The sequence below is a fragment of the Rahnella sp. Larv3_ips genome (assembly GCF_003697865.1).
GTDB lineage: Bacteria > Pseudomonadota > Gammaproteobacteria > Enterobacterales > Enterobacteriaceae > Rahnella > Rahnella rivi.
The window spans coordinates 1-43,893 of record NZ_MJIB01000003.1 but is presented as its reverse complement, the minus strand read 5'-3'; the positions used below and the strand labels follow the sequence as shown (position 1 = coordinate 43,893).

The window sequence follows — 43,893 nt, the reverse complement described above, 5'->3', positions numbered from 1 at the left end:
GGTGGCGGACAAAACCGCCTCTGTGGTGGCGGGTAAAGACACTGTGAATCTGAGCGCCACCGTGCTGGATGCCAGTAATCATCCGGTTCAGGGTGTCACCGTCTCCTGGAGCAGTGACAATGCCAGTGGCACATTTACCCCGGTTTCAGGCGTAACGGATGCCGCAGGTGTGGCGACGGCGGCATTTACAGAAACTCATGCGCAGACCACCGTAGTGACGGCCAGTATTACCGGCAGCAGCCTGACCCAATCGCTTGATTTCATTGCTGATAGCAGTACGGCGACGTTCAGCTCAGTGGTGTCCAATAAATCACAAGCGCTGGCCTCAGGGACGGATATTGTGACCTGGACTGCGACGGTGCAAGATGCTAACCAGAACCCGATTAACGATCTGGCAGTGAACTGGAGCAGTGATAACGCCAACGTCACGCCTGTCAGCGCGACGACCAAAACCAATGCCAGCGGTGTCACAACGGTAACCGCAACGTCACTCAAAACGGCGGATGTCATCATCACGGCGGGGCTGACTACGCCTGCGGTGAGTAAAAGCGCCAGCAAAGTCAGCTATATCGCGGATGTCAGCACGGCGCAGATGAGTACAGTGGCAACGGATAAAACGCAGGTACTGGCGAACGGTAGTGATATCGCCACACTGACAACCACGGTCACGGATGCTAACGGTAACCTGTTATCGGGTGCAGATATTAGCTGGAGTGTGAATCCTTCAACGGGAACGTTATCAGCGGCAACGACGAAAACGGACGCGCAAGGTATTGCCACAGTGACGTTGAACTCTCTGATCCTGGGCAATTCGACGGTGACGGCATCGGTTAACAGTAAAACGGCCACATCCCCGACAATCGCGTTTGTTGCGGATAGCACCACGGCGATTGTCACCACACTGACTGGCGATAAAACAGCGGGGGTAATCGCGGGTATCGATACCGTGACATTGCAAGCCACGGTCCTTGACGCGACAAATCATCCGGTGCCAAATCTCACCGTAACCTGGATCAGTGACAATACGGCGGGTGTCCTGACACCGGTCCAGGCAGTGACGGATGTCAATGGTGAGGCAAGTGCAACGCTGACTTCAACACTGGCGCAGAATACCGTTGTGACCGCGAGTGCGGGCAGCAGCCAGAAAACCCTGGCAGTGGACATCATTGCTGATGCCAGCACTGCTCAGGTGACTATTGCTGCTGATAAAACGCAGGCACCGGCCAATGGCACAGACGCCATCACCTGGACTGCGACCGTTAAAGATGCCAATAGCAACCCGGTGAATGCGGTCAGTGTTGACTGGAGTGGCAATAATGCGAATGTCACGCTGGCGAACAGCAACACGCAGACCACGGTAGCAGGCACAACGACAGTGACCGGTACGTCGGTCAAAGCGGGCACTGAAATTGTGACGGCGACGCTGACTCAGCAACAACGTACGGCAAGTGCGGCAGAAGTCAGCTTTGTTGCAGACCTCAGTACTGCTGAGATCACAACGCTGACGCTGGACCGGCCGTTGATTTCCACGAACGGTATTGATATGGCAACATTTACCGCTACGGTAAAAGATGCGCTGGGAAATCCGGTCATCAATGAGACGGTTAACTGGTCAACCACCCGTAATACACTGGCGAAAAGTACCAGTGTGACCGATGCATCAGGTGTCACCAAAATGACGATTTCGGGTACCGATGACGGAGAGGCGACGGTCACCGCGAGTTATGGGCAAAGTTCGAAATCAGCCATCACGAAATTTGCTGGTTCGGTCACCGGTGACTGGGTAATCAGCGGGGCTTCCGGCAAGTTTGAAACTCAAAGATTCAGTGCATACGAATCTATGGGCTTTATCGCAGTGATGCCGACCACCGGGCCAACGTCTCTTGTCTGGAGTGGTGCTAACAATACTAATTCGCCGCTGACCACATCAATGACGGACGAACACGGAAACGATGTGATTGTTAACTTTGGTGGTATGCGAGGGTCAGGCTGTTCGAACCGAACATTCAATACGGCGATGGGATGCCAAAGTGGGCCAAATGTTCGGGCGATACTGAGCTATTCATCAGCGGAAAATCCAGGTCTGGCCCCTGGTGTGTATAAAGGTATTATCCACTTTGCAGGTCAGAGTTGGGCCGTCAGTAAGCCTTCATTCTCCTATGACCTGAGTGTGGTTCTGACCGTGAATTAACATGGCAAGAGATTCATAAACTGGAAAGGCGGAAGAAATTCCGCCTTTTTTATTGCTATCATGCGGCAGGTTTTGGTGGCGTTTGATGATTTTTAAGGACTAGACGATGGACTACGACTTTTTGCGCGATATCACCGGTGAGGTCAAAGTGCGTTTTTCAATGGGCCACGAAGTGATCGGCCACTGGCTGAATGAAGAAGTGAAGGGTGATTTATCGGTGCTGGATAAAGTGGAAGCCGCGCTGAGTGAACTCAAAGGCAGCGAGCGTGAAACGCAAATGGTCGGTCACGAATACACGCTGTTGTTAGCTGACGATGAAGTGATGGTGCGTACCAATCAGCTGGATTTCGATGGCGATGAAATCGAAGAAGGCATGAGTTATTACGATGAAGAGAGCCTGGCGTTTTGCGGCGTTGAGGACTTTCTGCAAGTCCTCGCCAAGTACCGCTCTTTTATCACGACCTATCGCTGAGTTTATTTCCCCCGCGAGGCGGTCCAGCACAGCAGCGAACCGCCGACCACCATCAGCACGCCCGGCCAGAAACTCGCGCCCGGCAGTGTATGCAGCCACAATCCGGCAATCAGAATTGAAGACAGCGGCGTGAAGTACGACAGTGCCGCCACCAGCGTCGCATTGCCTTTTTTCATCGCGATATCCCAGCATTGATAAGAAATGGCGGTCACCGCGCCCATCGCCAGCAGTTCGAGAATGGCCGGTAACGTCAGGCTGATGCGATTCGATGAATAGGTGAAATACAGCACCCAAAGCACGGCACCGGTGGCAAGTAAAAACAGCGGCAGCACGCCTTTGCCCTTGCACAACACCCGCACCAGATTGGAATACAGCGCCCAGGAAACGGCGGCACCGAGCGCCAGACTGTAGGCCACCGGATTGCCACGCACGTTGCGCATCAGTTGATGAACGTCCAGCCCGTGGCCGCCGCTGATTGCCCACAGTACGCCGGCAAACGCCAGAATAACGCCCGGCCAGATCCACCAGCGCACGCGAAGTTTCAGCAGCGGCACGGCAAACAACAGTGTCAGGCTCGGCCACAAGTAATTGATCAGTCCCAGTTCCAGCGTTTGCTGACGGCTATGCGCCAGACCAATCGCCAGCGAAAATGCCACCATATAAAAGATAAATAACAGACCGCAGATGATCAGATAAGCCGCGGATTCCCCGCGCAGCGACGGCTTCCCGCCCACCATCCAGACCATGATCCCGCTGACCGTATAAATAGACGCGGCAGCACCAAAAGGGCCGAGGGATTCAGACAGGCTGCGGGTGAGCGCCACGCTCATGCTCCACAATAAAATGGCGAGAACGCCGGACAGCGTTGCGAAACGATCCATATGAAAGGTAAGCCTCTGGAAAAGGAGGCTTTTAAGATAAGCGATTGTTCCGGTTATTTACACCGGAACAATCCGCTTGAGGGGCGCTGATTGACTGACATCATCAGAAGTAGAAACCGACTTCCAGACCCAGAGTGGACGTTGTGGTCGCAGGCTGATAATAGCCAACGTTGCGTCCGTTCAGATCACCCTGTTTCTCGTCTGACTTGCCATACTTCTGGTGCACATAGCTGGCTTTGACAAACACATCTTTGTTGATGTTCCAGGTCAGGCTGGTGAACGGCGAGAGCTTAGATTTCGGCTCCAGCCAGACATCGCCCTGATTACTGTGCGTCCAGGTTTTGATCGGGTACAGTGCACCGCCTTCCAGGCTCAGACGAGAATCGGCGGTCATCTGCCAGTTCGCGCCTACAGAGGCCTTAGCGTACGGCTGCAACGACACTTCCAGCGCCGTGTAATCCCGCGTGCGGTTTTCCGAAGCGATGTAGACATCGTCGGAGCGGATATTACGCAACCACACCTGGCCGCCGAGCGCCCCTTTCATATCGAAAGAAACGCTGTCTGATGCGCGGTAACGGTAACCGCGCGTCAGGTCGGCGCTGTAGCCGGTGTAATAGGTTTTCCCTTTCAGCGTGCCATTTGGCACGTTGGCCTGATCGTCAAGGGTGCTGCCTTTATAATTGACGATCCCGAACATCACACTCATGTCCCAGGCTTTTAATAAGCCGCTTGGGGCGTCGAGATAATTATTAGATCCGAAATTTACGCGCAGGCGCGGGCCATGTTCAGCAACATATTTACCGTCCATATTATCGACGGATTCGTCCCACTTATAATATTCAGCACCATAACTCACATAGTGCCGCATCCCTTCAGTATTGCTGCCTAACAAACTTTCCCCGGCCCGGGAAACCCCGGAAACCAATAAAGAACTCGCGACCAGCAGGCTGGATACGGTCTTTAATTTACTCATTGTCATTTTTTATTTCTGCTTGCAGGTGGATGGAGCTGGTTGCTTAGTAAGCAATACGGCGATGCTAAAGGTCGGAGGGGCAGAGATAAAGAGATTTATCTGTTTTTCAGAAAATAGCGATCTTTTGATCGGTGTTAACTCAAATTAATGGATGTATATAAATATAATTTGATTTACAAGCTGTGTATTATTTTAATAATTTGGCTTACCGGACAGATCGTTTAACGATCAATTTGACTTAAAATAGATTTTAATAGGCGTTTTTATATTAATTTGTCTTAAGGAGTGTAGCCGGTTTTTATACCGGCGTGGTTATTTTACTTAAGTAATGCTAATCGAGTTTTTAAAGGGAAGCGCCGCCGCAAATAATTAATTGCTGGCCGGTAATCGCTGCGGCGGAGGGCGAAAGTAAGTAAATGACTAAATCGGCCACTTCCTGCGGCTGAATATAGCGACCTATCGGCGGCAATCTGGGCGGCGAGCTCTGGCGCTGCGGATTGTCCAGCATCGGGGTTTGCGTCGCGCCGGGGGCCACCACGTTGACGGTGATACCACGCGGTGCCAGCTCCGCCGCCCAGCTGCGCGCCATCCCGATCATGGCGGATTTGGTCGCCACATACTGACTGCGTCCGGCGACGCCCGATGACGTCCTGCTGCCGAGCAACACGATGCGCCCGCCGTCCGGCATATTTTCCACCAGGCGGTCGGCCAGCACTTCTGCCACGCCGATGTGCAGTTTCCATAACGCCTCGCTGGCCTGCGGATCCAGCTGCCCGAGCGGTGCCGCTTTCATCATGCCTGCGGCGTGGATCACGGCATCCACCTGAGGCAGTGTTTCCAGCACTGCGGTCAGTTTTGCCGTGTCGGTGATATCGAGCGGCACTGCGCGAAAGTGAGGGTGTTGAAAGCTCGCTTCGCGGCGCGCCAGACCGGTCACCTTCCAGCCTTGCGCCAGCAATGTCAGGCACACCGTTTCACCAATGCCCGAGCTGCAACCTGTCACCAGCGCGTGTTTAAGCGGTGTATTGCTCATGGCTTACTCCTTTAACGCTGATGCCGGGACTTTGAACACCGCTTTACGCACCACGGCAGGATGTGTGGCGCAACACAATGCGCGATGCGGCTCGCCCGGAGCGAACGTCACAAAGTCACCGCTGCGCAGCAAAATCTCATTGTGCAGTGCGGGATTGTCGAGAATAAACAAATCAGGTTTGCGCTCCGTGGCGGGCTGTCCGATGGCGCTGCGGGTATCGAAGCCGATGATCTCTTTGCCCTCCAGCACCACCTGAATATCCAGCCAGTCGTGATGAAATTCAGTATGCCGGTCCGCCGCAGGCGAGGTATTGGCATTGCCGATATGGCAAAACCAGGCTGCGCCCTCCGGCTGAAAGCGTCCATCTTCCCGCGCGCAAAGCGCTTCCAGCGAACACTCCGGCAGCGTAAGAATGCTGAGCAGCACATCGGGCAAGGTGGCCAGTGCCAGCGCACGTAAATGACCTGCAATCATGATCTTCTCCTTATAAAAAAGCCCGCGCAGGGCGGGCCGGACCGGCATCAGCCTTTTACCCAGGACTCTTCGACGCAGACGTATTTGATCGCCTGCCGGTAGTAGGTAAACGCGATATGCAGTTCGCCGTTCAGCCCCTGTTTGATGCTGGGATAGGAGAACTCGCGGTTGAGTTTTTGCTGCGAATTGTTGGTCATGCAGTAGCCGTCGCCGGTTTCCAGGTTGCGCAGGTAAGGCCATGAACGGCCACCGTCTTCGGAAATGGCCAGCGTCATCGGTGCGCGCGGTGCGCCCCAGAAGGCCGTGCGTGCGCCGGTTTCTGCGGTCGCTTCCACGCGCACATCGTCGTCTTCATCTTCGATTTCGTCATACAGCGAGGCCCGGCGTTCGCTGGCATCGGCGGCACTCAGATGATTGAACACCAGCGCCAGATGCCCGTTGGCGAGCGTTGTCACCTGAATCGACGAGTTGTTGTTAGGCAACGCGGTCGGCTGCGGCGCGCTCCAGCTGTTACCGCCATCCACGGAACGGCTCTGGTAGATGAAATCCGCCCAGCGGCTGCGGTACAACGCCAGCAGGCTGCCGTCGTGCAGCGGCGTGATATTCATGTGCACGCAGCCGGTGCTTTCCGGTACCGCCACGTCACGCCAGGTTTTCCCCTTATCGCTGGAAATTTTAACGGCGCTGTCGTCATTGTTGCCGACCCATTTTTCACCCGGCTGTGTGCGGCAGTAAAACACCGGCAGCAGCCAGTCGCCATTGGCCAGCACAGTCACCGGCTGGCGGATAAAAGTGCCGGGTTCCCCGAGCAGTGTGCCGATCTCTCCCCAGCTTTTGCCCAGATCCTGAGACTGGCGAAAACGCACAATCGCGGTGTCCTGATTGCCGGATTTCTGCGCGGTGTACATCAGCCACAGCACATTATCCGGGTCGAGGAACAGCACCGGATTTTGCTCCGAACGGCTGGCATCTTCTGAGAGTTTCACCGGCTGGCTCCAGACCTGCGCGCCTTTTTCCAGCCGCGACAGGTAAATGGAAATATCGGCAATGCCTTCCTGGGTGCCGGCAAACCAGGTGCACAGCAGGCTGCCGTCGGGCAAAGGCAGCAGATTGGCGGCGTGATTTTGCGGGCAATCCGACGGCAGCATGGCGTCACGGCGCGCGGCGTCATGTTCAGCGGTGTGCACTTTACCGCTGCGTTCGACGGTTAGCGTTTCAGTGGTCATCTTTAAGCTCCAGACTTTTGAATAAGGTGTGCATTTTTACTCTTTACTGCGCGCTGCGGGATCAGTCGGTCAATCACCATAATGATGGCCGGTGTCACCAGCGCAATATACATATTGTTGATACCAAACGGATCGCCGAGCAGATACCAGACGGAAGTCACCACGCAGGCACCGATCAGGCCGGCGTTGGCACCGCGCGCACTTTTAAAGAACGGCAGGTAGAACGCCATCACCGCCACCACGGAAATCGACAGGCGGATGGCGCGGGTGAAGAACGACAGTTTCAGCACTTCCGGCACCAGCAGCACGAAAATCAGCGGCAGGAAACCAATCAGCAGCGACAGCCAGCGGGTCATTTTGAATTCGCGTTCAGGCGTCGGGTTGCGGTACGGCACGTAGAAATCTTTCACAATCAGCGAGGCAATCGCCAGCGCAACGGTACTGACGCTGACGAAAATTGACGCCACCAGCGAGGTGGTCACCAGACCGGCGATCCACGGATTCATGTCCTGAATGAAGATCGGCAGGGCGTACAGGCTGTCGATATCGGGATGCAGGAATTTCGCGGCCACGCCGATCATGCCAATGGCCAGCGCAATCGGCACACAGAAGAAGAAGGCAACCCAGGTGGCGCGTTTGGCGGATTCCGCGCTTTTGGTGGAGGAAATTGCCTGGATCACGAACTGCGTACAGAAGATAGAACCGATGGTGCCGATCAGCCACGCGAAGATGGTGCTGGCGCCTATGCTGCCGTCCCAGGTCCAGTAGAAATCAGGCATCTCTTTTACCATGGGCATCACGCCGCCGGTCATGTGCAGGGCGATGCCTAAAATCACCAGCACGCCGATGTACTTGATGGCGCTGTGCAGCATCGTGACCCACGCCATACCTTTCAGGCCGCCGAACGCAAAGTAGAAGGTACTGACGACGGCGGTGATAAACGCCGCGACCGGCAGATTGACTTTCAGCACGGTGGAAATGGCCGCCGCGCCGCTGACGTAGTTACCGACGTTCACCAGCAGCAGGGCGTAAATCATGATGATCGAAATAATGTTCTTGGTGGTGTTGCCGTACTTCTCGGCAATCGCCCCGGAAATGGTGATTTTTCCGGTGTTATAAATGCGTTTTACCAGCAGTAAGCCGAAGATCGGGAAGCCGATGGCCGCGCCCAGAATTGACCATGAGGCGGCAAAACCGCCTTCGAACGCCGCCTGAGCGGTACCGATAGTGGATTTTGCACCGATGTATTCCGACATCAGCAGCACACCGACGATGAAGGCGGGCATCGCACGCGAGCCTTCCATAAAGTCGCCGCTGTTTTTACTGCGTAACCGGTAGGTCAGCCAGGTGGTAAACAGGATGTAGACCAGAACAATGCTGATAATTATTAACGTATCTGATGAGCTAAATTCTTTCATTTTTTCCTCACACAGCGCGTAGGGGACCCTGCCTGCGCACTTTCATGTGCAGGTGTCGGTGGTTTCAGAAGGTAAGGCGCGTTTAATCGCGCAAAGTAAAGGTCTTGATAACGGTCAGGATCTTTTGTGTATCGTCCTGCGTGAATTCGACCGGATACCGGCTTTCACCCACGTTAAAACCGAGCAGATTCACGGCTTTTTTAACCACAGCCGGTGAAAATGCGATGCTGTAAAGATCGGTTCGGATCTGATTGATCTCCGCCTGCACGGCTTCGGCGGCGGCGGCATTATTCTCCCGGAGGTGGCGGTAAACGGCATTCACCTGTGCGGGGATAATATTGGCGATACCGGAGATACACCCGGCGCTGCCTTCGGTGAAACCTTTGTAAATCAGCGAATCCGGCCCGGTCAGGACATCGAAATCCGTAAACTGACGGCTGACCTCATGGAAGCCATGCAGGCTTTCCCACGAACCGGCGCTGTCCTTAATGCCTTTGATGTTGGGATGATCGGCCAGCACGCGCACCACGTCCGGCGTCAGGGTATTTCCGGTGCGGGCGGGAATGTTGTAGAGATAGACCGGTACGGTCAGCGCATCGGCCACCGCGCGAAAATGCGTAATCAATTCCTGCGGGCGCAACGCTGCAAACCACGGCGTAATCACCGAGACGGCGCGCACGCCGAGTTTTTCAATCTGTTTGCCAAGCCTGATAGTGTCGCGGGTCGAGATCTCGCCGATATGCGACATCACGCCCGTGTCATTCCCTCCGGCCTCAAGACAGACCTCGGTCACCTGAATTTTTTCCTGCCCGCTGAGCATAAAAAATTCGCCGTTGGTGCCGTTGCAGAAAATATTATTCCCCGCCTGTTTCTGGCGTTTTACCTGCTGGCGCAATGTGTCGCTATTGAGTTTTCCGTCTGCGGAAAAAGGCGTCACAATCGCGGTATACACTCCGGTAATGTTATTCATCTTATTCTCTTCACGTCGTTGTCATCGGATACGAAATAAGGGCTTACCTGATACTGCGGTAAATTTCTTCTATTTGATTTTTCTCTACCGGCATGGGTACATTTTTAATTAAACGTTGTACCTCTGTTGCCCCCTGCGACAAATAAGGAATGTCATCAGGTGTGATATTCAGCTGACTTAATGTGACCGGTAAATCCAGGCGATGCACCAGCGCGTCAAAATATTCCACCAGCGCATAGGATTTTTCTTCTTCACTTAATGTCAGGTCAGCCTGCGGAATTAAGTCGTAAGTCCGGGCGAATTTACTGACCGCTGAAGGCCGGACAAACGCCATGCACGGCGCGAGCAGAATGGCATTCGCCACGCCGTGAGGAATGTGATATTTCCCGCCGAGCGGATAGGACATGGCATGCACCAGATGGGTACCGGCATGGGCAATAGACGCACCGCCGTAATAAGACGCCCACAGCATGTTCAGCCGCGCCTCCAGATTGCCCGGCTCAGCGACGGCGGTTTCAATGTTGGCGAACAGCTTCTTCATGCCGACCAGCGCAAAGTTGTCACTGACCGGGTTGGCGATCACTGACGTGAAGCATTCGAACAGGTGGCACAGCGCATCGATTCCGGTGGAAGCCGCAATGCGTGCGGGCATGCTGGTGGTCAGTTCCGGCACCAGCGCCACGTAATCGGGCAGCATCACTGGCGTAATAATGCCGACTTTGGTTTCTTTTTCCGGGATGGCGAGAATCGCATTGGGTGTGGCTTCTGACCCGGTGCCTGCGGTGGTTGGGATCAGCAAAGACGTGGTGCGACGCTGTGGTTTCTCACCTGCCAGCAGGCTTTCCAGCGTGACGTTTTCATCGCCCGCACACAGCAGCGACAGCAGTTTGGCGACATCCAGCACGCTGCCGCCGCCCACGCCAATCACCAGATCTGCCGAAGGCTGATTTAACGCATTCAGAATGGCAGAGACATCATGCTGGCTCGGCTCCGGCGGCACGCTATCAATCACGCTCACCTGACAGCCCGCCTTATCCAGCTGGGTTATCAGGGATTGCACAGGCGGCAGGCCAATAATGTTGTTATCGCTGACCAGTAATACCTGATGCTTTCCGGCCAGCAGGTAGCCGATGTCCTGCAATGACTGATAACCGCTAATGACTGTACTGTTGATATTCATGTCTGATCCCTGCCGTCTGAGTCTTCAATAAAGAGTGAGTTCAATCATCAAAGGTCGATACTCCTCACATCGTCAGGAGAATTTATAGGCGAAATTGAAGTTGAATAATTTGAAGTTGCTCACATATAATCAATCATGATTGAATATAATCATAACCAGCAAGATTAATCCGACCCTCTTCTTCACGGAGCCACGATGGCTGAAACAGCAACAACCACAGACCGGCCGACGCCGCCACAACTTCTGGTGATCGCCGATGACTTTACCGGCGCGAATGACACCGGCGTGGCGTTGATCCGGCAGGGGCTGGCGGCCAGCGTGCAGTTTGACGAACACCGCGGCGTGCAGGGCAGCCGCGAAGGGCGTGCGGTGATTTACAGCACCGACAGCCGTGCGCTGAGCGCGGCAGAAGCGGCAGGCAAAGTCACCCGTGCCCTCCGGGCCGGGGCCGCCGCTTTCTCCGGTGGGTATCAGGTGTTTAAGAAAATTGATTCCACGCTGCGCGGCAACATTGGTGCTGAAACAGAAGCGGCGCTGATCGCACTGAATTGCCCGCTGGCGATTGTCGCGCCGGCGGTGCCTGAACTCGGGCGGGTGGTCACCGGCGGGCAGTGCTACGTCAACGGCCATCTGCTGACCGAAACCGAATTCGCCACCGACCCGAAAACGCCGCTGAATACTGCCAGCGTGGCAGCGCGGCTGGCAGAACAAACCTCGCTGCGTGTGCACCATGTCGGGCTTGACGCGCTCAGAGGCGGCGATGTGCAGACAGAGATTTTTGCACTGGTGGCATCAGGCGTACGCATTCTGGTGGCCGACAGCGAAACATCTGAGGATCTGGCGCATATCGTGCAGGCCGCGCAACGCCTGCCGTTCCGCCCGCTGATGGTCGGCGCGTCGGGGCTTATTCATGCGCTGACAGACGCCAGCCAGCGCGGGAGCGGAGAAGTGCCGCTCAGCTCCGCCGTTGAAAAATTGCCGTTGCTGGCGGTGGTCGGTTCAATGAGTGATATCGCCGCACAGCAGATCGCTTTTCTGAGGCAACACCGGGCGGTGACGCTGGTGGATATCGATGTGTTGGATCTGTTTTCGCCGGGCTCACCGGCACGGCAGCTGACGCTCGCCGCGCAGATCAGCGGGGCGCTCGGGCAGGGCAAACACTGCGTGATCCGCACGTCGCAGGGCGCAGCGCAGCGGCATCAGATTGCGCAGTTTTGCAAGCTTCAGCACATCAGCCGTGCGCAGATGGGCGAGCGCATCGCCGCTTTCCTCGGGCAACTGATTGATGAGGTTTTACGACAACCGGGAAAACTGCCGGGCGGGCTGTATTTGTCCGGCGGGGATATTGCGCTGGCCGTCGCCCGCGCGCTCGGTGCAACAGGGTTTGAGATTAAAGGACAGATTGCAGGCTGCGTTCCCTGGGGATATCTGCTCGAAAGCCAGTTCCAGCGGCTGCCGGTGATGACCAAAGCGGGCGGATTCGGCACTGAAAATACGCTACTTGACGTTTTACGCTTTATTGAGGAGAAGGTGAGTGACTAAAATTATCGCAGTAACCATGGGTGACCCTGCCGGTATCGGCCCCGAAATTATCATTAAAGCGTTGGCGGAAGGTGAGCTTTCCGGCACCCAGGCGGTGGTGGTCGGCTGTGCGGCAACACTGCGGCGGATCCTTGCGCTGGGCGTCACGCCAGCGGCGGAGCTGCGCATTATTGATAACGTCTCACAGGCGCATTTCGCGCCGGGCGTGATCAACGTGCTTGATGAACCTCTGGCCAATCCTGAAGCGCTTATCCCCGGAAAAGTGCAGAAAGAGGCGGGCGATCTGGCCTATCGCTGCGTAAAACGCGCGACCGAACTGGCGATGGCCGGAGAGGTTCACGCCATCGCCACCGCGCCGCTGAACAAAGAAGCGCTGCATTCTGCCGGGCATATTTATCCGGGGCACACCGAACTGCTGGCAAAACTCACTCACAGCCGCGACTACGCGATGGTGCTTTACACCGATAAACTCAAGGTGATCCACGTCAGCACACACATTGCGCTGCGCAAATTCCTCGACACGCTCAGTCACGAGCGGGTCGAAACGGTGATCCAGATGGCAGACACTTTCCTGCGCCGCGTCGGATATGACAATCCGCGTATCGCCGTCGCCGGGGTGAATCCGCATGCCGGTGAAAACGGGCTGTTTGGCGATGAAGAAATTAAGATTGTCGGGCCGTCGGTTGAGAAAATGAAAGCCAAAGGGATTAACGTCACCGGCCCGTGCCCGCCGGACACCGTGTTCCTGCAAACCTACGAAGGGATGTACGATATGGTGGTGGCGATGTATCACGATCAGGGTCATATTCCGCTGAAACTGATGGGATTCTATGACGGCGTTAACATCACCGCCGGTCTGCCTTTCATCCGCACGTCGGCTGACCACGGCACCGCGTTTGATATTGCGTGGACAGGAAAAGCCAAGTCTGAGAGCATGGCGATCTCTATTCAGCTGGCCGTACAACTGGCGTAATACTACGTCAGCGGCGCAGGATAAAAAGGAATCACGTTGACCGGACAAAGCCGCCTCGATCAGATTATGGATTATCTGAAAAGCCATAATCTGGTCACCGTAGAACAACTGGTCGCCGCCATTGCGGCTTCCCCGGCGACCATTCGCCGCGACCTGATAAAACTCGATGAACAGGGCGTGATCAGCCGCAGTCATGGCGGGGTGACGCTCAACCGGTTTATCCCCAGCCAGCCGACCACCAATGAAAAGCTTCAGCGCAGTTTGCAGGAAAAGCAGGCGATTGCAGAAATGGCCGCCGCGATGGTGAAACCGGGTGACGCCGTGGTGCTGGACGCCGGCACCACCATGCTCGAACTGGCGCGTAACCTGACGCATCTGCCGCTGAGGGTGATCACCGCCGATCTGCGCATCGCGCTGTTTTTATCCGAGTTTAAGCAAATAGAAGTGACCATTATTGGCGGGCGGATCGACGACAGCAGTCAGTCTTGCGTTGGCGAACATGGCCGTCGTTTGCTGCGCAGCGTCTATCCAGACATTGCGTTTATCAGCTGCAACTCGTGGAGTCTGGATAAAGGCATTACCACACCGACGGAAGAAAAGGCCGGGCTGAAACAGGATCTGGCCGCGAATGCGCGGCGGCGGGTCTTGCTGGCTGACAGCAGCAAATACGGCGCGTACTCGCTGTTTTGCGTCACGCCGCTTTCGGAAATGACCGACATCATCAGCGATAAAGGACTGCCCCCGGAGATCCGCCAGTCATTAGGCGATCAGCCGTTTCACCTGACGCTGGCCTGAAACCGGCAGATTTAAGTAAAAATAAAAAAGGCCGGGCATCCGCAGATGTCCGGCCTTTCTCATTTATGCGCTGTTACGCCGGCGAAAAGTTACGGCCGTAATAGATTTCCTGCATCTCTTTGTATAACAAATCGGTGATCTCTTTGCGCTCCTGCGCGCTCAGCTCTTCCGGTTTGGCATTAAACAGATAATGCTTGAGATCGAATTCCTTCAGCAACATCTTGGTATGGAAGATGTTTTCCTGATACACGTTGACGTCCATCATGTCGTACAGCGCTTTCATATCCTGCGACATAAAGTTCTGAATCGAGTTGATGGAATGGTCGATGTAGTGTTTCACGCCGTTCACGTCGCGGGTAAAACCGCGAACGCGGTAATCGATGGTGACGATGTCAGATTCGAGCTGATGGATCAGATAATTCAGCGCTTTCAGCGGTGAAATCACGCCACAGGTCGACACTTCGATATCAGCGCGGAACGTACACAAACCGCCTTCAGGATGGCTTTCCGGATAGGTGTGCACACAGATGTGGCTTTTATCCAGATGTGCGACCACAGAATTCGGCAGCGGGCCGGGATGTTCGGTGGTATCAACATCGCTCGGATCTATCGGCTCTTCGCTTACTAAGATCGTAACGCTCGCACCCTGTGGTTCGTAATCCTGTCGCGCGACGTTGAGGATATTGGCACCGATAATCGAGCAGGTTTCGGTGAGAATCTCCGTCAGGCGGTTGGCGTTATATTCTTTGTCAATGTAGGCAATGTAGCCATCACGATCGTCTGCGGTTTTGGCGTAGCAGATATCGTAGATACAAAAACTCAGGCTTTTGGTCAGGTTGTTGAAGCCATGCAGTTTCAGCTTTTGCAATTTAGTTCACCCCCTTATGGATGCAGTATCAGCGCGCGGCTGACAGGGCATTCAGTAAATATTGCGGCAGGGCAAAGCTGCCGTGATGGATCGCCGGATTGTAATAACGACAGGTGAGGCCAGCGGCGTCAAAACGCGCCTGCAAGGTCTGGTTATCAATCTGGCGATATTCCGGGCTGTTGGTCGCCCAGGCAAAGGTCATGATGCCGCCGTAATAGGTCGGGATCGCAGCCTGGTAGAAACTGACATCACTGAAATAGTGGCTCAGTTTGGTGTGGCTGTTGACCGCTTCATCCTGCTGGAGGAAGCAGACGCCATTTTGTGCCACGAAAATGCCGCCCGGTTTGAGACAACGGGCACAGCCTTCGTAGAACGCCGACGTAAACAGGCTTTCTCCGGGACCGATCGGATCGGTGCAATCGGAGATGATCACATCAAAGGTGTCGGTGGTCTGATTCACGAAGTTTACGCCGTCGTCGATCACCAGATTGAAACGGGGATCGTCATACGCCCCGGCGCTGTGGTTGGGCAGATACTGGCGGCAAAACTCCACCACGCCGGCATCAATCTCAACCATAGTGATCGCCTCAACGCCCTGGTGGCGGCACACTTCACGCAGCATTCCGCCGTCGCCACCGCCGATGATCAGCACTTTTTTGGCATGACCGTGCGACAGTAAAGGCACATGGGTCAGCATTTCGTGATAGATAAACTCATCGCGCTCAGTGGTTTGCACCACGCCGTCGAGCGCCATCACGCGACCGAGCGCGGCATTTTCGAAAATCACCAGATCCTGATGATCGGTTTTCTCACGGTATATCTCTTTATCGACGCTGAAATACTGACCAAAATGGGCGTGCAGCGTCTCATACCATATTTCTTTGGATGACGGGTTCCTGGACATCTGATACTTCTCCTGAGCCTTCGCAGCCATAAAAATGGGCGCACATGATAGCTAACTCTGACTTTGCATGCACGGTTGCATTTCAGGCAATGATTGTGAATCCAGTGTAGTTCAGCCAGGAAAAGCGGGGAGGAAAGGGAGGAAAAAGTACAGGCTCCGGCATCAGTATGACGGAGCACCCTAACAGGTCATCAGTTGGTGTAAGCCAGCAGGCTCAGCGAATCACGCGCCAGAGATTTACATTTGGTCGGTTTTGGCACCGCAATACCGCTCAGATCGCGGTAGCTGTCTTCACCCATCGCCTGCATATTGAAGCTGTTGTAATTGCTCAGATCCCAGCGGTTTTGCTGGGCAAAAAACACGATCGCCCGTTTGATCTGAGTATTCGGCAATTGTTCATAGCCGCAGTTATTTTTAAGAAACACGAAAACGGCGGTCAGATCCGCCAGATCTTCGGCTTCTGATTCACTTAACGCCTGGCTGGCGGAGGAGAAGCCGAGCAGTGACAGCAACAGCAAACACAGTGTTGTTCTTTTCATGGGCGTGTTCTTGTTCTTTTAAAGGGAAAGAAAATGAGAAAGACTCGGCTCAAACAGCAATAAAATGACGTTACCATATTAGCACAAAGGGTCACGAAGTTTCTTTAGCCCGGCCCGACGCTTGACCTTCCCCCAGGGGCAGGGTTTAGGGTAACAGGCTATAATGCCGCCCGATGCGTTTGCGCCTGGCAAATTCCAATCATAAGGACTGAACATGAACCGTCGCGATTTCGTAAAGTGGACGACCCTGATGGGCGCAGCCAGCGCGTTTCCCGGCTGGAGCCGTTATGCGCTGGCCGAGAGCCGCCCGCCATTGCCGATCCCCGCGTTACTGGAGCCGGATGTTCGTGGCAGCATTTCGCTGACCCTGCAACGGGGTCAGAGTCAGTTCTTGCCGGGCATCAGCACTGACACCTGGGGCGTGAACGGCAATCTGCTCGGCCCGGCACTGCGCATTCGCCGGGGGACGCCGGTCAGCGTCACCGTCAATAACCGACTGGACGTCGCCAGCACCGTTCACTGGCACGGGCTGGAAATTGCCGGTGACGTTGATGGCGGCCCGCAGGCGCTTATCCCGCCAGGGCAAAATCGCAAAGTGACTTTACAGCTCGATCAGCCCGCAGCGACCTGCTGGTTCCACCCGCATCCGCACCAGACCAGCGGGTATCAGGTGGCAATGGGGCTGGCCGGTCTGGTGCTGATTGAAGATGAAGCCAGCGATCTGTTGCAGATCCCGAAACGCTGGGGCGTGGATGACATCCCGGTCATATTGCAGGACAAACGCCTGAATGACGCCGGGAAAATCGATTATGAGATGGATGTGATGACCGCCGCCGTGGGCTGGTTCGGGCAACACATGCTGACCAACGGCGCGGTCTATCCGCAGCACGGCATTTCCCGCGGCTGGGTGCGTTTTCGTTTACTCAATGGCTGTAATGCGCGCTCGCTGCACATCGCCACCAGTGATGGCCGCCCGATGTATGTCATCGCCAGCGACGGCGGTTTTCTGCCGGAACCGGTGAAAGTCAACGATTTACCGCTGCTGATGGGCGAGCGTTTTGAGGTGCTGATTGATTGCAGCGACAGCAAAGCTTTTGATCTGGTCACGCTGCCGGTCAGACAGATGGGCATGACGCTGGCGCCGTTCGACAAGCCGCTGCCTGTGCTGCGCATTCAGCCGACGCTGACCCAAAGCGGCAGCACACTGCCGGACACACTGGTGCCGCTGCCGGCGCTGGTTTCCCTCGATAATCTGCCGACCCGCTGGCTGCAACTGATGATGGATCCGCAACTGGATCAGCAGGGTATGGCCGCGCTGATGGCGAAGTATGGACACAACGCTATGGCCGGCATGAGCATGGATCACGGCGATGGCGAGATGGCCGCCATGCCAGGCATGTCTGATAGCGGTCACGATGCCCACGGCGGGATGGCGGGCATGGACATGAGCAAAGCTTCCGGCAAATACGATTTCATGCAGGGCAATAAAATCAATGGCAAAGCCTACGACATGAATGTGCCTGCATTCGATGTGAAGCAGGGCCAGTACGAGAAATGGACCCTCTCGGGCGAAGGCGACATGATGCTGCATCCGTTCCATATCCACGGCACCCAATTCCGTATTCTTTCTGAAAACGGTCAGCCGGTGGCGCCGCATCGTCAGGGCTGGAAAGATATCGTGCGCGTTGAAGGCGCGCGCAGCGAAGTGCTGGTGCGCTTTAATCATCTGGCGGATAAGCAACATGCATACATGGCGCACTGCCATCTGCTGGAACACGAAGACACCGGCATGATGCTCGGATTTACCGTTTCTGCATAAAATCCTACCTGTACCCGCCCGGCGCGTGACCCGTCGCCGGGTTCTTTGATATAATCCTTTCCGCTTCAAGGTCGCCGTTTTGCTGAAAAACGGCGATAAATATCCTCAAATCAGGTGGTTAGTCTTTATATGAAACATCGCGTAGACGTCATGATTTCCGAGCAGGAAGTCAAAACCCGAATTGCCGAGTTGGGCCGTGAAATCACCGAACACTACCGCGACAGCGGCAGCGAAATGGTGCTGGTTGGGCTGCTGCGCGGTTCCTTCATGTTTATGGCTGACCTGTGCCGCACCGTCGATGTGCCGCACGAAGTCGACTTCATGACCGCCTCCAGCTACGGCAACGGCATGTCCACCACCCGTGACGTGAAGATCCTTAAAGATCTCGACGAAGACATTCGCGGTAAAGATGTCCTGATCGTCGAAGACATCATCGATTCCGGTAACACGCTGAGCAAAGTACGCGAACTCCTGCAACTGCGCGGCCCGAAATCTCTCGCCATCTGTACGCTGCTGGATAAACCAGAACGCCGCGAAGTGGACGTGAAAGTGGAATACGTGGGTTTCGCCATCCCCGACGAATTCGTTGTCGGCTACGGCATCGACTACGCCCAGCGCTACCGCCATCTGCCGTATGTGGGCAAAGTTGTGATGCTGGACGAGTAGTGTCTGGCTATCCGTTTTAGCCATTTTGGGCGCGGGCAGTAATTCATTCCAATAAAAACGGCCTTCAGTTTGAAGGCCGTTTTTTTATCCAGAACAGGTGACAAACACGCAGGGTTTGAACGGTCCTTTCTGAATGGATTCAAGGGGATTGGCTGATTCGTGCTTTTATATCAATCCGGTTGTGATTATTTACGTGCTGCATGACTGGCTTTATCAATGACCGTTGTGCCGGGTTCTAAAACAAGTCAGACGTTCTCAAGCTCTAATTTTTCGGCCAGCCGGTGCAGGGCGCAGACGGACATCACTTCCTCTGCTGCCTGTGAAAATGCCGACCAGTTGGCGGCTATAAACCCCGCAACCACCTCTGCTTCCTCTTTATTCAATTCCATCAACTTTCCTTAACACCTTAAAATCTCTGCGCATTATATTATTAACGAATGATATTAATTTGTTTTGTGTCATTTAAATGGAGATTTCTGTTGTAAAGAAGGTTATGGATAGTCATACACAATCCTTACATTGAGTGCCCACATCCTGTCCACGCCTGAGCATCGTTACAGGTCTTAGAGCGGCTTACACAACATTTAACTCATTGATTTATAGTGATGGCGTTGTAAGTGCAGGAAAAAGAAAGGGTAAAAAAGGCATATTTTTTTTAAAAAAAGTTGTTAATTATATGAATTAAATGGATATGTTATTGCTAAAAATATACATCTGGGATTACAGTGTTTTACCTTACAGGCGGGTAATTACCCACGGTGGATGAGATGACAAATCAGGACGATATACAAAGTGCGATTCGTGACGCTAACGAAAGGGAACGTTATATCTGGCGTCGTGCCCGTTGGTTTATGAAGGCCGTATGGGTTTGCCTTTTTATATACGCAATATTTCCAATGTTGATTAAGGTATACCACTGTTTTTGAAAGAATCTTACACGATTCATTCAGATTTAACGTTGTCACAAATCCAGTGCTGCCCCGGACTGACCTTACATCGCTTTAGGATGTTGCAGGGCGCGCAGTTATGCATTGTCGGTTTCCGCAGCACCTTCACTTTTTTTGCTTTGGTTTTTTCGTATGCAGCCAGCCACGCCGATGTCGCCCGGGTAATCCTTCCATTCCTACCTCATTTAACAGTGCAATGGGTTTTTCAACTATAATTCCCATATATTTCTGAATGTTATGCATAGCAATTATCTGCCACCTAAATGCTTCACCTGCTAAATAGACAATCTTTGCCTTGCGGTAGAAGTCCATATTGTTCAAGTGGCTTTTGAGGTGTATGTTTTTCCCACAAAACATAAGGAGTTGTTAATAATGGCTATACCAGCATATTTATGGTTGAAGGATGACGGCGGTGCGCTCATCAAGGGCGGTTCTGATGTTAAAGACCGCGAATACAGCATTGAGGTCAAAGGCTTCCACCACAACCTGATGATTCCCACTGATAACGCCACAGGTAAAGTCACTGGCACACGTATGCACTCACCGCTATTAGTCGTGAAAGATTTCGATAGTTCTAGCCCTTACATTTATAAGGCTGTGGCAACTGGTCAGAATCTGGAATCAGCTGAAATCAAATGGTATCGAATTAACGACGCAGGGCAGGAAGTGGAGTATTTCAACATGCTTCTTGAGAAGGTTCGGATAGTGTCCATCTCTCCAGCTATGGCAACTGGTGACAACACGCAAGATAACCATCTGGAAACTGTAGAACTACGCTACGAAAAAATCACGTGGAAGCATAACGACGGCAACATTATCTTTGCTGATTCGTGGAATGATCGCCAGACAGCATAATGTGAAAAAGGGGCATAGCGCCCCTTAATCGTATAACCATCTTCCAGCTTTTGCAGACTCAATAATCATCTCCACCGTAAGAGGTTTGTACACCTTGTTTTTGTACTCTCTCCTAAGCCGAAACCACCACCACGGCAATTCAGGCTCAAAATAATTGTCGAGATTAAAATTGTTATAGCTGATGCCATACCGAGTGAACAGGTCAATCAGCATTTCCCCTAATTCGTCTGTCACTAAATTAAAGTGTTCCTGAAACGTCCAGTCCTTGCTAACTGGCTTTCTCCACTCACTGTATTTTTCCGTGATGTAATCGAGAATCTCATTTTCATCTATTTCCATCAGAAATACGTCCACGCGATACGGTCTTGAGGGTAGGCGATAAGGTTGTATTTGTTGCGTGTATCTCTTGCCACCAATTCAAAAATTATTGCCGCCTGAACGTAGCCTAAATGCGGAACCCAACGACCAACAATCGTACCAATCTGATTTGTGTTCCTCACCTGACCATAAGCGATTGTGGGAATTTTTAGATTGTTTGGAAGCTTTGCATCCTTGAAGATTCTGCGTGACATTTTTGATGCAATGCTTGTTTTGCTTCCCTTTGAACCTAGGACTTTGCGCTTGGGTATAAGTGGCGCTCCTGCAATGATGGTTGCTGCCGTTTCTATTTCTATTCCGGTGTAATTGGAGAAGGACTCCAAGAAGATTAACCAGAACAGTTCTTCTTTAGTTACGTTGTCGTTGCCGTGATAGAAGTATGTTCCGCCAAGTGTTTCAGTAGTATCCATCTAATTAGCGTCCCTTATTGGTATGCAGTATCGAAATACTATCATCAAGAATGTGGGGAATGAGCTTAAAAAGAGGTTTTCGGATTTTGTGCAGGGGGGGAATTTACCGGGTTAAGGCGATACGCATCATTCAAATGCAGCCCAGTTCGACACTGGGTAAAAGCTCTTGACCAGACCACCAAAGCTGATCTTCGCACCGCGGCCTGGTGCCTCCAGCTCCCATCGCTCAGCTTTGATGTCATGTTTCAGCAATTCCTGTTCAATCTGAGGTATCTGTGCCCGTTCTTCAGTAGTCAATCTTGCTGGTGGAGCAATATCGCGCCCCTTTGTTGGGTCAAAAGTTCGCTGCGCCTTGCTGACTCTCTGCATATCTTCACGTATGCGTGCAACAATCGCCTCACGGCGGCTGTGTCTGTCCAGTCAATCACTTGCAGGTTATGAGAATTGGATGGTGTTGGCGCGCTCCCAGCCTTGCTATCACGCCAATTTGTAGCCTGTTTCTTTCCACCTAACCCATAGTTACTGACAGAACTCCAAGGCGCACCGGAGGCGCTTTTTTGCGGTCAAAACCTCAGAATCCACGCTACGTCATTGAGTGGTACGCGTTTCATCAACATGAGATCCGCCGAGGTGGTGCGCGAAAATGCCCACAACTTTTTTCACTTCTTCATCGCAGGTATTCAGCTCATTGGCAACGCGACGTGCTACGCAAACAGTCTGTTCGTCACGCGCTACATGAGTGCCGCCCTGGCACTCATATAAGCCATAACGTCACCGGCACAGAGTCCGTCAGCAGTTCGCCGGTTTCGGCATTCTCCAGGTCGGGGCTTTTCTGATAATCCAGATTCGACAGGCGGCGGGAACATAATCACCCTGCAAAGAATTCCCGGACACGCGAATATTAACCAGACAATGGTCTATGCTCACTTCGCGCCGGACTTCCTGCAGGACGCCATTTCCTTCAATCCACTGAGGGGAAAAGCGGGGCAGGAGTGTCCACATCCTGTCCACACCTGAGCATCATTACGAGTCTTAGAGCGGCTTACACCATGTATAACTCATTGATTTATAGTGATCGCGTAGTAAGTGCAGGAAAAATAAATAACAAAAAAGGCACATTTTTGTGCCTTTTGTTTTTTGAATTTCTGTAGAGTAGTGCGGCTTGTTATTGCGGGTCGCCGTTGAGCAGGGCGGAGACACCCTGGCGGTAACGCTGTTCCAGCGTTTCGCGGCTGGTGGCGTCGACTTCGAGGTTGCGCAGACGTCCGTCCTGAATGCCGTAAACCCAGCCGTGCAGCGTGACTTTCTGGCCGCGTTTCCAGGCCGATTGCATCACGGTGGAGTGGCCGAGGTTATAAACTTGTTCAACCACGTTCAGTTCGCACAACTTGTCGAGGCGCTTTTCTGGCGACAGTTCGCCCAGCAGGGAGCTGTGTTTGTACCAGATGTCCCGGATATGCAACAACCAGTTATTTATCAAACCCAGTTCAGGGTTTTCAACCGCCGCCTGCACACCGCCACAGCCGTAGTGACCGCAGATAATCACGTGTTCGACTTCCAGCACGTCGATAGCATATTGCACCACGGACAGGCAGTTAAGGTCGGTGTGAATGACCAGGTTGGCAACGTTACGGTGAACGAAAAGTTCACCCGGCTCCAGCCCTGTCAGGCGTTCGGCAGGCACACGGCTGTCAGAACAGCCAATCCACAGGAAACGGGGTTTTTGAGATTGGGAAAGCCGCTCAAAGAAACCAGGATCTTCATCAATCATGGTTTTGGACCAGGCTGCGTTATTGCTGATGAGTCTTTCTATGTCATTCATTGATGTTAATAGCCTGTGTTACGAGCTGACTGCGATGGAGTAATATAGGGCAATGCCCCGACTTTTCAAACTGATTCGGCATCTCCGTTTACTCATTCTTACAACAGGGTTTTCACAAGAAGGTACGCTCCCTTTATGAATTACGCATTGGAACTGGAAAAGTTAACCAAAACTTACGCCGGTGGTGTACAGGCTTTGCGTGGAATCGATCTGCGCGTCGAAGCCGGCGATTTTTATGCCCTGCTTGGGCCGAACGGTGCGGGTAAATCCACCACCATTGGCATCATCAGTTCACTGGTCAACAAATCCGCTGGCAAAGTGCGGGTGTTTGGTTACGACATCGATAAAGACATCGTCAACGCCAAACGCCAGCTCGGGCTGGTGCCGCAGGAATTTAACTTCAACCCGTTTGAAACGGTCATGCAGGTGGTGGTGAATCAGGCCGGTTATTACGGCGTGCCGCGTCCGCTGGCGCTGCAACGCGCCGAAAAATACCTGACCCAGCTGGATCTGTGGGGCAAACGCAACGAGCGTTCGCGCATGCTGTCCGGCGGGATGAAACGCCGTCTGATGATCGCCCGTGCGCTGATGCACGAGCCAAAACTGCTGATCCTCGATGAACCGACGGCGGGCGTGGACATCGAACTGCGCCGCTCAATGTGGGGCTTCCTGAAAGAGCTGAATGCGCAGGGCACCACCATCATTCTGACCACGCACTATCTGGAAGAAGCGGAAATGTTGTGCCGCAACATCGGCATCATTCAGGGCGGCCAGCTGGTGGAAAACACCAGCATGAAAGAACTGCTGTCGAAGCTGAAATCCGAAACCTTCATCCTGGATTTAGGGGTGAAAAGCCCGCTTCCGGTGCTGGAAGGCTACCGCAGCCAGCTGACGGACACGTCAACGCTGGAAGTGGAAGTGATGCGCGAGCAGGGCCTGAACTCGTTGTTCAGCCAGCTGAGTAAGCAGGGTGTGCAGGTATTGAGTATGCGTAACAAAGCGAACCGTCTGGAAGAGCTGTTTGTCACGCTGGTGAACGGCAGCGAGGAAAAGAAATAATGTCGCAACTGTATTGGGTGGCACTGAAAAGTATCTGGCTGAAAGAGATCAACCGGTTTGGGCGCATCTGGATCCAGACGCTGGTTCCGCCGGTCATCACCATGACGCTGTATTTCATCATCTTTGGGAATCTGATCGGCTCGCAAATTGGCAGCATGCATGGTTTTACTTACATGCAGTTTATCGTACCGGGCCTGATCATGATGGCGGTGATCACCAACTCGTACGCCAACGTGGCGTCGTCGTTCTTCAGCGCCAAATTCCAGCGCAATATTGAAGAGCTGCTGGTGGCACCGGTGCCGACGCACGTGGTAATCGCCGGTTATGTCGGCGGCGGAGTGGCGCGTGGGATCTGCGTGGGGATCCTGGTGACCGCGATTTCCCTGTTCTTCGTGCCGCTGGTGATCCATTCCTGGTGGGTGATCGCGCTGACGCTGCTGCTGACTGCGATCCTGTTCTCGCTGGGCGGCCTGCTGAACGCGGTGTTTGCGACAACCTTTGATGATATCAGCCTGATCCCGACCTTCGTGCTGACGCCGCTGACCTATCTGGGTGGCGTGTTCTATTCGTTGTCCCTGTTGCCGCCTGTCTGGCAGGCGGTTTCCAAGCTCAACCCGATCGTCTACATGATCAGCGGTTTCCGCTACGGTTTCCTGGGGATTTCTGACGTGCCGCTGGTGTTTACCATGAGCGTGCTGGTGGCGTTTATTGCGGTGTTTTACCTGCTGGCCTGGTACCTGATTGAACGCGGTCGCGGACTGAGAAGTTGATTTTTGCTTTGCGCCTCCCCCTTCGCAGGGGGAGGATTTTATCAGGCCACCTGAACCGGCACGGCTTTCGCGGTGCGTTTCAGCTGGTTTTCACCTTCGAAATAGGCCACTTTCGGTTTGTGCTGACGAGCCTGTTCATCTGACATCTGCACGTATGAACAGATGATCAGCAGATCGCCGACGCAGGCACAGCGCGCTGCCGCACCGTTGACCGAAATAATCCGCGAACCGCGTTCTGCCGCGATGGCGTAGGTCGAAAAACGCTGACCGTTATCAACGTTATAAATATCAATCGCTTCGTATTCCAGAATGCCTGAGGCATCGAGAAAATCCTGATCGATGGCGCAGGAACCTTCATAGTGCAAATCTGCCTGAGTGACGTGAACCCGGTGCAATTTGCCTTGCAGCATAGTGCGAATCATTGCTTCTACCCTTACTGACGTAAAAAGTCTGAGAATCTGCCGGGCTGAATACTAAAAATCCGATATCCAGCCGGCCAACATCTTTGCTGATTTGATCCGCGCTGTCTACTGCGTCAGATCAACCTGCTGGTTATCAATCAGCCGTGCCTTGCCCAGCCAGGCAGCCATCAGGATCACCGCTGACGTGCTGTCCACCGACAATTCCTGCAAGGTTTTCGCATCACGGATAAACAGTTCGTCCGGTGTGAAACCCGCCTGACGAAGTTGCTGTGCCGTGTCCTGCAACATCTCATCGATATGGCGCTCGCCCTGGCTCAGACGTTCCGCCAGCGCGTTCATGATCCTGTTCAGCTGTGGTGCGAGTTTACGTTCATCATTGGTCAGATAACCGTTACGTGAGCTCAGTGCCAGGCCGTCTTTGGCGCGCACAATCGGCACACCGATAATCTCGATGTCATAGCCCATGTCTTCCACCATGGTGCGCAGCAGCGCCAGTTGCTGGAAGTCTTTCTGGCCGAAACAGGCCACCTGCGGTTGCACCAGATTGAACAGCTTGCTGACGATGGTCGAGACGCCACGAAAATGCCCCGGACGGCTCGCACCTTCCAGAATGGTGGAAATTACCGGCACATCGACCTGCGTTTGCGTCGCTAAACCTTTCGGATAGATTTCCGCAGGCGAAGGAGCGAACACCAGATCCACGCCGCGTTTATTCAGCTTCTCGCAGTCTTCCTGCAAGGTGCGCGGGTAGCGTTCGAGATCATCCGGGCGCTCGAACTGCATCGGGTTGACGAAAATACTCACCACCACCACGTCGCCACGCGCTTTGGCTTCTTCCACCAGCGTCATGTGGCCTTCGTGCAGATTGCCCATGGTCGGCACCAGCGCTATGCGTTTGTTATTCTTACGAAAATCCCGGATTTCGCGACGCAGCAGCGCCACGCTGTCAATGATCAACACGGATAGTGTCCCCGATTATTTAAAGGAATGTTCTTCGCCCGGATACACGCCTTGCGCGACCTGATCGACGTAAAGGCGGACTGCGCCACGAATATCACCGGCTTCGCTGAGGAAGTCTTTGGCGAATTTCGGCGTGTGACCGCCGGTGATGCCGAAAGCATCATGCATCACCAAAATCTGGCCGTCGGTGACGTTACCGGCGCCAATGCCGATCACCGGAATGCTCAGCTCCTCGGTCACGCGGCGCGCCAGTTCAACGGGCACACATTCCAGCACCAGCAGTTGTGCGCCAGCTTCTTCCAGCATCATCGCATCTTTGATCAGCTGGTTAGCGGCGACTTCATCGCGGCCCTGCACCTTATAGCCACCGAAGATATTTACTGACTGCGGCGTCAGCCCCAGATGGCCGCACACCGGCACGGCGCGCTCGGTCAGCATGCGGACCGTGTCACACAGCCAGCTGCCACCTTCCAGTTTGACCATATTACCGCCCGCGCGCATCAGCACGGCAGCGCTTTCAAACGCCTGCTCCGGCGTGGCGTAACTCATGAACGGCAGGTCAGCCAGCAATAACGCGTGAGGTGCGCCACGACGCACGCAGCGCGTGTGATATGCAATCTCTTCTACGGTGACCGGCAGCGTGGAATCCTGACCCTGAACGACCATGCCCAGAGAATCGCCAATCAGCATGACGCTGATACCCTGTTCGGCGAACAGTTGCGCGAAACTGGCGTCATAGGCGGTAATGGTCGCAAATTTATGTTTTTCCTGCTTCCATTGGCGAAGCTGGCTCAGCGTGGTTGGTTTCATGAACACTTTCCTTTGAATAATTCATCGGATGAATATGATGCCGGTATTCTACTGTATGTGCTGAAAGGCAAACAGCACGATCAATGCGTGGCTCATTGATCCAGCTCTTAAGAAATGATTAAGAAGCGTCACCTATAATGGCAAAAACGGAGGGAACCATGCGAATTCTGTTAGTTGAAGACGACAAAATGATCGGTGACGGTATTAAGGCCGGGCTGACGAAACTGGGGTTTACGCTCGACTGGTTCACCGACGGGCTGACCGGCAAAGCTGCGCTGGACAGCGCGCCTTACGATGCCGTGATCCTTGATTTAAGCCTGCCGGGAATGGACGGGATGCAACTGCTGCGCGAATGGCGAAATGCCGGACGCGATACGCCGGTGCTGATCCTCACCGCGCGGGATGCGCTGGAGCAACGCGTCGGCGGGTTGCAGGCCGGTGCCGATGACTATCTGTGCAAACCCTTTGCGCTGGTGGAAGTGGCGGCGCGTTTACAGGCGCTGATCCGCCGACGTCACGGCGTTGTCACCTCAAAAGTGATCCACGGCGGTATCGAGTTTGATCCTGCTGCGCGCAGCGTCACGCTCAACGGCGACACCGTCACCCTGACGCCGCGCGAAGTGGCGGTGCTGGAACTGTTTCTTAATAACAAAGGCCGCGTGCTGGCCCGTACGCTGATTCAGGAAAAACTCTATAGCTGGGACGATGAGGTCAGCAGCAACGCGGTCGAGGTGCACATTCACCATCTGCGCAGCAAGCTCGGCAAAGGGTTTATCCGCACCGTTCACGGCGTCGGTTATACGCTGGGCGATGCACAATCAGGGGAACCGGTGTGAAAGAACTGAAAAACCTCAGTCTGCGCCTGCGGCTGATCCTGATTTTTTCAGTGCTGGCGCTGCTTACCTGGCTGATTGCCAGCGGCGTGGCATGGCATCAGACCCGTAAACACATCAACGAAGTGTTCGACACCCAGCAAATGCTGTTTGCCAAACGCCTTGCTGCCACCGGCCTCGGTGAGCGTCTGAATGAGCAGAAAAATACCGAACTGCCGGACACCAAAAAATGGGTGCACAAAGGCTCACGCGGCCATACCGATGATGACGCGCTGACATTTGCCATCTTCAACCGGCAGGGCGATATGTTGCTCAACGACGGGGAGAAGGGCAGGCACATCCGTTTTGACCGCGACACGCTGGGCTTTAAAGATGTCGAGCTGAAAGGCGATGACGATCTTTGGCGGATGGTCTGGCTGACCTCGCCGGACGGGCAATACCGCGTTGCCGTCGGGCAGGAATATGATTACCGCAATGACATGGCGTGGGGACTGGTCAGCGGCCAACTGACGCCGTGGCTGGCGTCTTTGCCGGTGCTGCTGCTGGCACTGATTTTGATGGTGACGCTTGAATTGCGGCCGCTTCGCCGTGTGGCAGAAGGTCTGCGGCAGCGTTCGCCGGAAGACGCCACGCCAATCAGTACCGATAAACTGCCGGGTGAAGTCTTGCCGCTGGCGGATGCGCTGAACTCACTGTTTACGCGAACCGGTGAAATGCTGGTTCGCGAGCGTCGTTTCACGTCCGATGCCGCGCATGAGTTGCGCAGCCCGCTGGCCGCGCTGCGGGTGCAAACCGAAGTGGTACAGCTTTCCGGTGACGACACCGAAATGCGCGAACATGCGCTGGAAAACCTGACCACCAGTATCGATCGCGCCACGCGGCTTGTGGATCAGTTGCTGACGCTTTCACGGCTGGAAAGCTTTGCGGAACCGGAAACGCTCGAGCGTGTCGACTGGTCTTCGCTGGTCGTGCAAAGTCTGGCGGAACAGGATCAGCGTGCGCACAGTAAAGGGATCGAACTGCGTTTTGAGCACCATGGCACGCCACCGGAAATGCGCGGACAATCGCTGCTGTTATCGCTGATGGTGAGAAACTTGCTGGATAATGCGATCCGCTATTCGCCTGCCGGGACTTACATCACCATTACGCTGGATGCGCAGGGTTTATGCGTCGCCGATCAGGGGCCGGGGATCACCGGTGAACATCTTGCCAGGCTGGGCGAGCGTTTTTACCGGCCACCGGGACAGGAACAAACCGGCAGCGGACTGGGGATTTCGATCGTGCAACGGATCGCACAGTTACATCAGATGAAGGTGGTCTACAGGAACAGGGCAGAAGGGGGGCTGGAAGTGCGGGTAAGTCGCTGAGCGACTTACCATTTCGTCAGGCCATTCAGGGGAACGCGTGCGAGCAGGCTTTGCAGCGTTTCACCGTCCGGGAACACCAGTTCAGGTGCCAGATCCGCCAGCGGATAGAGCATGAACTCGCGGTTTTTCATGTCGTAATGCGGCACGATCAACCGCTCGGTATTGATCACCTGATCGCCGTAAATCAGCATATCGAGATCTAACGTCCTCGGCCCCCATCGCTCCGCTTTACGCACGCGCCCCTGGTTTTTTTCAATCGCCTGTGTGCAATCGAGCAATTGTTCAGGAGGGAGGAGGGTATCGAGCGCCACTACGGCATTGAGATAATCCGGCTGATCTTGCGGCCCCAGCGGTTTACTGCGGTAAAACGGTGAGGCGGCCACAAAATGGGTGCGCGGCATGTGTGCCAGCGCCTCCAGTGCGCAATTTACCTGGTCCAATGGACGGGCAAGATTACTGCCCAGAGCCAGGTAAACGCGGATCATTGACCGCTATCCTTACGCGGAGCAGCCCGTTTGCGCGGACGGCGGGTGCGCGCACGGCGTGCCGGCACGGCATCTTCACCCAGCGTACCCAGCATCGTTTTCTGGGAGGCCGGAGTGGCTTCCTGGAATTCGCTCCACCATTCGGTCAGGCTTTGCAGTTCGCGATGCTGTTCGACGTCGGCACGCAGTGCCAGTAAATCGAAGGCGGCACGGAACTTAGGATGCTCCATCAGTTTGTGCGCACGCTTGCCCTGACGGCGTGAAAGACGCAGCTGCAATGCCCAGATATCACGCACCAGCGTGGTGATACGTTTAGGAATGGCCAGCGTGCGGCATTGCTCATCCAGCACATCGTTCATCGCCAGAGAGAAGGCGTCGTAATAGGTCAGACCGCCTTCCTGCGCGAGTTTCTGTGCATGTTCAATCACCGGATACCACAGCATGGCAGCGAACAGGAACGCCGGATTGACGCGCTGATCGTTGTGCAAACGGTGATCGGTGTTTTTCAATACCTGCAACAGGATGTGTTCCATCGGGCTATCGCCGGCTTCAGTAAACTGGCGGGCTATCAGCGGGAACAACGGCTGGAACAGCTGGTATTCGCAAAGCTTCTTGTAGGTGGCGTAACCGTAACCGGCCTGCAACAGCTTCAGGGATTCTTCGAACAGACGCGCTGGCGGAATTTCCTGCAACAGCGTGGCCAGACGTGGGATCGGCTCGGCAGTTTCCGGGCTGATTTTCATGTCCAGTTTTGCCGCGAAACGTACTGCACGCAGCATACGCACCGGATCTTCGCGATAGCGGGTTTCCGGATCGCCAATCAGACGGATAATGCCGTTTTGCAGATCGCGCAGACCGCCGGTGTAATCACGTACCGTAAAGTCGGCAACCCCGTAGTACAGGCTGTTGATGGTGAAGTCACGGCGCTGGGCATCATCTTCGATGGTGCCGAAAATATTGTCGCGCAGCAGCATTCCGTTCAGAGCCTGCTGGGATACATTCTTGTCGTCAGTTTCTTCGTACTGTTCGTGATGACCACGGAATGTCGCAACTTCGATGATTTCCGGGCCAAACATGACGTGCGCCAGACGGAAACGGCGACCGACCAGACGACAGTTACGGAACAGCTTACGAACCTGATCCGGCGTGGCGTTGGTGGTGATATCGAAATCTTTCGGTTTTTTATCCAGCAGCAAATCGCGCACGCCGCCACCGACCAGGAAGGCTTCAAAGCCAGACTTGTTCAGGCGGTACAGCACTTTCAGCGCGTTTTCGCTGATGTCACGACGAGAGATGTTGTGCTCATCGCGTGGAACAATAGTGATCGCGCGGGTTTCACCGGCATAGTCAAACGACGGACGAGGCTTCTGTACGTGCTCGACGGGGGCGCGTGGCTCACTGCGCTCACCGCGTTGATCGTTGCGTTCGCCGCGAGGCTGATAAGGCGTGGAGCGGCGATTGTTGTTGTTACGGCGCTCGCCCCGGTTCGCGTTGTCTTCCCGGCGGCCGCGATTTTCACGGCGTTGGTCGTTGTCACGACGCTCAGGATTTTTTGCCTTCACATTGCCTTCAGCCACAGAGGAAGGATCACGACGGGAAGTCTCCTCGCGATTAACTTCTGCATGAAGCGGGGCGTCGTCATGAACAGCCTTTTCTTCACGAATGACTTTATCTTCACGAACTAGCACCTTACGGCAAAAATTGGCTACTCGGGTAAAAATGGTACACCTCGATAGTGACTGAAAAATGGCGTGACGCAAAAACAGCGGCTAATCATAGCTCACGACAGGCTCTTTGAGAATGCCGATGTGCTTTTAAGCGTTCTGACGCGGGATATGTGCTGGCGTCCAATGTGTTATCGCCCAGCGTAATAATAAAGGCAACGTATAATCCTGCCAGTTTTCCGGCAGCGTTTGCCCTAAAAAATTCAGTGCGTTAATGATTACCGGACGTGGATCGCCTTCCGGCAAGGCGGGCGCGTGATTCTGCTTCGAAAGCTTATCGCCTTTTTCATTGACCGCCAGTGGCAAATGCAGATAACCCGGTTGCGGGTAGCCGAGATGGCGATACATCGAGATCTGGCGCACCGTCGGTTCGATCAAATCTGCTCCGCGTACAATGTGATTCACGCCCTGAAAATGGTCATCGACCACCACCGCAAGATTATAGGCGAACAGCCCGTCGCGGCGGCGGATAATAAAATCTTCTTCGGCAAGCGCCGCATTTGCCTGCAAGTGCCCCTGAAAATCATCGTCAAAACCGTATACCGGCAAGGTCTGATGCAGGCGGATCGCGGCGTTCTCTGGGCCTGACCCGAGCGTGCGGCAATGGCCATCATACACGCCGCCGGTGTGCGCAATGCGCTGACGGGTGCAGGTGCAATAATAACTTTTCTGTTGCTGATACAGTGCGTCGAGTACCGCCCGGTAAGCGTCATGCCGCGCTGACTGCCAGAGCACCTCGCCATCCCATTCCAGACCGTAACGCTCAAGCGTCGCTAAAATCCGGCCAGCAGAGCCCGGGACTTCGCGCGGCGGATCGATATCGTCGATGCGAACTTTCCATTGTCCGTGCTGAGCGCGGGCATGCAGATAACTGCCGAGTGCGGCAATCAGCGAACCAAAATGGAGATCACCGGAAGGTGAAGGTGCGAAACGACCAATGTAGGGTTTCAAAGACATGGCAGGGTTTCAAAGAAATCAGCGTGGAGAACGGCTTTATAAAGGAAACGCGGTGCATGACGCACCGCGTGGAACCCTGAATTAACCAGCCATCTGCTTTTCGCGGATTTCTGCCAGAGTTTTACAGTCGATACACAAATCAGCAGTTGGACGTGCTTCAAGACGGCGGATACCGATCTCAACGCCACAGGAATCGCAGTAACCGAAATCCTCGTCTTCTACTTTCTTCAGTGTTTTTTCAATCTTTTTGATGAGCTTGCGTTCGCGATCACGGTTACGCAGTTCAAGGCTAAATTCTTCTTCCTGAGCGGCACGGTCAACCGGATCAGGGAAGTTTGCAGCTTCGTCCTGCATATGCGAAACGGTACGGTCTACTTCATCCCTGAGCTGATTGCGCCATGCTTCAAGAATCTTTTTGAAGTGAGCCAGCTGAGCGTCGTTCATGTACTCTTCGCCCGGCTTCTCTTGATACGGCTGCACCCCAGCGATAGCGAGAATGCTCAAGGACGACGTCTTACGGGTTTGGCCTTCTTGCATGATGCTTCTCCTACATAACACGCACTATGTTCATCCGCCTGTAGATTGCAGTTTTGCTGCAAAGAATCGGGCTTCGAACATTTCGATCCCCAAAGGGGGAAAAAATCAGGCCGCTATAAATAACAGAAGGCAACGAGGTTAGCAATTATTCCTGACAGGTGCTTGACAAGCCTGTGAGGAAAAGCGTATTCGCGACCTGTTTTTTATGCCGCCGACGACGATTAACAGGGTTATCCGAACTGGGTTTATCCGTTTAGTACTTCGTGTCCAGCGGTAATCGTTCTGTGAGGCGGATACCCTCAGCAGAAAGTGCAGCACCGTAGCACATCACTTCTACACCATTATTCTGAACATGTTTGAGTAAATCAGAATATCGCGGATCAATATGGTGTGCGGCGGACACGCTTTCAATGCCTGAATGTAAAACAGCGAAGAAAAGAACGGCTCGCTGCCCCTGCTCTGCCATCGACTGTAACTCGCGCAAATGCTTCTGACCGCGCAGTGTGACTGCATCCGGGAAATATCCCTGCCCTTGATGCAGCAACGTGACAGATTTCACTTCAATATAGCAGTCAGGTTGATTTTCTGCCTGTAACATCAAGTCTATACGGCTATTTTCGGCGCCGTATTTTACTTCTGAAGTCAATTTACTGTAACCGGATAATTCCGGAATACGGTCCTGGGTGATAGCTTCGCGCACCAGTTGATTGGCGCGCAGCGTGTTGACACAAATCCAGTGGTGTTGCTGAGTTTCGGTCAGTTCCCAGCTGTGGGCATACTTGCGTTTCGCGTTGTCAGAGGTGGAATACCAGACGGTATCGCCCGGCGTGGCGCAGCCGGTCATGGCGCCGGTATTGGCGCAGTGCAGCGTGATTTCGCGCCCGTCTGGCGTGATGACGTCAGCGAGAAAACGTTTGTAACGCGTGATCAGAGTGGCAGGTTGCAGCGCAGGCTCGAAGTGCATGACAGTTTCCAGTGAAATAAATTAAAGGGCAGGCGCATCAGCCAGCGGCCAGGTTTGCAGGCAGCGGTAACGCGTGCGCCCCCGCTCCCAGGTGGATTCATACAGGCTGAAGGCGTCGGCCTCCAGCAGCCAGTCGGGCGTCGCCGGGGGAATGGCGACCGGCCGCGTGGCGTTGCGATAAAGCGAAACGTGCGGATGAAACGGCAATGCACTTTGATAACAACCATTGCGCGCCGCATGGGAGCGCAGCACCGAGGCCAGTTGCAGCAGCGCGCTGGGTGCCCGTCGGGTGCCGACCCACACCACGCCGGAGCCCGGCCAGTGGCCGATATCATCAAGCCGCAGACTGAATTTATGCGCCTGAATGCGCCCGGCGATGCGGGTGAGTGCGTCGGCTTTCAGCTCACTGATTTCGCCGAGAAACGCCAGGGTGATATGCAGATTAGCGGCCGCAACGGGGCGTCCTGTCTCCGCCGGAAACTGCGCTGCGCGCCACTTTATCACCTGCTTTTGCAGTGCGGGCGGCAGTGACAAAGCGAAAAACAGACGGCGTTCGACAGACATATTCATTCCTGTGGCGGGCATTGCGGGTCATTCACGGCAACATGCCGGATGTGGGGCTAAATGCTACAATGCCCGCCGTTTAAAGTTAACTCTCATGGAGCATTCATTGTCTTCTTTGCCGGTCAGCGCCGTACTCGAACCGCTTTTAGCCGCACTGCAACAGGCGTCGCAGGTACTTTTGCTTGCGCCCACCGGTGCGGGGAAATCCACCTGGCTGCCGTTGCAGTTGCTGAAACAGGCGAATCTGCCGGGCAAAATCCTGTTGCTGGAACCGCGCCGTCTGGCGGCGAAAAACGTCGCTTTCCGTCTGGCGCAGCAACTGGGGGAAACGCCGGGGCAAACTGTCGGGTACCGTATGCGCGCCGAAAGTAAGACCAGCGCGGCGACCCGCCTTGAAGTGGTGACCGAAGGCATTCTGACCCGCATGGTGCAGGCTGATCCTGAACTGACCGGCGTGTCGATGGTGATCCTCGATGAGTTCCATGAGCGCAGTTTGCAGGCCGATCTGGCGCTGGCCCTGCTGCTTGATGTGCAAAATGCGCTGCGTGATGATTTAAAACTGCTGATCATGTCGGCCACGCTCGATAATCTTCGCCTCTCTTCTTTGCTGCCGGAAGCGCCGGTCATTGAATCCGCAGGCCGCAGTTTTCCGGTCGACCGTCAGTATCTTTCTCTCGCCACGCACGAACGGCTGGACGACGGTGTGGCACGCGCAGTCAGCCGCCTGATGGCGGAAAATCACGGTTCAATGCTGCTGTTTTTACCGGGCGTCGCTGAAATCACCCGCGTTCAAAATCTGCTTAACGGCAGGCTGGCAGATGATGTGGATCTCTGTCCGCTTTACGGCGCGTTGTCGCTGGATCAGCAGCAGAAAGCTATTCAGCCCTCACCGGCCGGACGCCGTAAAATCGTTCTGGCGACCAATATTGCTGAAACCAGTCTGACCATTGAAGGCATCCGTCTGGTGGTGGACAGCGGTCTGGAACGCAGCGCGCAGTTTGACCCGCGCAGCGGCCTGACGCGGCTGGTGACGCAGCGTATCAGCCAGGCGTCGATGACTCAGCGGGCGGGCCGCGCGGGCCGTCTCGAACCAGGTTTGTGCTGGCATCTGTTCAGTAAAGAGCAGGCGGAGCGCGCCAGTGCGCAGGCCCAAGCCGAAATTCTGCAAAGCGATCTCAGCAGCTTCTGGCTGGAGTTGTTGCAGTGGGGCTGTCAGGACGTCGGGCAATTGCAATGGCTGGATACGCCGCCCGTGGCCGCGCTGTCTGCCGCAAAACATCTTTTACACCAGCTTGGCGCGACCGACGGGCAGGGAAAACTCACTGCCGCAGGCCAGCGCATGGTGCAACTCGGCTGCGATCCGCGTCTGGCAGCCATGCTGATTTCTGCTGCGGCGCAGAGCCCGGACGCGCTCGCCACCGCGGCGTTGCTGGCCGCGATGCTCGAAGAACCGCCGCGCGGGGGATTGCCGGATATTGATTACTGGTTCAGCCGTGCGCAGGGAAACTGGCAGCGGCGGGCAAAACAGCTGGCGCAGCGTACCGGTGCGAAAAGCGGAGAGCCGGATGCCTCTCTGGCGCCGTGGCTGCTGGCCCGCGCCTTCAGCGACCGTATTGCCCAGCGTCGCGGTGAAGAGGGTCGCTATCTGCTGGCCAACGGATTAGGCGCGTCTTTGCCGCAGGACGACGGATTAACCCGCGCGCCGTGGCTGGTCGCGCCGCAATTATTGCAAGGCAACAACAGCCCGGACGCCCGTATTCTGCTGGCGATCTCGCTGGATATTACCCAACTGCCGTCGCGCCTGCCGGACGTCGTTAACGAGCAGACGGCGGTGGAGTGGGATGAAGAAAAAGGCACGCTGCGCGCCTGGCGTCGCTGGCAGATCGGCAGGCTGGTGCTCAAAGCCAGTCCGCTGGCGAAACCGGATGACGACGAACTGCAACAGGCGCTGATTGACTGGATCCGCACCCAGGGATTACAGGCACTCAACTGGTCGGTAGCGGCAGAGCAATTGCGGCTGCGGCTGATGTGTGCAGCAAAATGGCTGCCGGAAGCTCCGTGGCCCGCAATGGATGACGACGCCCTGCTCGACGGGCTGGAAAACTGGTTACTGCCCTCGTTAAAAGGCGTGCGTTCGTTAAAATCTCTGCAACAGGTCGATCTGCATGAGGCGTTGTTAAGACTGCCGGACTGGCAACAGCGGCAGCGTCTGGACAGCGCCTTACCGACTCATTACACCGTGCCGACTGGCAGTCGTCTGCCGATCCGCTATCATGCAGACCTGCCACCGGCGCTTTCGGTGCGGATGCAGGAGATGTTCGGCGAAGAGCGCAGCCCGAGCCTGGCGGAGGGAAGGGTGAATGTGGTGCTGGAATTGTTGTCCCCGGCACAGCGCCCGTTGCAAATCACCGCCGATCTGGCGGCGTTCTGGCAGGGCTCCTACCGTGAAGTGCAAAAAGAAATGAAAGGCCGGTATCCGAAACATCCGTGGCCGGACAATCCGGCACAAGCGCTGCCCACGCGGCGTACCAAAAAATATTCAGCGCAATGACGAAATGTGCAGAAAGGAAACAATTTTTCAGACATTTCTTCTGGGCGAAATCCAAAGTGGGGCACAGAGTAAGCGCCTTGCGGTCTGTTTTGCAGGCTTTTTACAGTATCCTTTTGAAATACAATGTTTTTTGAAATTAAAAATGACAATGACTCAGCAAAGCAGAATCATTATGACGAACACAGCAGCACGTTGGGAGAATGACTGATGTCTGGCGATGATCGCGAGCCGATTGGCCGCAAAGGTAAACCTGGTGGGCGCAAGCCTTCGCGGGAGCGTCCTGTCCGCCGTAACCGTCGGGATGACGATTACGATGACTATGAAGAAGAAGTGGATGAAGACGTTGAGGATGACGATGACTACGAAGAAGAGCGGGAGTCGCGCATGACCCGTAAAGCTGCACCGCGCAAAGCGAAAAAAGGCGGCAAAAAAAGCCTTAAGCGTCGTTTGTTCTGGCTGATGGTCAAACTGTTCGTCGTTTTTGCCATTCTGCTGGGCATTTACGCGGTGTACCTCAACCGTGAAATTCACAGCCGCATTGATGGCGGCAAAGTCTGGCAACTTCCGGCGGCGGTCTATGGCCGTCAGGTGAATCTCGAGCCGGACATGTCCATCAGTAAAGCGGAAATGGTCGGGCTGCTGGAAGGCACGCAATATCGCGAAGTGACGCGCATTACCCGTCCGGGCGAATTTACCGTTCACGCGAATTACATCGATATGCTGCGCCGGCCGTTTGATTTCCCGGAAGGCAAAGAAGGACAGGTTAACGCCCGTCTGATGTTCGACGGCAACAGCCTGTCAGAAATTAAAAACCTGGATAATCAGCGTGATTTCGGGCTGTTCCGCCTCGATCCGCGTTTGATCACCATGTTGCAGGCGTCCAACGCCAACGGTGAACAGCGCCTGTTCGTGCCGCGTTCCGGCTTCCCGGATTTGCTGGTGGATACGCTGCTGGCCACGGAAGACCGTCACTTTTATGAACACGACGGGATTAACTTCTATTCCATCGGGCGTGCGGTGCTGGCGAACCTGACGGCCGGTCATGCGGTGCAGGGCGGTTCAACGCTGACACAGCAGCTGGTGAAAAACCTGTTCCTGACCAACGAGCGTTCACTGAGCCGAAAAGCGCGTGAAGCCGTAATGGCCGTGCTGCTGGATGCGGATTACAGCAAAGACCGTATTCTCGAGCTGTATCTCAACGAAGTGTATCTCGGCCAGAGCGGGTCGGATCAGATCCGTGGTTTCCCACTGGCGAGCCTGTATTACTTTGGTCGTCCGGTGAACGAACTGAGTCTGGATCAGCAGGCGTTGCTGGTCGGCATGGTGAAAGGGGCGTCGCTGTACAACCCGTGGCGTAACCCGAACATGGCGTTGCAGCGCCGTAATCTGGTGCTGCGCTTGCTGGTCGATCAGAAAGTTATCGATCAGGAACTGTATGACATGCTCAGCGCGCGTCCGCTCGGCGTTCAGCCGAAGGGCGGGGTGATTTCACCTCAGCCGGCGTTTATGCAGATGGTGCGCCAGGAGTTGCAGGCGAAACTCGGCGATAAAGTGCAGGATATGTCCGGGGTGAAAATCTTCACCACGCTGGATCCGATTTCACAGGATGCGGCGGAAAAAGCGGTCGAAGAAGGCATTCCGTTACTGCGTAAGAAAAGCGGCCTGAATGACATCGAAACCGCCATGGTGATCGTTGACCGTTATACCGGCGAAGTGCGCGGTATGGTGGGCGGTGCGGAAACGCAGTTTGCCGGTTTCAACCGTGCCATGCAGGCACGCCGTCAGGTCGGTTCTCTGGCAAAACCGGCCACCTATCTGACCGCGCTGTCTCAGCCGGATAAATACCGCCTGAACACTATTCTGGCCGACCAGCCGCTGACCCTGAAACTGGCGAACGGCCAGACCTGGTCACCGAAAAACGATGACCATCAGTTCCGCGGTCAGGTTCTGCTGGTGGATGCACTGGCGCGTTCCATGAACGTACCGACGGTCAATCTGGGTATGGCGGTGGGCCTGGATAACATTACCAAGACGCTGATTGATTTAGGCATTCCGAAAGAATCCCTGAACCAGACTCCGTCGATGTTGCTGGGGGCAATCGCCCTGACGCCGATGGAAGTGGCTCAGGAATACCAGACCATTGCCAGCGGCGGTAATAAAGCGCCTCTGTCGGCGGTGCGTTCGGTGATTGCGGAAGACGGCACCGTGCTGTATCAGAGCTTCCCGCAGGCTGTCCGGGTGATCCCGGCGCAGGCCGCGTATCTGACGCTGTACGCCATGCAACAGGTTGTGCAGGAAGGGACATCGCGCGCGCTGGCGAACAAATTCCCGAAACTGCATCTGGCGGCGAAAACCGGGACCTCAAACGAACTGCGCGACAGCTGGTTCGCCGGTATCGATGGTAATCAGGTCGCCATCACCTGGGTTGGCCGTGATAACAACGGCCCGTCGAAACTGTGGGGCTCAACCGGTGCGCTGGTGCTTTACGGACGTTATCTGGAAAACGGCACACCACAGCCACTGAATCTGCAAATGCCGGAAGGCATCAGCACCATGAACATCGACGGCAGCGGTAACTTTGTTTGCGGCGGCGGTTCAGGTTCAGGCATGCTGAGCGGCGGCGGCGCGGTGCGCTCCATTCCGGTCTGGACCGATTCTCCGGATGCGATGTGTCAGGCGTCTGTGAGCGCTGTTCAGCAACAGCAACAACAGATGCAGCAACAGCAACAACAGCAACCTTCCTCTCAGGGGCAGCAGCCTCAACAGCAGCAGGATGAGAAGAAAGACAGTAATGGTGTCGCTGGCTGGATCAAGGATATGTTCGGGTCAGGTAACTGATAAACAGCGGATTCATTAAAGTGAAAAGGCGCAATGAGAGTTGCGCCTTTTTTATTTGTTATTCTTAACCCAAATTCACGCACGCAGATTTACATTCTCCGCAAGCTGGTTACATCCATTCCCGTTTAATTTATAGGCACTTTTACCCATATTTAACATGGGGATAATTTTTATTCATTCAGTCAATCTATGAGTTAAATAGGCTTGCAGATGCGCAAGCATTGCGCATATTATGCGATGTTCATAATAATAATTATCGTTTACATTCCCATTAATAAACATCCCAGAGATAACGCAATGGCTTTTCAGCGCTCCCTTTCTTCATCTAAAGACGTCTTTACACGTCGCACTTTGGCTTTGACTATCACGGCAACGTTGAGCTCCACGTCTTTCTATGCAGGCGCAGCCGTCACGGCGCCCGCCAAAGAAGATACGATCAACGTCACCAGTTCAGCCGCTGCCGAAGCCGCGCCGGAATCTGCGTGGGGCCCTGCGGCGACAATCGCAGCAAAACACAGTGCGACCGGCACCAAAACCGATACGCCGCTGGTGAAAACGCCGCAATCAGTTTCCGTCGTCACCCGTGAAGAAATGGACATGAAACAGCCTGCTTCGGTAAAAGAAGCGCTGGGCTACACGCCGGGCGTTTTCGCCAGCCGTGGCAGTTCTAACACCATCGACGCCGTGGCAATCCGTGGTTTCACCTCGGTGAACACCAATCAGTATCTCGACGGCATCAAACTTCAGGGTGACAACTATTCTGAAGTGTCGATGGATCCGTACATGCTGGAGCGCGTTGAACTGCTGCGCGGGCCGTCTTCCGTTCTTTACGGTAAAAGCAATCCGGGCGGCGTGGTCAGCATGGTCAGCAAGCGTCCGACCACTGAACCGCTGAAAGAAGTACAGTTCAAAATGGGTACGGATAATCTGTACCAGACCGGTTTTGATTTCAGCGATGCCATTGACGATGCAGGCGTGTATTCCTACCGTCTGACCGGCGTGGCGCGCAGTCAGGATACGCAGCAGGAGATGGCGAAAGAAAAACGCTATTCGATTGCGCCGTCTTTCTCATGGCGCCCTGATGATAAAACCGACTTCACCTTCCTGAGCAATTTCCAGAACGATCCGGATGCCGGTTATTACGGCTGGTTGCCACGTGAAGGCACCGTGGTGCCGTACTACGATGCCAACGGTAAAGCACATAAACTGCCGACAGATTTCAACGAAGGTGAAGCGGGTAACCGCATGTCACGCAACCAGAAAATGGTCGGTTACAGCTTCGCACATCAGTTTGATGATACCTGGACGGTTCGCCAGAACCTGCGCTACACCAAACTCGATACCCAATATAAATCAGTTTACGGCTTCGGCTACCTCGGTAACGGCAACATCACGCGCAGCTACGTTCAGTCCAAAGAGAAGCTGGCGAACTTTGATGTCGATACCCAGGCTCAGGCTAAATTCGGCACCGGCGCTGTCGATCACACCCTGCTGATGGGTGTCGATTACATGCGTATGCGTAATGATATTGATGCGGATTACGGCAGCGCAAGTAATCTGAATCTGGCGAATCCGCAATACGGTAACGGCAATGTCTCATTGTACTTCCCGTATGAGATCCTCAATCGTCAGGAGCAAACCGGCCTGTACATGCAGGATCAGGCGGAATGGAATAAGTGGATCCTGACTGTTGGCGGCCGTTACGATTTCGCCAAAAGCTCAACCTTTACGCGCACCACCAACAGCGCTTCGCAGATCAACGATCAGCAGTTTACCTGGCGTGGTGGTCTGAACTACCTGTTCGACAACGGTATTTCTCCGTACTTCAGCTACAGCGAATCCTTTGAACCGAACGCAGGCGCCACCAAACAAGGCCAGCCGTTCGATCCTTCAATAGGTAAACAGTACGAAGCGGGTGTGAAATACATCCCGAACGATCGTCCGATCAGCCTGACGGCAGCGGTGTATCAGCTGACCAAAGATAAAAACCTGACTGCCAACCCGTCTGACGCTAACTTCAGCGTTCAGTCTGGTGAAATCCGTTCCCGCGGTCTGGAACTGGAAGCCAAAGCCGCGGTTAACGCCAACATTAACCTCACGGCGTCTTATACCTATACCGATGCAAAATACACCCACGACACCAATTTCGAAGGCAAGCGTCCTGTTGAAGTGCCGGCAAATATGGCGTCTCTGTGGGCGGATTACACCTTCCACGAAACCGCGCTCAGCGGCCTGACAGTCGGTTCGGGTGTGCGTTACGTCGGTGCCAGCTCCAGTTTCTACACTGCAAACGGTGTGAATGCAGACAAAGCGAATGAAGCCTTTAATGTGTCTTCCTACACGCTGGTGGATGCCACCATCAAATACGATCTCGCGCGCTTTGGCCTGCCGGGCTCTTCCGTTGGCGTGAACGTCAATAACCTGCTGGATCGTGAATACGTCGCCAGTTGCTATCGCGATTACGCCTGTTACTGGGGTTCAGATCGCCAGGTTGTCGCCACCGCGACATTCAGATTTTAATCGTTAGTTTGCATTAACGCTGTGAAATCCGGGCACGCTGGTCGTGCCCGTTTCCTGTTCTTAACCAGATGTCGACGCAGAAAATCTTATGCTTAATCACAACGTACCTCCGTCTTCCTCGCTGCCAGAAAGCGTATTCCGCCTGCAGGATGTCAGTTTTTCTGTCACGGGACGCACACTGCTGGCTCCGCTGTCACTGACGTTCCCCCAGGGACAAGTGTGTGGCCTGATTGGTCACAACGGCTCGGGTAAGTCGACGTTGTTAAAAATGCTGGGGCGGCATCAGTCTGCGACATCCGGCACGATTTTCCTCAATGACACGCCGCTGGCTCAGTGGGACAGCAAAGCCTTTGCGCGTCAGGTGGCGTATCTGCCACAACAACTTCCCGCCGCAGAAGGCATGACCGTGCAGGAGTTGGTGGCGATTGGCCGCTATCCGTGGCACGGCGCGCTGGGGCGTTTCAAACATCAGGACAAAGAAAAAGTCGAAGAAGCGATCTCTCTGGTGGGCCTGAAACCTTTCGCGCACCGTCTGGTGGACAGCCTCTCCGGCGGCGAGCGTCAGCGCGCCTGGCTGGCGATGATGGTGGCGCAGGACAGCCGCTGTCTGCTGCTTGATGAGCCGACTTCCGCACTTGATATCGCCCATCAGAAAGACGTACTGGCGCTGATCCAGCGTCTGAGCCGTGAAAAAGGCTTAACCGTGATTGCGGTTCTGCACGATCTGAACATGGCGGCGCGCTATTGCGACCAGCTGATGGCGCTGCGTGGCGGCGAGATGATCGCTCAGGGCGCACCGGAAGAGATGATGCGCGGCGACGTCCTTGAACAAATTTATGGTATTCCGATGGGCATTCTTCCGCATCCGGCGGGCGGTGCGCCTGTGAGCTTCGTATACTGATATGTCTGATTTTCCTCATTTTCCAGGAATAACGCGTCGCCAGGTTTTACAGGCGCTGGCGTTATCTCCGCTGCTGGCTTCTATGCCGACGTTTTCCGCATCAACACCCGATCTCAGCCGAATTATCGCGCTGGAATGGCTGCCTGCCGAGTTGCTGATTGCGCTCGGTGTCATGCCGATGGCGATTGCTGATATTCCCAATTACGAACTCTGGGTCGAAGAGCCAAAGCTGGCGCCGACGGTCATTGACGTGGGGCAGCGCACTGAACCCAATATGGAGTTTATCCAGCAACTT

Annotated in this window: 42 protein-coding genes; 17 read left to right on the top strand and 25 right to left on the bottom strand. The window is 54.6% G+C overall.

Annotation, left to right across the window (positions count from 1 at the left end):
• A partial coding sequence (locus ED901_RS00280; protein ID WP_205965056.1) for an S-layer family protein occupies positions 1-2,191 on the top strand: 2,191 nt, incomplete at its 5' end.
• A 106-nt stretch (positions 2,192-2,297) separates the two neighbouring features.
• Positions 2,298-2,663: a protein YacL gene (gene yacL / locus ED901_RS00275; protein ID WP_056777056.1), complete on the top strand. Its 366-nt coding sequence runs from the start codon at positions 2,298-2,300 to the stop codon at positions 2,661-2,663.
• Positions 2,664-2,665: 2 nt separating this feature from the next.
• Here yacL and yddG read toward each other — a convergent pair whose 3' ends face one another.
• From yddG to ED901_RS00235, 8 genes are all read right to left on the bottom strand, one after another.
• Positions 2,666-3,544, bottom strand: coding sequence for an aromatic amino acid DMT transporter YddG (gene yddG / locus ED901_RS00270; RefSeq protein ID WP_122094149.1), 879 nt, complete (start codon positions 3,542-3,544; stop codon positions 2,666-2,668).
• 103 nt (positions 3,545-3,647) lie between these two features.
• Positions 3,648-4,517, bottom strand: a complete 870-nt coding sequence (locus ED901_RS00265) for a hypothetical protein (RefSeq protein WP_238485105.1) — start codon at positions 4,515-4,517, stop codon at positions 3,648-3,650.
• 343 nt (positions 4,518-4,860) lie between these two features.
• Complete coding sequence (locus ED901_RS00260) at positions 4,861-5,550, bottom strand: SDR family NAD(P)-dependent oxidoreductase (protein WP_122094145.1); 690 nt, start codon at positions 5,548-5,550, stop codon at positions 4,861-4,863.
• Positions 5,551-5,553: 3 nt separating this feature from the next.
• The gene (locus tag ED901_RS00255; protein WP_122094143.1) at positions 5,554-6,024 is read right to left on the bottom strand and encodes a YhcH/YjgK/YiaL family protein; all 471 of its coding nucleotides are present in this window, start codon (positions 6,022-6,024) and stop codon (positions 5,554-5,556) included.
• A 47-nt stretch (positions 6,025-6,071) separates the two neighbouring features.
• The gene (locus tag ED901_RS00250; protein ID WP_122094141.1) at positions 6,072-7,250 is read right to left on the bottom strand and encodes an exo-alpha-sialidase; all 1,179 of its coding nucleotides are present in this window, start codon (positions 7,248-7,250) and stop codon (positions 6,072-6,074) included.
• Between the two features lie 2 nt (positions 7,251-7,252).
• On the bottom strand, positions 7,253-8,668 hold the full coding sequence (locus ED901_RS00245) for a sodium:solute symporter family protein (protein WP_122094139.1): 1,416 nt from the start codon (positions 8,666-8,668) through the stop codon (positions 7,253-7,255).
• Between the two features lie 82 nt (positions 8,669-8,750).
• Positions 8,751-9,638: a dihydrodipicolinate synthase family protein gene (locus tag ED901_RS00240; protein WP_122094137.1), complete on the bottom strand. Its 888-nt coding sequence runs from the start codon at positions 9,636-9,638 to the stop codon at positions 8,751-8,753.
• Positions 9,639-9,681: 43 nt separating this feature from the next.
• A complete protein-coding gene (locus tag ED901_RS00235; protein WP_122094135.1) occupies positions 9,682-10,818 on the bottom strand; it encodes an iron-containing alcohol dehydrogenase in 1,137 nt (378 codons plus the stop codon).
• Positions 10,819-11,013: 195 nt separating this feature from the next.
• Between ED901_RS00235 and ED901_RS00230 the strand changes: the two genes are divergently transcribed.
• From ED901_RS00230 to ED901_RS00220, 3 genes are read left to right on the top strand one after another with little or no spacing between them, the layout of a single operon-like run.
• On the top strand, positions 11,014-12,360 hold the full coding sequence (locus ED901_RS00230; RefSeq protein WP_122094133.1) for a four-carbon acid sugar kinase family protein: 1,347 nt from the start codon (positions 11,014-11,016) through the stop codon (positions 12,358-12,360).
• Complete coding sequence (locus tag ED901_RS00225) at positions 12,353-13,333, top strand: D-threonate 4-phosphate dehydrogenase (RefSeq protein WP_122094131.1); 981 nt, start codon at positions 12,353-12,355, stop codon at positions 13,331-13,333. The genes ED901_RS00230 and ED901_RS00225 overlap by 8 nt, the downstream gene beginning before the upstream one ends.
• Positions 13,334-13,369: 36 nt before the next feature.
• Positions 13,370-14,128, top strand: a complete 759-nt coding sequence (locus ED901_RS00220; protein ID WP_056777098.1) for a DeoR/GlpR family DNA-binding transcription regulator — start codon at positions 13,370-13,372, stop codon at positions 14,126-14,128.
• A gap of 73 nt (positions 14,129-14,201) precedes the next feature.
• Here ED901_RS00220 and speD read toward each other — a convergent pair whose 3' ends face one another.
• The 3 genes from speD to ED901_RS00205 form a co-directional block, all read right to left on the bottom strand.
• Positions 14,202-14,996: an adenosylmethionine decarboxylase gene (speD, locus tag ED901_RS00215; RefSeq protein ID WP_056777103.1), complete on the bottom strand. Its 795-nt coding sequence runs from the start codon at positions 14,994-14,996 to the stop codon at positions 14,202-14,204.
• A 28-nt stretch (positions 14,997-15,024) separates the two neighbouring features.
• Positions 15,025-15,900: a polyamine aminopropyltransferase gene (gene speE / locus ED901_RS00210; protein WP_122094129.1), complete on the bottom strand. Its 876-nt coding sequence runs from the start codon at positions 15,898-15,900 to the stop codon at positions 15,025-15,027.
• A gap of 191 nt (positions 15,901-16,091) precedes the next feature.
• On the bottom strand, positions 16,092-16,439 hold the full coding sequence (locus ED901_RS00205; protein WP_056777109.1) for a YacC family pilotin-like protein: 348 nt from the start codon (positions 16,437-16,439) through the stop codon (positions 16,092-16,094).
• 214 nt (positions 16,440-16,653) lie between these two features.
• On the opposite strand from ED901_RS00205, the gene cueO reads away from it, so the two are divergent.
• Together cueO and hpt are read left to right on the top strand one after the other, a co-directional pair.
• Complete coding sequence (gene cueO, locus ED901_RS00200; RefSeq protein ID WP_122094127.1) at positions 16,654-18,258, top strand: multicopper oxidase CueO; 1,605 nt, start codon at positions 16,654-16,656, stop codon at positions 18,256-18,258.
• Between the two features lie 129 nt (positions 18,259-18,387).
• The gene (hpt, locus tag ED901_RS00195; RefSeq protein ID WP_056777114.1) at positions 18,388-18,924 is read left to right on the top strand and encodes a hypoxanthine phosphoribosyltransferase; all 537 of its coding nucleotides are present in this window, start codon (positions 18,388-18,390) and stop codon (positions 18,922-18,924) included.
• A gap of 245 nt (positions 18,925-19,169) precedes the next feature.
• Here hpt and ED901_RS24995 read toward each other — a convergent pair whose 3' ends face one another.
• Positions 19,170-19,313: a hypothetical protein gene (locus ED901_RS24995; RefSeq protein ID WP_162997792.1), complete on the bottom strand. Its 144-nt coding sequence runs from the start codon at positions 19,311-19,313 to the stop codon at positions 19,170-19,172.
• A 930-nt stretch (positions 19,314-20,243) separates the two neighbouring features.
• On the opposite strand from ED901_RS24995, the gene ED901_RS00185 reads away from it, so the two are divergent.
• Entirely contained in the window at positions 20,244-20,726 is a 483-nt protein-coding gene (locus ED901_RS00185; RefSeq protein WP_056774710.1) for an Hcp family type VI secretion system effector, read from the top strand.
• Between the two features lie 24 nt (positions 20,727-20,750).
• On the opposite strand, the gene ED901_RS00180 is transcribed toward ED901_RS00185, so the two are convergent.
• The 4 genes from ED901_RS00180 to can all read right to left on the bottom strand — a co-directional run bounded on the left by ED901_RS00180 (position 20,751) and on the right by can (position 23,336).
• Positions 20,751-21,065, bottom strand: a complete 315-nt coding sequence (locus tag ED901_RS00180) for a DUF1493 family protein (RefSeq protein ID WP_056774712.1) — start codon at positions 21,063-21,065, stop codon at positions 20,751-20,753.
• The gene (locus ED901_RS00175) at positions 21,065-21,514 is read right to left on the bottom strand and encodes an STM2901 family protein (protein ID WP_122094123.1); all 450 of its coding nucleotides are present in this window, start codon (positions 21,512-21,514) and stop codon (positions 21,065-21,067) included. The genes ED901_RS00180 and ED901_RS00175 overlap by 1 nt, the downstream gene beginning before the upstream one ends.
• Positions 21,515-21,640: 126 nt before the next feature.
• Complete coding sequence (locus tag ED901_RS25180) at positions 21,641-21,883, bottom strand: hypothetical protein (protein ID WP_205965055.1); 243 nt, start codon at positions 21,881-21,883, stop codon at positions 21,641-21,643.
• Between the two features lie 796 nt (positions 21,884-22,679).
• On the bottom strand, positions 22,680-23,336 hold the full coding sequence (gene can / locus ED901_RS00160; RefSeq protein WP_056774718.1) for a carbonate dehydratase: 657 nt from the start codon (positions 23,334-23,336) through the stop codon (positions 22,680-22,682).
• A 135-nt stretch (positions 23,337-23,471) separates the two neighbouring features.
• Between can and ED901_RS00155 the strand changes: the two genes are divergently transcribed.
• Both ED901_RS00155 and ED901_RS00150 read left to right on the top strand, forming a co-directional pair.
• The gene (locus ED901_RS00155) at positions 23,472-24,395 is read left to right on the top strand and encodes an ABC transporter ATP-binding protein (protein WP_056774722.1); all 924 of its coding nucleotides are present in this window, start codon (positions 23,472-23,474) and stop codon (positions 24,393-24,395) included.
• Entirely contained in the window at positions 24,395-25,165 is a 771-nt protein-coding gene (locus tag ED901_RS00150) for an ABC transporter permease (protein WP_056774725.1), read from the top strand. The genes ED901_RS00155 and ED901_RS00150 overlap by 1 nt, the downstream gene beginning before the upstream one ends.
• A gap of 41 nt (positions 25,166-25,206) precedes the next feature.
• Here the strand turns inward: ED901_RS00150 and panD are convergent, their stop codons facing one another.
• The 3 genes from panD to panB all read right to left on the bottom strand — a co-directional run bounded on the left by panD (position 25,207) and on the right by panB (position 27,357).
• Positions 25,207-25,587 (bottom strand): aspartate 1-decarboxylase, encoded by a 381-nt coding sequence (gene panD, locus ED901_RS00145; RefSeq protein WP_056774729.1) that lies wholly within the window; start codon positions 25,585-25,587, stop codon positions 25,207-25,209.
• Positions 25,588-25,692: 105 nt separating this feature from the next.
• A complete protein-coding gene (panC, locus tag ED901_RS00140; protein ID WP_122094121.1) occupies positions 25,693-26,547 on the bottom strand; it encodes a pantoate--beta-alanine ligase in 855 nt (284 codons plus the stop codon).
• 15 nt (positions 26,548-26,562) lie between these two features.
• Entirely contained in the window at positions 26,563-27,357 is a 795-nt protein-coding gene (panB, locus tag ED901_RS00135) for a 3-methyl-2-oxobutanoate hydroxymethyltransferase (RefSeq protein ID WP_112287803.1), read from the bottom strand.
• 158 nt (positions 27,358-27,515) lie between these two features.
• Between panB and qseB the strand changes: the two genes are divergently transcribed.
• Positions 27,516-28,193 carry a quorum sensing response regulator transcription factor QseB gene (gene qseB / locus ED901_RS00130; protein ID WP_122094119.1) on the top strand — a complete coding sequence of 226 codons (678 nt, stop codon included), beginning with the start codon at positions 27,516-27,518 and terminating at the stop codon, positions 28,191-28,193.
• A gap of 5 nt (positions 28,194-28,198) precedes the next feature.
• A complete protein-coding gene (gene qseC, locus ED901_RS00125) occupies positions 28,199-29,557 on the top strand; it encodes a quorum sensing histidine kinase QseC (RefSeq protein ID WP_122094587.1) in 1,359 nt (452 codons plus the stop codon).
• Positions 29,558-29,562: 5 nt separating this feature from the next.
• Here qseC and folK read toward each other — a convergent pair whose 3' ends face one another.
• From folK to thpR, 6 genes are all read right to left on the bottom strand, one after another.
• Positions 29,563-30,042, bottom strand: a complete 480-nt coding sequence (gene folK, locus ED901_RS00120; protein WP_122094117.1) for a 2-amino-4-hydroxy-6-hydroxymethyldihydropteridine diphosphokinase — start codon at positions 30,040-30,042, stop codon at positions 29,563-29,565.
• Positions 30,039-31,367, bottom strand: a complete 1,329-nt coding sequence (pcnB, locus tag ED901_RS00115; protein ID WP_205965064.1) for a polynucleotide adenylyltransferase PcnB — start codon at positions 31,365-31,367, stop codon at positions 30,039-30,041. Before pcnB ends, folK begins: the two co-directional genes overlap by 4 nt.
• Positions 31,368-31,856: 489 nt before the next feature.
• Entirely contained in the window at positions 31,857-32,723 is an 867-nt protein-coding gene (gluQRS, locus tag ED901_RS00110; protein ID WP_122094115.1) for a tRNA glutamyl-Q(34) synthetase GluQRS, read from the bottom strand.
• 81 nt (positions 32,724-32,804) lie between these two features.
• On the bottom strand, positions 32,805-33,260 hold the full coding sequence (dksA, locus tag ED901_RS00105; RefSeq protein ID WP_013576943.1) for an RNA polymerase-binding protein DksA: 456 nt from the start codon (positions 33,258-33,260) through the stop codon (positions 32,805-32,807).
• Positions 33,261-33,513: 253 nt separating this feature from the next.
• Positions 33,514-34,224, bottom strand: coding sequence for a DNA/RNA nuclease SfsA (gene sfsA / locus ED901_RS00100; RefSeq protein ID WP_056774757.1), 711 nt, complete (start codon positions 34,222-34,224; stop codon positions 33,514-33,516).
• A 21-nt stretch (positions 34,225-34,245) separates the two neighbouring features.
• A complete protein-coding gene (thpR, locus tag ED901_RS00095; protein ID WP_122094113.1) occupies positions 34,246-34,788 on the bottom strand; it encodes an RNA 2',3'-cyclic phosphodiesterase in 543 nt (180 codons plus the stop codon).
• Positions 34,789-34,894: 106 nt separating this feature from the next.
• Here thpR and hrpB point away from each other — a divergent pair, with 106 nt between their 5' ends.
• The 5 genes from hrpB to ED901_RS00065 all read left to right on the top strand — a co-directional run.
• On the top strand, positions 34,895-37,339 hold the full coding sequence (gene hrpB / locus ED901_RS00090; RefSeq protein ID WP_122094112.1) for an ATP-dependent helicase HrpB: 2,445 nt from the start codon (positions 34,895-34,897) through the stop codon (positions 37,337-37,339).
• 207 nt (positions 37,340-37,546) lie between these two features.
• Complete coding sequence (mrcB, locus tag ED901_RS00080) at positions 37,547-40,177, top strand: bifunctional glycosyl transferase/transpeptidase (protein ID WP_122094108.1); 2,631 nt, start codon at positions 37,547-37,549, stop codon at positions 40,175-40,177.
• 297 nt (positions 40,178-40,474) lie between these two features.
• Positions 40,475-42,697 carry a ferrichrome porin FhuA gene (fhuA, locus tag ED901_RS00075; protein WP_122094106.1) on the top strand — a complete coding sequence of 741 codons (2,223 nt, stop codon included), beginning with the start codon at positions 40,475-40,477 and terminating at the stop codon, positions 42,695-42,697.
• An 88-nt stretch (positions 42,698-42,785) separates the two neighbouring features.
• Positions 42,786-43,598 (top strand): Fe3+-hydroxamate ABC transporter ATP-binding protein FhuC, encoded by an 813-nt coding sequence (gene fhuC, locus ED901_RS00070; RefSeq protein WP_056774777.1) that lies wholly within the window; start codon positions 42,786-42,788, stop codon positions 43,596-43,598.
• 1 nt (position 43,599) lies between these two features.
• The coding region (locus ED901_RS00065; protein WP_371414270.1) for an ABC transporter substrate-binding protein at positions 43,600-43,893 on the top strand (294 nt) is incomplete at its 3' end.

Bases quoted from the DNA above. Each gene is read 5' to 3' on its own strand.
- yacL (WP_056777056.1), top strand. From the start codon at position 2,298: ATGGACTACGACTTTTTGCGCGATATCACCGGTGAGGTCAAAGTGCGT.
- yddG (WP_122094149.1), bottom strand. From the start codon at position 3,544: ATGGATCGTTTCGCAACGCTGTCCGGCGTTCTCGCCATTTTATTGTGG.
- ED901_RS00265 (WP_238485105.1), bottom strand. From the start codon at position 4,517: ATGAGTAAATTAAAGACCGTATCCAGCCTGCTGGTCGCGAGTTCTTTA.
- ED901_RS00260 (WP_122094145.1), bottom strand. From the start codon at position 5,550: ATGAGCAATACACCGCTTAAACACGCGCTGGTGACAGGTTGCAGCTCG.
- ED901_RS00255 (WP_122094143.1), bottom strand. From the start codon at position 6,024: ATGATTGCAGGTCATTTACGTGCGCTGGCACTGGCCACCTTGCCCGAT.
- ED901_RS00250 (WP_122094141.1), bottom strand. From the start codon at position 7,250: ATGACCACTGAAACGCTAACCGTCGAACGCAGCGGTAAAGTGCACACC.
- ED901_RS00245 (WP_122094139.1), bottom strand. From the start codon at position 8,668: ATGAAAGAATTTAGCTCATCAGATACGTTAATAATTATCAGCATTGTT.
- ED901_RS00240 (WP_122094137.1), bottom strand. From the start codon at position 9,638: ATGAATAACATTACCGGAGTGTATACCGCGATTGTGACGCCTTTTTCC.
- ED901_RS00235 (WP_122094135.1), bottom strand. From the start codon at position 10,818: ATGAATATCAACAGTACAGTCATTAGCGGTTATCAGTCATTGCAGGAC.
- ED901_RS00230 (WP_122094133.1), top strand. From the start codon at position 11,014: ATGGCTGAAACAGCAACAACCACAGACCGGCCGACGCCGCCACAACTT.
- speE (WP_122094129.1), bottom strand. From the start codon at position 15,900: ATGTCCAGGAACCCGTCATCCAAAGAAATATGGTATGAGACGCTGCAC.
- ED901_RS00205 (WP_056777109.1), bottom strand. From the start codon at position 16,439: ATGAAAAGAACAACACTGTGTTTGCTGTTGCTGTCACTGCTCGGCTTC.
- cueO (WP_122094127.1), top strand. From the start codon at position 16,654: ATGAACCGTCGCGATTTCGTAAAGTGGACGACCCTGATGGGCGCAGCC.
- hpt (WP_056777114.1), top strand. From the start codon at position 18,388: ATGAAACATCGCGTAGACGTCATGATTTCCGAGCAGGAAGTCAAAACC.
- ED901_RS24995 (WP_162997792.1), bottom strand. From the start codon at position 19,313: ATGGAATTGAATAAAGAGGAAGCAGAGGTGGTTGCGGGGTTTATAGCC.
- ED901_RS00185 (WP_056774710.1), top strand. From the start codon at position 20,244: ATGGCTATACCAGCATATTTATGGTTGAAGGATGACGGCGGTGCGCTC.
- ED901_RS00180 (WP_056774712.1), bottom strand. From the start codon at position 21,065: ATGGAAATAGATGAAAATGAGATTCTCGATTACATCACGGAAAAATAC.
- ED901_RS00175 (WP_122094123.1), bottom strand. From the start codon at position 21,514: ATGGATACTACTGAAACACTTGGCGGAACATACTTCTATCACGGCAAC.
- ED901_RS25180 (WP_205965055.1), bottom strand. From the start codon at position 21,883: ATGCAGAGAGTCAGCAAGGCGCAGCGAACTTTTGACCCAACAAAGGGG.
- can (WP_056774718.1), bottom strand. From the start codon at position 23,336: ATGAATGACATAGAAAGACTCATCAGCAATAACGCAGCCTGGTCCAAA.
- ED901_RS00155 (WP_056774722.1), top strand. From the start codon at position 23,472: ATGAATTACGCATTGGAACTGGAAAAGTTAACCAAAACTTACGCCGGT.
- ED901_RS00150 (WP_056774725.1), top strand. From the start codon at position 24,395: ATGTCGCAACTGTATTGGGTGGCACTGAAAAGTATCTGGCTGAAAGAG.
- panD (WP_056774729.1), bottom strand. From the start codon at position 25,587: ATGATTCGCACTATGCTGCAAGGCAAATTGCACCGGGTTCACGTCACT.
- panB (WP_112287803.1), bottom strand. From the start codon at position 27,357: ATGAAACCAACCACGCTGAGCCAGCTTCGCCAATGGAAGCAGGAAAAA.
- qseB (WP_122094119.1), top strand. From the start codon at position 27,516: ATGCGAATTCTGTTAGTTGAAGACGACAAAATGATCGGTGACGGTATT.
- folK (WP_122094117.1), bottom strand. From the start codon at position 30,042: ATGATCCGCGTTTACCTGGCTCTGGGCAGTAATCTTGCCCGTCCATTG.
- gluQRS (WP_122094115.1), bottom strand. From the start codon at position 32,723: ATGTCTTTGAAACCCTACATTGGTCGTTTCGCACCTTCACCTTCCGGT.
- dksA (WP_013576943.1), bottom strand. From the start codon at position 33,260: ATGCAAGAAGGCCAAACCCGTAAGACGTCGTCCTTGAGCATTCTCGCT.
- sfsA (WP_056774757.1), bottom strand. From the start codon at position 34,224: ATGCACTTCGAGCCTGCGCTGCAACCTGCCACTCTGATCACGCGTTAC.
- thpR (WP_122094113.1), bottom strand. From the start codon at position 34,788: ATGTCTGTCGAACGCCGTCTGTTTTTCGCTTTGTCACTGCCGCCCGCA.
- mrcB (WP_122094108.1), top strand. From the start codon at position 37,547: ATGTCTGGCGATGATCGCGAGCCGATTGGCCGCAAAGGTAAACCTGGT.
- fhuA (WP_122094106.1), top strand. From the start codon at position 40,475: ATGGCTTTTCAGCGCTCCCTTTCTTCATCTAAAGACGTCTTTACACGT.
- fhuC (WP_056774777.1), top strand. From the start codon at position 42,786: ATGCTTAATCACAACGTACCTCCGTCTTCCTCGCTGCCAGAAAGCGTA.